Here is a 57,671-nt window from a genome sequence, read left to right as displayed (position 1 = left end):
GTCCACAGAAATGGTGGCATAGGTTTTATCATCACGGGTTGAGGTCGGATATAAAGCGTATGCAATACCGTTTTTCAACTTTCCGCGCTGGATTTTCTTTTCAGTATCCACCAAATACTGCTTCGAGGTTTTGACGTATTCCGCAACCTCCTGCTTATACACCCTGCTGTCTTTAAGCGGTTCTTCTTGCACACTGGCCTGATCTAAGGTTTTAGGCTGCTCGGCGGCCTGTTGTTGTAATGCTTTTTTCTGATCTTCCGGGGTCGGTTTAATATCTCCAGAAATGCGATGTTCTGGCACTAAAAATCGGGTCAGGGTTTGATTGACATCGTTCAGCTTAAGCTGTTTTACATTATTCAGATCGCTAAAGTACTGCGCCCAATTCCCCTGATAGGCCACATAATAATCACTTAATCTTCCACCCAAGGCGGCAGCATTGCTGAGCACGCTGTCTGCCTGATTCTGAATCAGGTTTTTTACCCGGTTCAGTTCGGTCTCATTAAATGGCTGACTCTTTTCCACCCCTGCAACCAGTTCGGATTGCACCCTTTTCTCATCATGATTCGGAGCATAAATGGCACCCATAAACACCAGATTAAAGTCCTGATCCAGCCAGGTGGTGGATTGAACGCCGGTACTTAAACCGGTTTCCACCATACTTTGATAAAGATGCCCACTCGGCTGCATGGTATATAAATAAGGTGTCAGTGCCAAAGCAGACTTGATCTTTTCATTTTTGCCATTCAGGTAAATATTGAATTTAGCCAGATCACTGCCCTTTTTCACGGCAAAATTTCTTTGCTGAATTTTGGCCGAATCCAGCACAGGAACCTTGGTCTGTGCTGGAACCTGACGAGCTGCTATTGGACTAAACTGCTGATCAATCTGTTTTAACACAGCGGCTTTATCAAATTTACCGGAAATGATCATCACCGCATTATTCGGTGCATACCAAGTTCGATAAAATTTATTCAGCTCATCCATTTTGATGGACTGCAATTCTTTTAAATCGCCAATCGGCAAACGTCCCAGATACTGGTTACCATAAGCCGATTTCCACATCTGGTCCATCATCACTGCAAAAGGCTGATCCATACGAACTTCACGTTCGCGTTTCACAATGGCAATTTCAGAAGGCACAAACTTTTCCTGCAGCACCAGCTTGTCCATACGTTCAGCTTCAAGATGAATCACTTGATTAATCGCATTCTGTTCAGGACGGATCACATTGGTATATTTGGTGGAATAATAATCCGTGCTGGCGTTGGTCATTAAGGTGTATTGATCCAGGCGGCGCTGAAATTCTTCACCCTTGATATTCTGTGTTCCCTTAAATGCCAGATGTTCGAGCAAATGCGCCAGACCGCCTTTGCCCTGCGGATCATTGAGCGAACCAGTCAGATAGACGGTGTTCATAAACACTTTATTTTCTTTATCGTTTTGCGCCAGCACCACACGAAAACCATTGTCTAATGTATATTCTTCAATCTTCTGCTCAGATTTAACCAAAATCGGTTGTGCCCAGGCAGTTGCACTAAAACCAACAAATAATAATGAGATAGTAAGTTGTTTGAACCGCATGAGCATAATTATTCCAATTTATTCAGTCATATGAATTTTTAAGCATCACATCTTAGAAAATGATCATGATGTTGAGTAGTCACTTTTTGCAAGCATTGCCGTTTATTTCAACAGCTTTGTCGTTCATTTATATCCATATGTTACAGATGTAGCTCTGCCTGCATATATAATTTTGCATAACCAGAAATTTCAATCCGTTCATTTTCAAGCAGTTCACAATATAATTTTCCCCCACGCGCGGATGCCTGATAAGCCAGAATGTCTTTTTTGCCCAGTTTCTCCGCCCAAAGCGGTGCAATTGCGGTATGAATTGAACCGGTAACCGGATCTTCCTGAATGCCATTCGCGGGAGCAAAATAGCGCGATATACAATCATAAGGTGCAGCAGCCTGAGCAGTAATAGCCAGATCCAGAACACACTTGGGTTGGGTTTGCCCAGCTTGATTGAGTGTCCATTGTTTGAATAATTCCAGATTGGGCTTTTCATCCCGTACATCTTCCGGATTTGCATATTCCATAATGTAGGCCTGATGATTTAAATAAACATTTTTAAATGGCTTGCTTAAAATTTGCTTTAAAATTTCAGGATAATCGGTAATTTTTTCTGCACGGCGAATCGGAAAATTCATCTTGATTTTGCCATCAGCCTCCTGGCTTACCACAAAAATGCCGAGCTCTTTAACATGAAACTGAATGGTTTTTGCAGTGGTATAATCTTTAAATAGCACAAAACTGCTGGCTAGCGTTGCATGGCCACAAAAGTTCACTTCTGTGCTTGGGGTAAACCAGCGGATTTCATAGTTTTCTACATCAAGCATTTTTACAAAAGCAGTTTCTGCCAGATTATTTTCCAGGGCGATATTTTGCATCAAGGCTTCATCCAGCCACTGTTCAGTCACAATCACTGCCGCAGGATTACCTTTAAACAGTTCCGTAGTAAAGGCATCCACCTGATACATTTTCATCTTGCTTACTTCCAATAATTTAATCTCTGTTGCACTTCATTTGATAATTTAAAAAAACAAAAAGCCGATCTAGAAAGACTGTTTTTATATCCAACTACAGATCAGCAACGTTATGTATAAATACTGGCCTATTAATTGCGATTTTCCCCTGGAAAAAACCTGGCTTTAAGGCTAGCTTATTCATATCTATATCATTGATTTCTATCTCATGAATTTTCAAGTCCATATGATTGATGTGAAAAATCAATTACAGAACTATATCTGGTTATTAGAACATATCCCAAGCAAAGAAGTAGTTGCAGTGGACCCCACTGAAGCCCATCTGGTCGAAGAGTTTTGTACAGCGAACGGTTTAACGCTGGCTCAGATCTGGCTGACGCACTGGCATAAAGACCATATTGGCGGTGTGCCCGAGCTTTTACAAAATCGTCATATCCCCGTTTATGGTCCACGGGAAGAATTAAGCAAAGTTCCTTTTATCACTCATCCCCTGCAACATGAAGATCATCTTAATTTTCATGATTTAAATATTGAAATTATTGCTGTACCTGGACATACGCTGGGGCATATCGTTTATTTTATTGATGCGCTAGACGTGCTTTTCTGTGGCGATACGCTGTTTGCCATGGGTTGTGGCCGCGTGTTTGAAGGCACCTATGAGCAGATGTACCATTCGCTCAATCGCCTGGCCGCTTTGCCTGCACGCACCAAAGTCTACTGCACCCATGAATATACGCTGGCCAATGCCAAGTTTGCGTTACATGTCGAACCTGACAATCTGGCAATTCAGCAGCGCTTCGAACAGGTGGAAGCACTGCGTATGCTCGGTCAAAGCACCTTGCCAAGTAGCATTGAACTGGAACTGCAAACCAATCCCTTTTTAAGGGTGGAAAGCGTGGAAGAATTTCGGCACATACGCCAGTTAAAAGATAACTTTTAACTGATTTTATGTTAATTACGGCAGGTTTATAAAATTTGATGGGTTTCGGTATAAGCATCCAGCTCATTTTGCGTCACCACTTGGGTGACCTGCATCTCGTCAACCCGAACCAGCAGTAAACCGCCCAAAGCGGGTTGATAACGACGGGCGCTGCCAAAAGGCGTATAGGACACTTTGGATTGTTCTGCAAAAAATAGCCAATCCTCATGGCCCAGCATGACAGCAACAGGTACCAAGCCTTGTTGCTGCATGTGCTGAATTTGCTTGAGTACGTTCTGTTCAATGGTTTCTGTGGTCATTGCAATCCAGGCTTCATCTTAATCAACATTTTACACCGACCAGAATTCAAAAAATTCCTCGGTACGGCAGTCTATACTTTATCTGTTTTTTAAATCCGAAGCAGCGTTATTTTTTTTGGTGGCTATTGCATGGAGCATTGAGTGAATGGATCATTAACCGAGAGAGATGCTCACTTCACTTCGCTATCGAAATATCCCCAAAACAACTCCAAGATAAGAACATATCTGCAACACCGAAAATTGTGTTTAAATATTTCAATTTCAAAAAATCTGAAATACCCAGATTAAAATAAATAAAAATCAATTATATACAAAATTATTTCTTTCAATACCCGATGATTTTCCATCCAAAATTTACTTATTATTTATGCATTTCCTGCATAAAAAAAATACAAAATATTTATTTTATAAAAAACCTGTTCAAGCTACCCTTTAAAAAAATACCTGCATCCCTATTAATTATTTAATTGCAGTCAGTGTCTAATATACACAAGGAGTTTTTTCGTGAAGAAAGTTGTTAAGGCAAAAAATTTAATTGCATTTCGTATCTGGTTAGAAAAATTGGGCTATTCGGTAAAGTCATTGACTGACAATCGTGGATTTACCTTTAGCTTTAAAAAAGAATATGGTCTGGTCACTTGTGATTTAGCGGGTAATGCCCTTGCCATGCAGCTCGGCGAAGAATTTGAAGATCACTTAAAAGCTTAAAAGACTATGTGTAATTTTGGATCGGAACAAAAACAATAATAATTTTAAATCTATTTTTAGAAATCTATTTTAGAAAGCCCATTTTTGGGCTTTTTATTTATCTTTACTTTTTTACAGGCAATAAAAAAGCAAGGTGATTTACCTTGCTTTCATATGGTGGGGATAGAGAGACTCGAACTCTCACGCCCAGAGGGCGCTGCGACCTGAACACAGTGCGTCTACCAATTCCGCCATATCCCCGTCAGGACCAACCAAGTGGCTGGATTTTTTTACAATAAAAAAGCAAGGTAGCTTACCTTGCCTTAATATGATGGTGGGGACGGAGAGACTCGAACTCTCACACCTTGCGGCGCTGGAACCTAAATCCAGTGCGTCTACCAATTTCGCCACGTCCCCATCAGGGTACCAACTTAATGTTGGATTTTTAAAGCTTGGCAGAGGATCAAGGATTCGAACCTTGACGAACGGTTTTGGAGACCGTCATGCTACCATTACACCAATCCTCTATAACCTAACTATCAAACCATGTTGATATTTAAGTGGTGGGGACGGAGAGACTCGAACTCTCACACCTTGCGGCGCTGGAACCTAAATCCAGTGCGTCTACCAATTTCGCCACGTCCCCAGTGGCTGTGTATATTATAGAGATCGATTCCTCATGACAAGACCTTTTTATGAAAAATCCACTTGTTTGTTTAAATAAAAAACAAAAAACGTTTTTCTGTATTTTTCTTAAACAATTTCAGTAAGTAAGGCCTGTTTCATGGTGTAAATATCAGTAAATCGCTGTTCTTTTTGCTTCGCTAGCATTCCACGCAAATAGCGTTCAAACGGCAAAAAATGTTGTGGCAGTTCAATCGTTAACTGCTGACAATGTAAATAAGCCCAGTCCCGGTAATTTTTTGCCCTCAAACGCTGCCCGCTGAGCCATTCATAAAGAATGATGCCGAGAGCATAAATATCGGTTTGTACGGTTTTATCGGCACCCTGAAAAAGTTCGGGTGCCATATAGCGCGGTGTGGCAGTCAGACTTTTCAGGGGGTGGACTGCATTGATTTTCTGTACCTGCTCAAAATCGATTAAACATGCACGGTTTTGATATTCAACCAAGTGCTCGCATTTTAAATCGCCATGAATCCAGCCGAGCTGATGCAACTGCTCCACGGCATCCAGCAGCTTTATGCAAGTCTGTTTGATCTGTTGCAGTGACATCCCGGCACAATCATCTAGCAATAAGTCTGCATCGCTTAGAATCAATGCCGCACTGCCCGACATGTGTGATTCAGCCAGGCTTTTAAAATTAGAAATCATTTGAAAAGGCAATAAAAAATCAGGCTGGCTGCTGGCAGAATTAGCTTGAGCTAAAAATTGCTGATAAAAAAGCAGTTCATTTCGAAACCCGTCTTCAACGCTTGGATGGCTATTTAAGCTTTGGGTTTTTAACCAATAACGTTGTTGCTGATATTCAAAGGTATATAAACAACGCCCAAAAGTTAAACTTTTGGGCTTGGTCTTTAACATTAAATGGATATTAGAAAAATCCACATCTTTAAACTGCAATAAATTCTGCGGTTTTTTTCTCTGGATCATGCTGATAACTTAAAAGCTCTAAACAGTGCTGAATGGTTTTACCTACACGGGCATGGGTTTCGATAGAAGATATTTTCGGCCAGGTTGCCCGCTCCCCTTCTCTTTGCAATAACTTGAACAAATATGGGCGTGGATTCTGGAACATGTAACTATAATGGCGCAGACTATAATCACCTACAATATTCACATCCCCATAATAACCTTGATCAATCACCCCATATCCATGATCGAGCAAACGGCGTACAGGAGGAAACATGCCGACCCGACCACGAGCAAAATCCATAATTCCCTTGGTAATAACTTTGCCCTGACGACGTACAATGCGCTCTGGCCAGCTCATCACATCTCGACGGTAGCGTTCCGCATCACTTTGCATGAATGGCACAATATGTGGATTCACCTGACTGGCAATGGTGTAATTTAAGTTATACAGTCGCGCCATTTTTTCTTGCGGGAAATCACTTCTTACACTGCCGTCTACCCAACGGGTATTGGACATATAAGGGGTCAATTTGCCATCGTAACGCTTACTGGTGAGCTTAACTGGTGGAAACAGGATGGGCACAGCACAGGATGCCAACACCGCACTCCAAACCAGTAAATCTGGCGAAGTATAAGTATTCATGATGCGGGCTTGTTGTGAGGTGTCATAAGGTGCTACAGCGACATTAATATGTAAACCGGAAGTTTTAAAGGCTTCTTCAAATGTCACATCACCCAAGTTTTCAATCAGGAATTTTTTCAGGTATTTTACATCGGCAAAACCACCGTTTCCCTTTAAAAGGTCACCAAATTTACGAAAGTGAAAAGCTTCGGTAAAAAAGTTTTCACCATTTAAAAGACCAGTAATATCTGAAGGTTTTGAAGTACCGAGCATGGTGGTCATGATTGCCCCGGCACTCGAACCGGATAATACTTTAGGCATTAAATCCTGTTCAAGCAGTGCTTTACATACGCCGGTATGAAACAGTCCTAAAGTTGCTCCACCTGAAAACATGATCGCAGGCTGGCCATAAGCTTTTTTACACTGCTGAAAGAACTCTATTTTTTTTTCCATAGGCAAGCAAGTACAGTTGCTCGAAGCAATGTAAGCCAGGCTTTCACTGACTTCTTCCACATAATCTTCAATAATTTTTTTAGTGCCCACATAGGTAGCATTAAAAAGCATGGGATGTGCAATATTTGCGATATCGTAGCTTAAACCTTCACGCAATATATACATGAGATCTTGAGTACGTTTTTGAAAACGGTAGCGTTTTAACCTGCTTAATCGCCCAGAAATAATTTCGGCATCAAAATAAGGTGAACAGTTATCCAATTTCCACTCTTGAGCACCGGATTCTTCATCTATTTTTAGGGCGATGCTCTTCCATTCTTCATATGTTTCAGCCGAAGCAAGCTGACTTTTTAATTTTTTTATACGATACGCTTGATGTGGATTAATATTTGTCGTGAAATTATTAAATAACATATTTATCCCTCAAACACTTTCATTATTATTTCCTGTCCCAGATCGGGTATCAAACATCATATTCGCACAATCTACAAGTGATGAGTGAATCATGATACCCCCTATTCAATTGGCAAACTATGACTATTTGATATACAGTTCCCATATAAAATGACCTTTTTTCACTTTATCCGTATAAGCTGAACCATCATGGCAACAATTGATTTACCTGACAATATCTTACAAGTTCTTTCTACTGTACTCCAACAGCTACAGCAAAACCTCCCTGAACTGAAACAAGAAACCAACTTTGAAGCTTCGGCTTATAAGTGGCAAAATCAACAATTAAAGGCCATTCAGCAGCCCAAAAAAATCTATTTGGACGATTTAAAGGGTATAGAAAAACAAAAAGAAAAAGTAATTCAAAATACCCGGCAATTTTTAAAAGGCTTGCCTGCCAACGATGTGCTGCTGACTGGCTCACGCGGTACAGGAAAATCATCCATTGTACGTGCACTGTTAACCGAGTATGAATCGGAAGGCCTGCGTTTAATTGAAATTGAACGTGATGATTTGGCCGATCTGCCGATGATTCAGAAATTGATTGAAAATCGCCCGGAAAAATTTATTGTCTACTGTGATGACCTGGCTTTTAACGCAGAAGATGAAAACTATCGCAGTTTAAAAAGTGTCCTGGATGGTTCATTACAATCTGGTTCAAGCAATTTTATTATTTATGCCACCAGCAACCGCCGTCATTTATTGCCTGAATTTATGCATGAAAACACGCCCGTAACGCGTATGGATGTACCGCAATATACGGAGCTGCACCCGCAAGAAGCCATTGAAGAAAAAATTTCACTGTCTGACCGTTTCGGCATGTGGCTGTCTTTTTATCCCATGAATCAAAATTTGTATCTGGAGATCGTGCAGCACTATTTAGCCAAAGCCGGCATGTCCATGACAGATGAAGTACGCGCCGAAGCCTTAAGATGGTGTCAGGCACGTGGACAGCGTTCAGGGCGTGCAGCGTATCAGTTTTCGAAGCACTGGATTGGTTCTCAGCAGTTAAAAGCCCTTTAAAAACAGAGTGATTAAGCTAGTATAAAAAGCTCCGTCATAGCGAAGCTTTTTATATTTGAGCTTATTTCTTGTCGTTCCATAATGGTTAACCAGAGCAGATCGGAAATTTCGCTACCATTACAATAAAAAGTCGCCTTAAGTATCTCCGGCTGAAAAATAGATGATGACTTTCTCATGGAATTAAAGATGAAAAATCATCACAAAAAAACGATATCCCTACACGGGCTTCCAGAGGTTTCTTAAAAAACTTTGGCGCTGTTCCTGACGATAAAAAAGCTTAAGCGGCCCGCATGGACGTGCTGAATTACCGTATAGTCCAGAAAATCAAGAAAAGGCTGCCGCTGCGCAAAGTTTCAAGCAAAATAAACAGAGGCCAAGACACATCGCAAGTATCTTGAATTAAAAGACCAATTTAATCAGCTTATTAAGAAAAACAGTTCAAAGTCATCCTAACCAATTTTATGCTTCAGACTTGAGTTGCCGTTTATGCTCAAACATTCTTCTATCTGCTTCAGCAGCTGCTTTAAACAGTCCTTGAGCAGGATGACGCATGGCCACACCAATCGCCGCAGCAATTTTTTCCTGCTTCAAGGCTTGCATAAGGCGACTCAAGAGTACTTCTGCTCCTGCCTCATCATTTTCTAAACTTAAAATCACAAATTCATCACCACCTAACCGCGCCACAATATCATTACTGCGTGCGGTATTTCTGAGCACATTCGCCGTTTGTTGGATCAGCTCATCGCCCCGATCATGTCCCAAACTATCGTTTACTTTTTTAAGATCATTCAAGTCAATAAAAAAAACGGCTGCCGGATGTCCATAACGCTTACAGCGTTCTTCCTCTGTAGTAACCAATTTTTCCCAGGCCCGGCGGTTGTATAAGCCCGTCAATCCATCTCTTAGAGCTTCAGCTTCTAAACGCTCATGCTGACGGATTTGTTCATTTTGACGCAGTTCAGCTTGAAGGATATTACTTAATAAATTACCGAATAACTCGACTAATTCCACTTCCTGCATAATTGCATCAGATTTGATTTGCGGATCAATGGCACAAAGGGTACCGAACAAGCTGCCGTCTTCATGGATGAGCGGTTGACCGATATAAGACTTAATATTGACTTGCTGGTTAATCGGTGCAGTCGCATATAATGGAATGTCTTCTGAACGCGGAGCAATTTTAGGACCTTTACCGGCAATCATGTGAAAGCAAAATGAATCCGCCCACTGAAATACCTGTCCGGGCTGAACATCATAACCATGGTCTTCGCTTTGCAGCACAATCCAGTCTTTACCTTCTACCCGGGTAATCATCCACAAGTTAAATCCGAAGCGTGAATGGAGAAACTTTAAAACCGCTTGCCCCGCCTCTTGAAAACTTCTGAAATTTATATGGTCCATATGAACAAACCTATGATGATGATCATAAAATAAATATTTTTTTGATTTACTTTAAAATATATTTTAATTGAGCAAAACCGATTCTAAATATAAACGCACATATATCAAATTATATTTTGCTGCAACCGCTTCAGCTGATTATTAAAAAAGAGACGCTAAGCACCTCTTTTTTAATTCTTTAATATTTAAGCTTCGCTTGGATTGGTCAATTCCGTCATTGGCCAGCGTGGCGTCGTCGTCACAGACAAACCATCATGCTGACCTGCTTTTAAGCGCTGATAACCGGCAAAAGCAATCATGGCACCATTATCGGTACATAAAGCAGGTTCCGCATAATAGACCTGGGCTTTAATTTTAGCCAAATCCGCTTCCAGTCGCTCACGTAAACGTTTATTGGCACTTACCCCGCCGGCAATGACCAGACGTTTTAAACCGGTTTGCTTCAAGGTTTTCACCGATTTTTTAACCAGTGTATCTACCAGTGCTTCCTGGAAAGATGCAGCGATATCCGCCTCACGGTTCTGGCCTTCCACTTTTTTCAGCTGAATCGAAACAGCAGTTTTTAAACCGCTAAATGAAAAATCCAGACCTTGATGCAGCATCGGACGTGGAAAATCAAAAGCTGTGGCATCACCCTGCTCTGCAAGACGTGAAATATTCGGACCACCCGGATAAGGCAAGCCCATCATCTTCGCGACTTTATCAAAAGCTTCACCGGCAGCATCGTCGATCGATTCACCGAGCAGTTCATATTGGCCAATGCCATGGGCCGCCATGAGCTGGGTATGCCCACCAGAGACCAATAAAGCGACAAACGGAAATTCTGGCGGAGTTTTAGACAATAAGGGCGCCAACATATGACCTTCCATATGGTGCACACCAATGGCCGGTTTATTCAGCGCGAATGCCAGGGTACGACCAAACAGTGCGCCGGTCATGAGTGCCCCCATCAAACCAGGACCACGTGTATAGGCGACTGCATCAATGTCTGATTTTTTAATCTTGCTTTGTTCAAGCAACTGATTGATTAAAGGAATAAGCTTGCGCACATGATCACGTGAAGCCAGTTCCGGGACTACGCCCCCATATTCGGCATGCAGTTTAATCTGACTATATAACACCTGTCCTATTAAGCCGACTTCACTGTCATAGAGTGCTAACCCGGTTTCATCACAAGAAGTTTCCAAGCCCAGAACGATCATTAAACTGCCTTTTACCCGTATCTAAATATTGCTAAAGCTATTATAGACTTGTGATATGAGATGTAAATGAGTAAAATACTGTCCTTCACTTGTGATCTAAGGCAATCGTGCTATAGATCTTATCCATAACTTAATGAGGATTCTTCATGCCACAAGTTAAATTGAAAGAAGGCGAACCAGTAGACGTAGCTATCCGTCGTTTCAAACGTTCATGCGAAAAAGCAGGTGTTTTAGCTGACGTTCGTAAACGTGAATTCTACGAAAAACCAACTCAAGAACGTAAACGTAAAAAAGCTGCTGCTGTTAAACGTTACCAAAAGAAATTGGCTCGCGAATCAGTTCGTACTACTCGCCTTTACTAAGATTAATTTGTGATTGACTGCTTGGACTAAATAAATGACTACTTTAAAAAACCAAATTACTGAAGTTTTGAAAGCAACTATGCGTGCTAAAGAAATGGATAAGTTGACGGTTATTCGTAGTCTGCAGGCAGCAATTAAGCAAATCGAAGTCGATGAACGCAAAGAGCTTGACGACGCTCAAGTTCTTGCGGTCATTGAAAAACAAATTAAACAACGTAAAGAATCGGTTAAAGCCTTTGAAGGCGCTGGCCGAGATGATTTAGCTAGTAAAGAGCAAGCCGAAATTGAAGTGTTATCTCAATTTCTACCAGAAGCTATGACTGAGGAAGAGCTTGATTCTATCATTGCGCAGACAATTACTGCACAAGAAGCTACTAGCATGAAAGATATGGGTAAGGTGATGAATTCTCTGCGTCCGCTCATAGCCGGGCGCGCCGATCCTGCACAAGTTTCAGCTAAAATTAAAGCAAAACTGAGCTAATTCCCAACTCCAGAATCATTCTTTAGCGTTGAACTGCCTTTAAGCAAAGACAGTTCAAATATTTCCCCTAATCTCTCATAAACATTTCCGATTATTTCAGATCACACTGAATATTATATTTTCTCAAAATCAGCATTTCTTTTGATGACATCACTTTATTAATGACGTCTTGCCTAGTCATTTGTCTAAATTGACGATCCAAAGCTTCCCTGTTCTGATCTGCCGCCTGATATAACCGATCAATATAACTGCCCACTATTGCACAGTACTGTGTTTGTTGCTGTGGCGTAAAGCTCGTCTGTTGCGCATTTAGACTGCTAAAAAAGTTTCTGCTCTCCTGCTTGTACTGCTCAGAGATTTGATCCACTGCTGCGACATATTGCTCCACGCCTGCAAAAGCCGTATTTAACCCCACATACCCCAATACCAATAAAGCCAATAATATTTTTTTCATAAATCGATTCTGTTCATTATTTAAAATTCACAAGGCATAAAGATTATCACAGGCCTCATCATTTCAGCTGCAGATTTTATTCATCGATATGCAAAAAATCAGGTTTATATTGGATATAGGCTTGCTCGGAAGGTACAGGTAAATGCCCTTGCGTTACCGTTCCCAAACGTAAACGAATAATATCCGGCACATCGACCCGATATGAATAAATCGGACTACCGCATTCCTGACAAAAAACCCGGGCTTTATTCGGAGTATGGAAATATTCTTTTAAAAATTTAATACCGTGGGTAATCTCAAATTCTGATTTCTGTAATGGACTATTCCAGCCAAAGATGGAACCTTGAGCCATTTGACAATCCTTGCAGTAACAGATGATGGTTTTTTCAATTTCACCCTCATAACGATACTTTACTCTTCCACACAAGCATTGACCTTCTAGCATGCGTCACTCCTTATTTTTATTATCATTGCAGCATAATCATATCCAGCTAAATTCTGAGCTGTCGCTCTTTTTGCATTTCCTGAATCCGTGCTTTTAATTTTGCCGCCAGCATTTCATTATCTTTAATCAGGCGCTGGGCATGCAATAAGGATTTAATCGCATTTTCTTCCAATCCTGACCAGTATTCCACTTCTGCCCGGTAACGCAGCACATTCACCGTTCTAAACGGTGACTGCCGGTCTATATTGGCCGCTTGCTGCATCAGGCGCCAGGCCTGAATATCACGCGGATTTTTATTGATAAAGCGCTGAATCAGGCTGAATGCCAGTACAGGCTCTTTTTGACGGATATAGACTTCTGCCAGCTTAAAAGCCAAAGCCCGGTTTTCCGGCATGATCCGTGCTGCCGATTGAACGGCCTGATAGGCTTGCTCGGTTTTATTTTGTCCCAAATAAATATCGGTCTGAATTAAAACCAATAAGTTATTTAAACGCTGCTGTGCTTTCGCCTGATTCAAAACCTGCTGTGCCAGAACATAATCGCCCTGTTTTAAATAAAATGCGGATAAAACCAGCTGGCCGGCAAAATTATTTCGATTTGCCAAAACCTGGAGTTGCTGTTCCGTCGCCTGATTTGAAATGACCCGGCTATACCATTTCAGGATTTCAAAATCTTCATCATGTAAATTTGATTTTATACGGGGAAATTGATTAGCCCTTAAACGTGCCTCACTCATCCGCTCGGTGCTGAGTGGATGGGTGAGCCAGAAATCAGGCAGAAAACTGACTTTACTGGTTGCCCGGTCCATCACTTCAAAAAAATCCGCCATACTTTGCGGATTATAGCCTGCGCTATACATATACTGCATGCCAATCCGGTCCGCTTCACGCTCCTGATTACGGCTATAGTTCAGCTGTTTATCCATCATCGCTGCCTGAGAACCCAACATCACTGCAGTTCCGGCATCGCCATCCGCTTGAGAAGCAATCAGCGCACCGACCAGCAATCCCGCCAAGGTTAACAGGCCCTGCCCCTTAAAAGCTTCCTGTGAACGACTGTAATGACGTTGTGACACATGCGCCACTTCATGCGCCATCACTCCAGCGACTTCATCCATATTTCGGGCAGATATCACCATTCCCGTGTTGATGGCAAATAACCCACCCGGAACAGCAAAAGCATTGATTTGCGGATCATTGATAATCACCAGACCTATGGGCTGACCCAGCTGGGTCTGGCTTAAAATATGTGAAAATACACTCCCCAACTGATCTTCCAGCCATGGATTCTGCAAAACGGGCATTTGATGCTGTACTTCACGAAAGACTTTTTCACCAATCATTCTTTCTTTTTGCTGGTCAATCAGACCAACCCCACTGCCAATTTCAGGAACATTCAATTGCGGCGTTGAATTGAAATTTGCACTGTGCGTTAATGCCATGGCTGAAATCAAAGTGATGTTGCAAGCCCATAAAAACCGTTTCAATGTGATGTACTCAAACTGCTTTTTTTCAATTTATCCGAATATAACATTGAAAATTGGAGCAATTTGCAATGAAGTGTTATCAAATTTTAAGAAAAGGCAGGATTCACCAAATAAGGAGGTGTACGTCCTTCCAGGGCCTCAACCAGGTTACGATAAGCCAGTTCAGCCATTTTTTTACGCGTTTCCGCAGTCGCAGAACCCACATGCGGCATAGTCACCACATTTTCCAGAGCAAAAAGTTCTGATGCCTGTAAAGGTTCTTTGGCATAGACATCCAGTCCGGCAGCAAAAATTTTACCTGCTTTGAGCGTATCAATCATTGCCTGCTCATCCACCACGGAACCACGGGCAATATTGACAAAAACTGCATGTGGCTGCATTTGATCGAACTCGTGCTGCCCAATCAGAGCTTGGGATTCTGCATTTAAATCCACAGCGACCACCACAAAATCAGACTGTTTCAACAACTCATTCAAGGCACAGTAGCGGGCGTTTAAGGGCTGTGCCAGTTCCAGTTTTTCACGGCGGTTATGGTAAAGAATGTTCATGTTAAAACCATAAAAACCACGCCGTGCAATCGCAGCGCCGATATTGCCCAAACCGATGATGCCGAGCGTTTTACCAAAAATATCCTGCCCGAATTGTGCCGTCCCCACAGTGCGTTGCCAATTGCCCTGCTTGGTCCATTGATCCAGGGCGGGAACTTTACGTGCTGCGCTCATCAGCAGGCTAAAAGCCAAATCGGCCGTGGTTTCAGTTAATACATGCGGGGTATTGGATAACCAGATTTTTTGCTGGTTTAAATAGGCCAGATCATAATTGTCATAGCCCACACTGACACTGGAAATAATTTTAAGCTGTTGTGCTGTCGCCAAATTATCTGCATTGAGCAAACGCCCTGCACCAATCATGCCATCGGCATCTTTCACCTGTTCACGTATCTGTTCATTCACATCACCCTGTTTCGGGTTGATAATGACCACCTGATATTGTTGTTGTAATCGCTGAAGGATATCCCGATCTAACTGGCTAAAAACCACGACTTTCTTGTTCATGTTCCATCCGTGTTGAGAGGCGATTTTTGCATAAACTGCCACAAGCGTTTTTTTAACAGGGGCTGATCCAGCATTTCCTGCAAACCCGCCAGATTGATGCTTTTTGAATGTTTAAAATAAGCACATTGCCCGAGAAAAATAATGTTTTTATCTGCAGTGATTGCGTCTAAAAAGCCTTGCACATAACTTTCCGCGCCATGACCATCCTGAAAGTTCATCAAAGGAAATGGCCACTGCAATTCATAATATTCAGCCAGCACCGCATGCTGGATATTATTCCAAAGCTGCTGCTGCTCGGCGGTGATTTCGGTTGCATCGACCACAATGACACAATGTAGCAAACTCAAGGCCTGCAATTGGAACGCTGCTATTTGTAGTGCTGCACGCTCTGCAATCACTTCAGCAACAACTTCAGCTTTTTCTACACTTGCTGCAACTGGAGCACTCAACGGCTCGACATGTTCAAATGCTTGATTTTGATTTTCTTGAAGCTCTAATGGCAATACAGCTGGCGTTTTTTCCAGCACAATTTCAGTCTGATATTCAGCTGCAGCCTGATCTCGCCACAGCGATGAAGATGGCATTTTTTGACATGCAACATCCCGGGGAATCCAGATATCGATCCCCAATGTTGCCAATATGTCACGCTGATGCCCGATCATCTTTCTTCATCACCAATTGAATACTGGGTATTCTAACGAGATTACTGATTTTTTGCTGTGCTTTTATTGAATCATCACCCATTTTATCGCAGCTTGTTCAGACAATCATTAAACTGTTTTTCTTCTGCATCAACTCGACAATTTCATCGGTTTCAAAACCAAAACGCCAATACAGCAGCTGCAGAACATCAAGCTCGTCCTGGGTAATAATGCGGTCATTCCACAAACATAACTCAGCAACCCCTAAAATACTTAAACGGTCACGAAGCAGCAAACCCGCAATATCATTTAATATTTCTGCCAGATCAATTGGCTCATCCGAAATTTCGGCATACATTTCCAGTTCCTGTACCGTCAATACCCGGTGGAGAATTTTTTTCCGCACATCGAGCTGATTCTGGCTATTAATCTGTTGTACATGCAACAAGGCATCAATCAGGCGTACGATCTGCGGCTTGACATCTTCCAGTGAAGTCGGGGTATGCAATGGCAGCAGATTTAATTCAAATTTCACACACTCCAGCAATAAAGCATCCAGCAGACCAATTTCCCCATCTTCCTGAATAATTCGCGCCAGTTTCATTAAAAACTGGCGTGCAATGGTCGCAGGCATCGTGCCGATATTTTTACAGGCTTCGTAAAAGATGGAGATATGCACCCGACCATCCAGATGCAGCAATGAATCGACAATGGCGCGACTGACTTCTGCCTCGGCAGGAATAAATTCACGGTATTGGCGAATCATTAAAATCGCCACCATCACCTCGCGTGAACCGGTTGCAGTCTGCAATGCCCGCTGGATCAGTTCAGGACGTTGCATGTTGTCGCGAATTTCTGGTTTTAAGGGCTTGATGGCATCATTAATCGCAAAACTGATTGGTGATAAACGCAGCAATGGCAACGGCTGTGGTGAACTCCACGGCGTATAGACTTCACTGTTCAGCTCATCAAGCGAACGAAACAGACTGAATAGTGGCTGATTACGCAATTTTTTTAAATTTTCAAGCTGCAAATCCTGCACCAGACCAGGGTTCAATTCATAAATACGCTGTTCGATGCTGGGATGAATATTCATCCAGTTTTGTGGACTTAAAGAGTTGGCAAAACACATGTGCGAAATGGATTCGGCATATTCACTGTGAATTTGCGAACCTGAATGATGGACATAAATTCTGAGTAAAGTTTGCACATTGGCATCGTTTTGAATCAGGCGCCTGGTTTTCTGGTCATTTTTAAAGGTCCGGCTACCCAGCGAAATATATTTAATCAGACGGGTAATCAACACCCCCAGGCTTCCAATCAACCAGATTATTCCTCCCAGGGCCACGAAAGAAGTGGCAAATTTATGTGTATGTGCCTGACCATGCTTGGTAAAACCCAGTTTGGCAATTTTACTGCCCCACTGGCTCAAAGTGCTCAGACTACTGTAGAGAATTTTTAAGCGGGTGTTTTCAGCGGTTTCACCAGACAGAATTTTATTAAACTCATGACTGAGCAAACCATAAAGTTCCAATTCATCCAGATTCTGTAAAGCGCCCCAAGTCAAAATAATCACAATATCGCGCGGATAAAACCCTGCGGTCAGCGCATTCACGCCAACTTCATCGGGAAGCACATAGATTGCCGGTGCCTCAATTAAAAAAGTATCCGCCAGTTGTTCAGTAATTTTAAGGGCAATGCTTTCTTCAGGAATACTTTCGATAAGACTTAAGCGGCGAGCCCCCATCTGTTTTGCCAGTGAGTGTCCGCCTGAACGAAAGACATAAAACTCATACAATACAGAAATAGCCATTACGCTCAGCAAAAGCACAATCAGATAAGGGCTCAGTACATGCCAGAAGATGGATTGAGTCTGGTCAAAATAGAAAACGTTCAATCCGACAATAGTATTTAAAATAAATAACGAAAGCAGCACCGCAAGCAGACAAATACTTGCAGACCAAACCATATTTTTATTTTTTATGAACAAATAACCCGCACTTTTCAATGTAAATTTCCTGTATTACATTGTATTTATTCACACATCATAAATTAAAAAAGCGGGAATTTCCCGCTTTTCATGGTATGCCAGAAGAATTTATTCTTCTTTCACACCAGTCAAGTCTACTGATGCTGCATCAATATTGACATCAATATAACCATCTTGAGCCTTTTTAGCAGAGTCGTTACGCTTGCTTTCCAGTTCATCCAGATAAGCTTCATCGATACCGCCCGCTACATACACACCATCAAACACCGAACAGTCAAATTCCTGTAATGCCGGTACCTTGTTAGTACGAACTGCACCTTTTAGATCTTCCAGATCCTGGAAAATCAAACGGTCTGCACCAATAATTTCACGGATTTCCTCAACACTGCGGTTCGATGCAATCAGTTCCGCTTTTGCTGGCATATCAATACCGTACACGTTTGGATATTTCACCATCGGTGCAGCCGAAGCAAAGAATACTTTTTTCGCACCCGAATCGCGAGCCATTTGAATGATTTCGTTACAGGTGGTACCACGTACAATCGAGTCATCTACCAGTAAAACGTTTTTGCCTTTGAACTCCAGTTCAACCGGGTTGAGCTTTTGACGTACTGATTTCTCGCGTTGTTTCTGGCCAGGCATAATGAAGGTACGCCCGATATAACGGTTTTTCACAAAGCCTTCACGGAATTTAACACCCAAAGTATTTGCAAGCTCTAAAGCTGAAGTACGTGAAGTATCTGGAATTGGAATCACCACGTCGATGTCGTGCTCATCTCCCCATTCACGGATGATTTTGCTGGCAAGCTTTTCACCCATTTTTAAACGTGCTTTATACACTGAAATGCCGTCAATAATGGCATCTGGACGTGCAAAATACACATATTCAAAGATACAAGGACGATATTCAGGATTAACCGCACATTGCTTGCTAAACAACTCACCCTTCGAGGTAATGAAAATGGCTTCGCCTGGCTCGATATCACGTTCAACCCTAAAGCCTAGAGCGGTAATCGCCACAGACTCGGAAGCAATGATATATTCAGTGCCGTTTTCAGTTTCACGCGAACCATAAATCAGTGGACGAATACCATTCGGGTCACGGAAACCCACCAGACCATGTCCGGTAATCATGGCAACGACCCCATAAGCACCTTTGCAGCGCTCGTGTACACGTGACACCGCATTAAAGATATCTTCCGGAGTTGGATTCAATTTGCCACTTTTCTGCATTTCATGCGCAAAAACGTTCAACAATACTTCAGAATCCGAATCGGTATTCATATGACGAAGATCTGTTTTAAACAAATCTTCATGAATTTCTTCAGCATTGGTCAAGTTACCATTATGCGCCAAGGTAATCCCGTAAGGCGAGTTCACGTAAAATGGCTGTGCCTCTGCACTGCTTGAAGAACCCGCTGTCGGATAACGCACATGACCAATACCGTAATTGCCTAGCAGGGCACGCATGTGACGCGTATGGAAGACATCTCGCACCATACCGTTGTCTTTACGCAGGAATAGCCGCCCGTTATGACAGGTTACTATTCCGGCTGCATCCTGACCACGATGCTGTAACATCGTCAATGCATCAAACAACATTTGGTTAACGGGTGACTTACCAGCTATACCAACTACTCCACACATAGCAACCTCGCAAACAAGCTAGGATTAATAAAAAGGATTATTTGTTGATTCGCCTGTACGCACTGCATGTTTCTGCGTTTTTTCAGACGATGTGTCGGAAGATGACGCTGCATCTTCAGACTTGATATGAGAAAGTGCCCCTTGCGCCGCTTCTTTAGAAAGTTCAGTCGCCCAGGGTGCATACGGAATAAGGAGTTGTACAAATTTAGACTGTTTCCAGTGCGGAGAACTTTCCACCCAGGGGCCCAGGCCCTGCATGGTGATGAGTACAATCAATAAACCTTTTAAAGAGCCAAAAGCGCTACCCGCCAAACGGTTTAACGGGCCAAGTTTCAGGCTTTTTAATATCTTGTTGAGTAAGGCAGTAATAATCCAGGTTAAAACCACCATCAGCAATACAATAAATGCAAAAGCTGCTATTTTTTGTACTACTGGATCTCCACTGAGTGAGACCATCGAAGGTGCCAGGATGGTAGCGTATTTTGCACCGACTATGAGTGCAAAAACCCATCCTACCAAGTTCGCAAAGGCTGAAACCAATCCTTGTCGCAAACCGTTGAGCCCTCCAATGAGCAAAATAATCAGTATGAAGATATCCAGCGTATTCATGGCGTGTTTAAAGCATCAATACAGTCTTTAATCAGGGCTGGACCTGTATATATGAGGCCACTATAAATTTGTACAAGGCTGGCACCTGCCTGCTGTTTCGCAACGGCCTGTTCGCCAGACAAAATCCCGCCTACCCCGATCAATGGAATCTGACCTTGTAATACTTTAGCAAAAGCGGCAAGACAAGCGGTACTTTTTTCAAATACAGGAGCACCAGACAAGCCACCCGCTTCATTACCATATTTCAGGTTTTCCACCCCTTCACGAGACAAGGTGGTATTGGTCACAATCAAACCATCAATTTTAAACTGGATTAACTGTTTGGCAATGAACTGAATATCTTCATTGCTCAGATCCGGTGCAACTTTCAGCACCAGAGGCACATAATGCTGATGCTCTTCCGCCAGTTCAAGCTGACGCTTTTTCAAGGTTTGCAGCAACTCGGTCAAGGCATCGCCGCTTTGCAGGCTGCGCAAATTTTTGGTATTCGGCGATGAAATATTGACCGTGATATAGGAAGCGTAGTTATAAACTTTTTCCAGGCAAATCAGATAATCATCAACGGCATTTTCAACAGGAGTATCGGCATTTTTACCAATATTAATACCCAAAATACCCTTGAATTTTGCTGCCTTGACATTTTCAATCAGCTTGTCTACCCCGTCATTATTAAATCCCATACGGTTAATAATGGCCTTGGCTTCAGGCAAGCGAAATAAACGGGGATGCGGATTGCCCGATTGGGGACGTGGTGTAATGGTTCCAATTTCAATAAAACCAAATCCCAGTCCAGCCAGGGCATCAATATAAGCGCCATTTTTGTCTAAACCGGCTGCCAAACCTACCGGATTGGGAAATTCAATTCCCATACAGGTTACAGGTTTGGACGCTACGTTTTGACGCATCATGCCCATGCGATGGGCTGATTTCAATAACGATAGTGTGAGCTCATGTGCACGCTCCGGTGCTAAAGAAAACAACAAAGGGCGGGCAAGAGAATACAACATATCTATAAAAGTCTACTGCTTTTTAAGTCGCCATATTATAGGCATAGCCCGGAGAAAACACCATGCTTAGCAGATCTTTATTTTTACCCTTTATTGCACTGTCGCTGTTAATTTAATCTGCCCCGCCTCGGAAATTAATTCTATTTTCTCAAGACTTAGACCCATCTGCGCCAATTGGGTTAAAAAATTTGCCAAAATGGCATAATTTTCATGTGCCGCAACAATCTGGATTTGCTCGCCTGTTTGTTGGGATGCCACAGACAATCCCTGCTGCTGGGCAACGCGCTGGACTTTATCTGCCGCACTTAACTGCACATCATCTGCAGCTTTCATGGTCACTGCATTGCTTTGCATCCATACGATCATGTCTTTAAAGTCATTGACCCGATTCTGTTGTTTATTCGCAGCGGCATGCATATACCAAAGTGCCGAACCAATGGCCGCAACCAGCACAAAAATCGTGGTAAAGATCACCAGATAACGTTCACGTTGCGACAGCTGATCCAGATAATCCGTGACTCGTTCAATGAATTGGTCAATCGAGTTTTGCAGTTTTTCTGATGTATTCATTATTGTATTTTCACCAATCCAATTGCACCTGCACCATTGGGCTGAATATTGCCTAATTCTGCCTTAAAGCCTTGCTGATTGAGCTGCTGGGTCAAGTTTTGCAAAGCAGCCGCAGAGTTGGCTTTCAATTCCATATTTAAAATAGAAGCATCATAATTGATCCGATTAGCCACAATCTGATTTTGCATCAGTACCGGACCAATCCGGCTCAACAACTGCAAAGCTTGAGTGTTGGCACTTTTATTCAAGCGTACATGACTTTCAAACTGGCTTTTTAAATTCTGCTCGGTCACACGGCTGCTCTGACCAAACCAGTACTTATACTGATCAATGGCTTGTAATGCAGTCTGGTCTGCCACTTTTTTATATTTATACCAGCGTGTTGCGTCATAGCCAAACTGGACCACAACAGCAGCAACCAAGACTGCAGCACACGCTTTCCAATAGCCCGATATACCCTGACTGTTTTTAGCTTTAGGCAGAATATTAAAAGGATGATGTTGCGCTTTTTTTAATACCGGTACTTCATAATGAAAAGATTCAATCCGTTCATGCGTCACCATGGCTTCAAGGCTTTGCATTTGTTCAGCAGTAAAGTTGCTGATTTTATAAGATTGTCCCGGAGTCTGATAATCTAAAAAAAGTGCCAGATCATCTACCGAATTGCCCATAAATTCGCTTTCACGGACCAGCAAGCGTCCTGACAGATTCGCAATGATGGTTTGCCCCACCTCTGGAACCGGTAAAATAAGAAAATCCGGTAATAAGGAAACGACCTTAACCGGGATTAAGTTCAAGGCATGTTGTAAGGTTTCAACGGTGCTATTAGCTACACCTAAAATGATCAATTGATCTGGATTTTGAAAATGATGCAATATTTTCATTGAATCGATGGGTAAAACCACAAATTCTTCTAATAAATATTTCACCCCATCCGCACCCAATTTCTTGTATTGGGGCCTGGATAGACTCTGTTGCAGCATTTGTACATCGCGACTGGGAAAAAATACAATCGCTTCCTGTCCATGATAGCCTTGAATATCTTGAATTAATTGTTCAAGACTAGAGGCCTGAGACCAGCTCTCTCCAGTCGACCATTGCCAAACCCCATTGGCTTCAGGCATCCATAAATACAACATTAATGTTTTTCTGCCGTTTTAATTAATATTTTATGCGTTTGGAATAAAACTTTTTAACTGTGTTGATAAACCAGTTGCAATCACTGCCTGTTCATATATCCGCGCTTCAGCCAGAGCATACGGATGAAAAGGTTCTGCTGTCAACAATGCTGCAATATGCGCCACCACATTCATATGGCACACTACCACAATAGACTCATAAGGAAGCTGAGACAGCCAGTCCACTGCCAATTTTGCGTCATCATCCGGCTTAATCTTATTGCATACCAGCACGGGTACATCACGAAAATAATGTTGCAAATGTGCCAGGGTTTCCTGCGCACGCAATAAAGGACTCACCACAAAGGCATCAGGCCGGATAATATCCTTTAAATATTCTGCGGTAAGTTGGGCCTGCGTATGTCCACGCTCGGTCAAAGGACGCTTGTCATCATTGCCATGCACCGCAGGAGCGGCTTCACCATGACGGACTAAGGTAAGTTGCATAAAAATTCCTTATTTTCAAATATGCAGCCATTATAACCAAGCTTTATGAACGCAATAAGATGATTTAAAAATTACACTTCATTATGAGGTAAAACAAATTCTACATCACTGCGGTGGCCATTTTTCATGAGTGAAAGTGCAATGCTTAAAGGTGGCGCACCTTCAAAAATCACATCATATAAAGCACTGGTAATTGGCATATACACACCCAATTCTTCCGAACGGCTGCGCACCTGCACAATGGTATTGATCCCTTCCGCAGTTTGACCCAATTCTTGAGTGGCCTGTTCCAGGGTCTTACCTGAACCCAAGGCAAAACCCACCTGATAGTTACGGCTGAGCGGACTATTACAGGTAGCAAACAAGTCACCTACGCCAGACAATCCCAGGAATGTCAGCGGGTTTGCACCCAGTTTCACTGCAAAACGGCTCATTTCTGCCAGTGCACGGGTCAGAATCATGCTCTTGGTGTTTTCACCCACCTTATAAGCAGCAGCCATGCCCATGGCAACCGCATAGATATTTTTTAATGCCCCGCCCAGTTCCACACCATGCACATCATCGCTACCAAAAACCCGGAACAATGCACTATGCAGCGCTTGCTGTACGGCATAACGTACCAGTTCAGATTGACTGGCAATCACCGTTCCTGCAGGTTGCCCGGCCATAATTTCCTTGGCCAGATTCGGCCCGGAAAGCACACCATAGGGAACCTGAGGCAATTCTTCACGAATAATATCGCTCATGAAATGGAAAGTTTTCGCCTCAATGCCTTTGGTTAGAGAAATGACGGCCTGCGAGCTGATAAAAGGCTTGATTTGTTTCAGTACATCTCGAAAAGAATGGCTAGGAATAGCCACCAGAATAATGTCACGATTACAGACAGCCGTTTCTAAATCCGATACCGCCTTTAAACCCGGCTCCAAAACAAAATCGGGTAAATAGCGTTTATTGATATGGGTCTGATTAATTTCTGCTGCTGCTGCCTCATCACGAATCCAGATCATGGTGTCACAACCATTGCGTACAGCAGTATTGGCCATTGCCGTACCGAAACTGCCACCACCCAACACGGTTACACGCAAGGCCGTTTTTTGATCAATTGCAACCGGTTCAACAAGATCTGAAAATTTCAACTCTGACATTATTTTTATATCTCAAATTATGATTCAATACAGTTACTTATTCCAATAACTGACATAGTTTTGTGTATCCACTGCTGTACGCGCTGGAATCGCTTTCGCTGCGGTTCCAATATAAATAATTCCAGAAATTAAATCATCTTCTGACAGCCCCAAGATTCGCTTAAACAATGGCGACTCAACCACTGCCCCGCTACGCCACATGGTTGAAAAGCCCTGCACTTGCAAAGACAACAAGAAGTTTTCAATTGCTGCGCCTGAACTTAAGGTCTGTTCAAAATTAGGCACTTTCGGATGGGGCTGAAATTGGGTTAAGGCCAAAACCAGTAATGGTGCACGAAATGGATGATTTTTTACCCGATCCAATTGAACAGGATCAGTTTCACCTAAATCCGCCAAAGCTCTGGAAAGCAACTCCCCAAAAGCTTCACGCTGATCACTCGGAATAACAACAAAACGGGTGGGCTTTAACCGATGATGGTCCGGCGCAGTCAAAGCCGCCTGAAAGGCTTTCTCCAGTTGCTCTGCATTCGGAGCAGGCTCAACCAAATGCCCAATCGACTGACGCTGATGAATATTCTGATGAACCGTATCTACCGCTGAATCCGTCATTGACTTTGATATCTGTTTACTAAAATATTTCACCAAGATTAGCATAATCTTGTTCCGTTACTCTAGAGCGTTAATTGAATGTCTACTCCACAATGGCCGACTGAACTAAGCTTCAGTCACAGAGAGTTCATATAAAGCTGCATATTTCATACAAGCCCTTCAAAAATCATTCAAAAAATCATGTTCAAATAGCTTAAATTCTCTTTAAAACAATCCAGGGGGAAAAAGATGAAACACGTCTTTGCACTCGCTTCAACAGTTGCCGTTGCTCTCGCCTTAACTGCCTGTGCATCCAATCCGACCACATCTTTAGCGATTCAAAAAGAAAATAATCAATATGAAGTGACGGGAATTGGTAAAAGCAGTTTAATTTCTAAAAATAACGCGATTACTGCAGCAAATAATGCCTGTGGTAAAAAAGCCACCCCTGTCATCGTGAATGAAAAAACTGAATACAACGGTGCCTTAAAAGGGGTAGTCGATGAGCAAACCGGACAAATGATTCAGGCTGCAACCACGGTCCTTGGTACCTTGGCTGGCAAAAGTGGCAGTCTGGCACGCGATGAAGACTATCAAACCGTACTGACCTTCACTTGTCGAGCCAACTAGCATCTAAATAGTGGCCTGTTTCATCTTTCATTGAATAAAGCTGTCTAAAGCCCAAACAAAAAAGCCGCTTATTGAAGCGGCTTTTTGTTTTATCTATTCTTAATGCTGAAATAAATTTCTTAAAACTAGCAATAGCCTTCCAGACGGGTCAAAGGTAATTTCTGGCCAATGGCTTTTTCAATTTCCGGAAGATAGAACGCATCATCTTCAGACAGGAAACTGATACTTACCCCACGCGTTCCCGCACGACCGGTACGACCTATACGATGAACATAGTCATCTGACTGTTCAGGCAAGGTAAAGTTGATCACATGTGAAACGCCATCCACATGAATACCACGACCTGCAACATCGGTTGCGATCATAATATTATGCTGACCGTTCTTAAACTGATCCAGCATTTTCAGGCGCTTGTCCTGTGCAATTTCACCTGAAAGCATCACCACCTTATAACCGTCTTTTTTCAGGTGATCATAAAGCTTGCGTACCTGGTCACGACGGTTGGCAAAAATCATGACTTTTTCAATCGGCTCATCCCGCAGGATTTCTTGCAACAACTTATATTTATCTGTTTTGGCAACCATATACACGCGCTGTTCTACATCGGCATTGGTTTTCTTTTCCGGCTCAATTTCCACAGTCACCGGTTCGAACAACCACTGTTGCGCCAGATTCAACACATCATAGCTAAAGGTGGCAGAGAACATTAAGGTTTGACGTTGTTCTTTACGTGGAGAAAAACGCACAATACGTTTTACCGATGGAATGAAGCCCATATCCAGCAAACGGTCTGCTTCATCAATCACCAAAAATTCAATCTGGTCCAGCCAGACTTCTTTTTGTTCTACAAAGTCGATTAAACGACCTGGTGTCGCCACAATAATATCGACAAAATTTTTATCCAGCTGGGCTTTCTGATTATCAAAATCTACCCCACCCAGCAAAGTCACCAGATGCAGGTCGGTAAATTTGGTCAGCTCTTTGGCATCACTTTCAATCTGTAAAGCCAGCTCACGTGTAGGCGCAAGAATCAGCGCACGCGGCTCGCCACGAAAGCGTTGTTCTTTAATCGGATTATTCAGCAAATCATTAATGACACTGACCAGGAAAGCCGCTGTTTTTCCTGTACCGGTTTGTGCACGGCCAATGGCATCATGTCCAGCCAAAGTGAATTTTAAAACCTTTTCCTGAATAGGTGTCATTTCTTTGAAACCTAAAGCATCAATCGCCTGTTTCAGTTTCGGATGTAAATTTAAGGTTTCAAAACCAGATGACATATAAAGGTGCTCTAACTTAATGATCAGGAAAAATAAGAATCTATTATAAACAAAAACGCCCCAAATTACATTGGGGCGTTCTCATGAATAATCAGGCGATTAGTCTAAAGGTTGTACTTCTTCCGCTTGGAAGCCTTTTTGACCTTTAACTACGCTGAATTCAACACGTTGACCATCACGAAGTGAACGGTGGCCGTCACCTTGGATAGCGCGGAAATGAACGAATACGTCGTCGCCGCCGTTACGTTGAATAAAGCCGAAGCCTTTAGTGTCGTTGAACCATTTAACTACGCCTTGTTCACGAGCTGTCATAAGTTAATCCTCATTGTATTTAATTAAAGGACCACCCGGTGTTGCAAACAGCAGAGTAAACAAGGTTTAAAAATAATTATTATTTCTAAGCTTGTAATCATTCTGTATTACTATTAACAAAATCCCGGTTACATCCATTGCGATATTCATTTTAAGACAGCTGAAATAGCGTCATTAATTTTGAATACGCGACGAGCTTAACACGGGTTTATGACAATTCATACTGTTTTTTTTGATTAATCTTCTTTTTGATTCCGCTTCTTTTTTACTAATTATTTCCTTATTTTAGATAAGTACTTTTATGTTGAAGTTATATAATTTTATTGGGCTTTGGCACCAAATTTGCTAAGATTTAACTAAATTGAATTAGATATTGAATGTGATGAATGATCTGGCCAATTCAGCAGTAATCATTGATGCGATGGGCAAGCCTTGCCCCATGCCCTTATTGATGCTTAAACGAGCAATTAAGAATAATTCTGGCGGCATTTTTTTACTCAAGTCTTCAGATCCGCATAGTCAGCAAGATGTAACGCGTTATTGTTCGATGCATCAAATGAACTGCAATATGACCAAAATTTCTGATTTTGAGTATCACTACTTAATTGAATCTTAATTATTTTCAATTAAACTAGAACGTTTCAAATGTGCATAAAAAATTACATTTCTCTACCCAAATTTCCTAATTTCAGGGAAATATTGGATTAAGATAAATTTATTAAGATGGTTATGTCATCCAACTCTCAAGGAGAACACATGAGTGACAGCAGCAATCAATTGATGCCCCTGTCATTATCGGCACCAGGGGTAAATCTCGGTGCTTATATTAGTACTGTCAATCAGATTCCTATTTTAACGGCTGAACAAGAAAAAGAGTTGGCCGAACGCTACTTTTACGACCAAGATTTAGATGCTGCGAAAATGCTCGTGATGTCTCATTTACGTTTTGTGGTGCATATTGCCCGCAGTTATGCCGGTTATGGTTTGCCGCAAGGCGACCTGATTCAGGAAGGCAACCTCGGCTTAATGAAAGCCGTGAAACGCTTCGACCCGAATATGGGCGTGCGCTTGGTGTCATTTGCCGTACACTGGATTAAAGCAGAAATTCATGAATACGTGATTCGTAACTGGCGTATTGTTAAAATTGCCACCACGAAAGCCCAACGTAAATTATTCTTTAATTTACGCAGCTTAAAAAAGTCCAGTAAAAAACTTACTCTGGACGAAGCACAATCCATTGCCAATGACTTGAATGTCACGCCTGAACAGGTGCTGGAAATGGAAGGCCGTCTGACTGCCTATGATGCTGCTTTTGAAGCACAAGGTGATGATGACGATGAAGGTTCAACCCACGTCGCTCCAGCCTTGTATCTGGAAGATAACCGCTACGATCCGGCACGTTTGGCTGAAGAAGAAGATTACGAAGAACAAAGTACTTCTGCCCTGCATGATGCGATGGATCAACTGGATGACCGTTCACGCAATATTTTACAGCGTCGCTGGCTGGATGATGAAAAATCGACACTGCATGAGCTGGCTGCAGAATATAACGTGTCTGCCGAGCGTATTCGCCAGCTTGAAAAAAATGCCATGGAAAAAATTAAAGTGGCTATGTCATCCAACTAAGTGGTCGAATACATGTAGGGTATTTTGAAAAAAGGGCTGAGTGCTCTTTTTTCATCTTTAGGCTGCGGTAATGTTGCTTTTTGCCTTTCGTGCAAGTGCCAGAATATGCTAAGTTATGCGCAAATTTATTCAGGTGGTCATTGCTTATGTGGATTGCAATTTCAGCCCTCAATTTAGCTTTTGCCGTCATGCTTGGTGCTTTTGGTGCCCATGGCTTAAAAACACGTGCTACTGAAGCTCAATTGGCCTGGTGGCATACCGCAACTGATTATTTTTTCTATCATGCGCTTGGACTTTTGGCGCTTGCCATTTTAGCCAAAGTGCTTCCCCAGCTTCCCATTAAAGCCAGCTTTATCCTGATTCAGGTCGGTATTTTCTTTTTCTGTGGCTCACTGTATGTCATGGCCTTAGGCCTACCCCGCGTTTTAGGTGCCATTACTCCAATTGGCGGTGCTTTGATGATTGCTGGCTGGCTGGTTCTGGCGTGGAATGCCTTTAAATACGTGAAATAAATAAAGGGAATGAATGATGCAGATTTATTTAAATGGCGAAGCAACAAATACCACATGCACCAATCTATTAGAATTAATTCAAGAGCTTGAACTTGAAGGTAAACGTTTTGCTGTAGAACAGAATGAAATGATCATTTCCAAAAGCAGATTGGCACAGACCCCGATTTGCGCTGAAGATCATATTGAAATTATTCATGCCGTCGGTGGCGGTTAATCGGAGCTCCCATGGAAGACACCCCACTTATAATTGGTTCTCGTACATTTAATTCACGCTTATTGGTCGGTACAGGTAAATATAAAGATTTAACCGAAACCGATTTAGCCATTCAGGCCAGCGGTGCAGAGATCGTCACTGTCGCAATCCGTCGGGTCAATATCGGCCAGCATCCGGATCAGCCGAATTTGCTTTCGGTTGTGCCGCCAGAAAAATATACCATTCTGCCCAATACTGCAGGCTGCTTTGATGCCAACAGTGCCGTGCGTACCTGTATGTTGGCGCGTGAACTGCTGGATGGGCACAACCTGGTGAAACTGGAAGTGCTGGGTGATGAAAAAACCCTTTACCCGAATGTCACTGAAACCTTAAAAGCAGCACGTACCTTAATTGACGACGGTTTCGAGATTATGGTCTACACCTCGGATGACCCGATTATTGCTCAGGAATTGGAGAGTATGGGCTGTGTAGCGATTATGCCTTTGGGCAGTCTGATTGGTTCAGGTCTGGGCATTTTAAATCCGCATACCATTTCCATTATTAAGGAAAATGCCAAAGTTCCGGTACTGGTCGATGCCGGTGTCGGTACTGCCAGTGATGCCGCGATTGCAATGGAACTGGGCTGTGATGGCGTACTGATGAATACCGCCATTGCCGCTGCACAAAATCCGGTTTTAATGGCCTCTGCAATGAAAAAAGCCGTTGAGGCTGGTCGTGAAGCATTCCTTGCTGGCCGTATGCCACGTAAACGCATGGCCAATGCCAGCTCACCTGAAACCGGTTACTTCTTTAAATAATTTTAATTCAACAATAAAAAAGGCGATATAGATCGCCTTTTTTATATTTCAAGAAAATGCACTTAACGGTTTAGCCCTTTCTGCATAATCCGGATTTTTACATCCAATACATCATCTTTAACTTGCTGCTGGTAGGCTTGCATATGTGGAGTCTGTAAATGTGCATTTAAATGTTCAATACTTTCCCACTGTTCTAACATGGTAATTGAATCAGGCACTTTAGTCTGATAATGAACATTTGAATCATGATCTACCAGTAATTCATAACCGTGACAGCCTTCTTCCTGCAAAACAACAGGTGTTATATTCCTAAAGGCATTTAATACATTTTCACGATGTTGAACACCCGGGCGAATCTGAATATCTGCAATCACAATCAACATAACCTACTCCCTAAACAACCCATCAATTAAGCAAAAATATTCATCAGATGTTGACGATAGTCATGTTCATATTGAGCAACATTGGGCATCTTAATCACATCATTCACAATGAAAGTTTCTAAACTTTGCATACCCAAAAATTGATTGGCTTTATGAAAGGGCAAATAAACCCCGTCGACCCCGACACCCTGAAAAAATTGCTCAGGATCATTAAACGCTTCGATGGGTGCATTCCAGGTTAAGGACAACATATACTTTTTATCGTGAATGAGACCACCTGAACCATATTTTTTCGATGCGTCCGAACGCGATCGGCCATCACTGGCATATAAAGTGCCATGCCCTTCGGTAAAAATATCATCCATATATTTTTTTACTGTCCAAGGTGCACCCATCCACCAGCCCGGCATTTGATAAATAATGACATCTGCCCATAGATATTTTTGAATTTCTTCCTGAATTTCATAGTCGCTATCTGCACGGGAAATTTTAACGCCATGCCCCAATTCACTCAGCACAGCATTTGCCAACTCAGTTAAAGTGTCATTTAACTCGCCATTCGAGTGTGCAAATTGCTTGGCACCATTTACGATCAGGATATTACTCATTTATTCGCCTTTGAGGATTCTTTGTCAGCGGTCAATATACTTAAATACCTTATTGATAAAAATTCATGTATTTGCAAAATACTATTGATAAAAAATCAACAATAAAATTATTGATCAAGCAGCTTCCAACCAATTTTTAAAGCTAAAAAAGCACCCTCAGGTGCTTTTTCAAATCAATGAAGAGAATTAAGGAATCAAGCCTTCATCTCGCATGGCAATCTGTACTGATTGACGTTCTGCCACTTTATTACGCAGGGCAATAATATTTTTATACGGCGTAAGATCATGACCAATACCATTCGACCAGTTTGTGAGTACAAACAGATAAGCATCTGCCGGACCAAAGTTATCATCTACCAGATAATCGTTATCTGATTCGCCAATTGCTTTATCGATATAAGTCAATAAACGGTCGATTTCGGCATAAGCTTTTTCTTTCGCTTCTTTTTCTAGGGGAGCCCCAAAGAAAACTGCATAAGCATCATGTAATTCTGAGTTTAAATATCCTAACCATTCCAGAACTTTGGCACGTCCTAGTCCTGATGGTGGAATCAAATCTTGTTTAGGGTCGTGCTGAGCAAGGAAAGGTAAAATGGCAACGTTTTCAGTAAGAATCAGACCCGGATTAATTTCTAAGGCAGGAACATAACCTTTAGGGTTAATCTCGTAATAATCTGTTCCTTTTTCAGTTTTATGTGTTTTTAAATCAACGCGCTCCAAGTCAAAATCAACATTAATTTCATTTAAAATAATGTGTGATGCCAAAGAACATGCACCTGGAGAATAATAAAGCTTCATACCTGATCCTTGTTATATATCTATTCACTGTTTTAAATTGCTTCTAACAAACTTTCAAGTGATCAAACCTGTAAATTGCAAAAAAGCGTAAATGTATAAAAATCACTTACTCTTTGAATATTGTATAAATCACGCATATTTTCAAGTCAAACTCGTATGCTTTTTTGACTGAACTTGTTTTACCATACGCATCTTTAAAATTTGTGAAATCAATTAGCGTGATTAACCTGAAAAAAGAACAATGGTTTTCCAATATCCGTACCGATGTATTGGCGGGTCTGGTGGTAGGTTTAGCCTTAATTCCCGAATCCATCGCTTTTTCGGCGATCGCAGGTGTTGACCCGCAAGTCGGCTTATATGCCTCTTTTTGTATAGCCGTAACGATTGCTTTTTTTGGCGGTCGCCCTGCCATGATATCTGCGGCTACGGGTGCCATGGCATTATTGATGATTACCCTGGTGAAAGATCATGGGCTGCAATACTTATTGGCTGCCACGATTTTAACCGGGATCATTCAGGTGATTGCAGCCTACTTTAAAGTGGCAAAACTGATGCGTTTTGTTTCGCAGTCCGTAGTTTATGGTTTTTTAAATGCCCTTGCCATTTTGATTTTTGCCGCACAACTGCCGGAAATGAGCAAAATGGATAGCTTAGGCTATTTATTTATGGCACTGGGTCTGGGCATCATTTATCTGTTTCCTTATTTGCCCAAAATTGGCAAAACCCTTCCCTCACCTTTAATCTGTATTGTGGTACTGAGTGGTTTAGCTATTTTACTGGGTGCCGACATGCGTACCGTCAGTGATTTGGGACAGTTTCCGGATACTTTGCCAATTTTCCTGATTCCAGGCATTCCGCTGAACTTCGAAACGCTGCAAATCATCTTCCCTTATTCCATCACTCTAGCCACGGTCGGTTTACTGGAGACCATGATGACCACCACAGTAATTAATGAGGTGACTGAAACGGAATCCGACCGTCATCAGGAATGTCGCGGCCAAGGGATTGCCAATATTGTCAGTGGCTTTATGGGCGGTATGGCAGGTTGCGCCATGATCGGCCAGTCCATCATTAATGTATCTTCAGGTGCACGTACCCGACTGTCAACTTTAGTGGCTGGCGTGTTCTTGCTTTGTCTGGTTGTTTTTTTTAAAGACTGGCTGGCTTATGTGCCCATGGCAGCATTGGTGGCGATTATGGTGATGGTAGCCTTCACCACTTTCCAATGGGACTCGGTCAAACAGTTCCGTCAGCATCCTGCTGCATTTAATGTGGTGATGATTGCTGTGGTGATTGTGGTACTGGCAACGCATAACCTGGCTTTGGGCGTGTTGACTGGTGTGCTGCTGTCTGCACTGTTCATTATCAACAAGCTGGAAAGTGAAGTGAAAGTACAATCGACCTTGCACAATCAGCAACGCCACTATGTGATTACCGGGCAAATCTTCTTTAGCAGTTCAGAAAAATTCTTCCAGTTTTTTGACTTTAAAGAAAATGTTTCCAAAGTTGTGATCGATCTGAGTCATGCCCATGTTTGGGATATTACTTCAGTGAATATGCTGAATAACGTGGTGCAGAAATTTAAAGATCAAGCTATTGAGGTTGAAGTGATAGGCTTGAACGAAGCCAGCAGCACCTTGATTGCTCAATACAATCAATCTTCATAAAAGATAAACAGCTTTCGGGTTCTTTTATTTTTAAAGCTACTTTTAGCGACCGAAAAAACCGAGAAAAGTTTGACTTGTCAGACTCAGGACTTAAAATACCGCATTCGTATTTTTTACATTTGCCAAAATTATGTCGAACGATCCATTAGACCAGCAAGTCGTAGAGCTGGACAACTTGAATGAACATCGCGAAATTGTCACTTTTATGCGTCGTTCATCTCCGCTGAATACCTCTCAACGTACTGCGCTTGAACAATATGGTCACCTAATTTTGGAATATCCGGTGGGTGATTTACGTCAGCAGTTTGAACATCCAGAACGTCCGCTTACTGTAGAAATCGGTTTCGGTATGGGACGTTCACTGGTGCTGATGGCGAAAGCCAACCCTGAGCGTAACTATGTCGGTATTGAAGTGCATGTTCCGGGTATTGCGCAATGTGTGTATGAAGCGGGTATGGCAGGCTTAACCAATCTACGTTTGCTTGATGCCGATGCCATTCAGGTACTGCGTGAAATGCCTGACAACAGCATTAACGCGATCCAGCTGTATTTCCCTGATCCATGGCAAAAGAAACGTCATTTCAAACGTCGCTTTGTATCGCACGACCGTATGCCGCTGGTTGAACAGAAACTGGAAATGGGCGGTACCTTCCACTCGGCAACCGATTGGGAACCTTATGCTGAATGGATGCTGGATGTTTTGGATAACCGTCCAAACCTTGAAAATATGGCCGGCAAAGGCAACAGCTACCCTCGCCCGGACTGGCGTCCGCAAACCAAGTTTGAGCGTCGCGGCTTAGAGGAAGGTCATAAAATCAATGATTTTCTGTTCAAGAAAATCAAATAACCTTAATTGACAGCATAAAAATGGCTCATATCAATGAGCCATTTTTTATACTCAAAGTTTAAGCTTTTATCGCCATATAACCTTGATAGAACAAAATCTGGGTAAACCCCTGCACAGCTTCAAAACCACTCGCTTTCAGTTGTTCAAAAGTTTCCTGCTTCGATAACGGATAAAAATCATCTTCTAGACGCTCCAGCATGACCGCAGCCTGTGAAGGCGTTAAGCCATTGGCCTCACATAGATATTTGAGGGTCTGCAACTCCTGCTCCGACTTGATTTTGGTCAAGTCAAAAGTGATGAATATGCCTTGAGATTTTAAACGTGAGGAAATGGCTTTAAAGAACTTGGGCTTCTCTAGATAAGCCACAAAATGCGTAACCAGAATGGACAGTGCCGCATCGTAAGACTGGTCCGTTTTTAACTGGTCTACATCGCCCAATACGAACTCCACCCGATGCGAGGCATTCAAGGCGTGGATATGGTGTCTGGCCTTATCCAGCATGTTTTGTGACAACTCTGTGGCGGTAAAGGTCCAGTCAGGAAACAACTGGACCAGATGACCCAGCTCATAGCCAGTACCACAACCGACAATCAGCACATGCGCATATTCATCTACATACGTTTTCAATAAAGCCCGGATCTGTTGATGTACCACTTCATAGCCGGGAATTAATTTGCGGATATGTTCATCATAACCATCTACAACATACTGACTATTAAAATCTTTTGCCATCGCTGCCTCCTTTTGCAATACATGGGCTAAATTTATTTAAGCTTAGTTCACGCTTTAGCCTGATGCGATTGCAGAATCTGTTGACTCATTAAATTGTAAACTTTTTTCAAATCTTCGCGTTTAGCATCCTCAAGCATCTGCTGATGCCTGTTTAAGATATTCTGATCTCCCCGCATGGCTGGCCCGGTCTGCATCTGTTTAGGCTCATGCTGTACGGCTTTATGGGCTGTTTCCAGAATTAGGGGATAAAGCAGCGAGAAATCGACCTGCTTGGCATCGACTATCTGCTTCGCCATGTCATAACAGTAATTGCTAAAATTACAGGCAAACACTGCCGCCAAATGTAAACTTAAACGCTGTGCCGATGTATAGGCATACACGCGTGAACTTAGGCTATTTGCCAACTGGATCAATTGCGCCTGATCCTGCGGCTGGACTGCCTCTACAAACAAAGGCGTGGCCTGCCAGTCTATTTCACGAGCCAGGCTAAAGGTCTGCAAAGGATAAAATACCCCGGCGCGTGCATGAACCTCTGCCAGAACCTGAATATCGGTACTGCCTGAGGTATGCACAATCAACACATCTGTGAATTGTGCATGCACCCGTTGAATGACCTCTGCAATCGCCTGATCGCTCACCGCAATAATCACCAGATCTACATCTGGTTCAAGTTCTGCAATATTGGCTGTGGCCTTTGCAGCGACCTGACTCGCCAGGGCTTGGGCATGTTCTAAAGTCCGGCTGTAGATCTGTACAATCTGATGATTCTGGCTTAAAACAGCAGCCAGATGATGTGCCACCCGTCCTGCACCAATAAAACTGATTCGCATAGCTAAGTTCACGTTTTACAATTCAGTCCAAGCATGCCAAGAATAAAAGGACGAAGCAATTCGTCCTGATGTTTTTGTTTAAGCGTGAATCAATTTTAGAATTGACGCAAAGTTAAAATCTGCTCACTACGTCCAAATGGACCTTGGGTATCGTGCAAAATTCCGCTGGTCAGCCCGATTCCATCTTCACCATATTGCTGTGTCACTTCCAAACCCAACCACTCACCTTGCGGTAAACGATGTAGATGGATTTGTAAATCCAAATTTGGAAACCCCCAACCTTCATTCGGGTCTAGGCGTGGTACGACCCCATTGGCGGTATCTACCATGCCCATTAAACGAACAAAACTAGATGTGGCTTGATTTTCAATCATCTCTAATTGATTTCTCAGCCAGACAATGCCCTTGCCTGCACGACGGTCTAAATGTGCTCGGGTTTCAATACTTTGGATATAGCCCCCTGGCCAGCAGCGCATGCCATCCCAATCGGGCAAATATTCAGGGTTTTCTACAGGTAAGTCTTCCAACCCTGCAATTGCACGTGTGTCTGAGGTTTTCATTTTCCATGCGCGCGCCACAATACAGGTTTTTCCTTCAGCACACATTTCCGCTTCAATCAGTTCAATGGTTTTACCAGGCCGGATCATGCGAGTCGTGATGCTGAACTCACCAAAGGCGATCAAACCAAAAATATCTAAACTGACCCGACCAATTCGCATATCATCACGTGGCATAAATTGCTCGAGCTCTGCACATAAAATACCCGTTGCAGGTGCCATGTGTTGCTCATGCGGATTCCAAGCACCCTGTGCATGAATATTGGAACAATAGTGGGCAGTACAACGACCATCGGCATGTTGTTCACGTTTGAGTAAAGTGTAATAGGCTGACATTTTTCTCTCTTTCCCTGATCTGACTTTTTATACTGATACTTTTACTACAAATATTTGCTGACTTAATTACGCGATTGATAAACTATTTCTGAGTAAAAAAACCATAATAATTCATGAGTTGACAATAGGTCTTACACTGGCGAAAACCGACTTGAGTAAGCAATGCTGCCTGCGCATCGACAGTCATTAAATGAAAATCATCGGCCAAGCGTGCAAGCATTTTTTCCGCTTGTATCGTGGTTAAACCACAATCCAAAGCCAAATTCTGCATCCAGCGCAGTTCTATATTTTCAGTCTGCTGCATCAGATCATAGCTTAATAAAATTGCTGCAGGTTTTAATGTTTGGTAAATATCCTGAAAAAATAATGTTTTTTCTGCCACAGGTACAAAATGCGCCACCAAAATGGACAAAGCTGCATCAAACTGCAAGTTTTCAACCTGCGCTTGCTGAGCAAATTGATGTGTATCGGCCTGTATAAAACGCACTCGCTCATGCCCTGCCACAGACTGAATATTTTTTTCTGCCTGCTGCAACATGCTTAAAGATGGGTCGATGGCAGTGAATTGCCACTGTGGATGTTGCTGCAGTAAATACTGCAACTCATAGCCTGTACCACAACCCACCACCAAAAGCTGTGCTGTTTCGGGCAAATGGCTGCTTAAAATTGCGTTGATGTGTTGATGTACCAATTCATATCCAGGAATGAGTTTCCGAATATGACTGTCATAGCCTGCAACCACGGTTGCACTGTGAAAATCTTTTGCCATATCACATGATTCTTATTTAATTTACTGACATCAGAAACTGAACATTTTAAAAAGCAACTTAGGCCACTGCCATCGCATCGACCGATAAGTCTGCAACGGTTGGTTTGGCACGTTCTGGCACTAGGCCTAGCTTTTGGAACAATTGCTTGTCTTTGCCTTCGCCTGCGTTTGGTGTGGTCAAAAGCTTTTCGCCTGAAAATAACGAGTTCGCACCTGCAATAAATGCCAAGGCCTGATCTGAATCAGACAACGATTCACGCCCTGCAGATAAACGAATGTAGCTGTTTGGCATAATAATACGTGCCACTGCAATAGTACGAATCCACTCAATGACATCCAGTTTTTCAACTTCAGCTAATGGCGTGCCTTCAATCGGAACCAGCATATTGATGGGCACCGATTCAGGGTGCAACGGCAAAGTTGCCAATTCATGCAATAAGCCGATACGGTCTTGGGTATCTTCACCTAAACCGACAATACCACCACTGCAGACTTTCATGCCTGTTTGGCGCACAATATCTAAGGTATTTAAACGATCGTCAAAGCTGCGGGTACTGATCACATTGGGATAATATTCACGCGAAGTGTCGAGATTGTGGTTGTAATAATCTAAGCCTGCATCTTTTAAACGTTCTGCCTGAGATTGGTTTAACATTCCCAAAGTCATACACGTTTCTAAGCCCAATGCTTTGACTTCACGCACCATTTCCAATACATACGGCATATCACGCTCATGCGGGTTACGCCATGCAGCACCCATACAAAAACGAGAAGAACCAGACTCTAAAGCTTCTTTGGCTTCCTGAATGACTTTTTCAACCGCAATGCGTTTTTCAGCTTCAAGCTGTGAATCATAATGCGCAGACTGCGAGCAATATTTACAGTCTTCTGGGCATTTACCTGTTTTAATCGACAATAAAGTACTGACTTGTACGGTATTGGCAGAAAAATGTTGGCGATGCACGCGCTGTGCTTCAAAGACCAAATCCAGAAAAGGCTGTTCATATAACTGCTGAATTTCTTCTCGGGTCCAATCATTACGTACATTCATTGTTTTCATCCTTGATGATCACGCATCGCTCTTATAATTAGGGTAATTTTTCACAGAATGAGCGAGCACTTATTTGAGTGTTTTACCCTTTATCTCTGTGCAAGAAATAAAGGATATGTACTGACAAAATTTAAAGGTCAATCTCGTAGCAATGCATGCCAGAAATAGGACTTTAAGCAATTTCCTTTAGATTTAATTCTTCACGCATAAATTCACGTAATTTAAATTTCTGTGCCTTACCTGAAGCGGTCATTGGAAATTCACTAAAGAAACGCACATAACGTGGGACTTTATTATGTGAAATGTGTTCTGCACAGTATTGGCGAATCGCCTCTTCGGTACACTCATGATGTTCATGCAAAATAATACAGGCACACAGTTCTTCGCCATAACGATGATCTGGCACGCCAATCACTTGCACATCACAAACTGCATCGTGGGTATATAAGAAATCTTCAATTTCTTTAGGGAACAGGTTTTCTCCACCACGAATCACCACATCTTTAATGCGACCTTTGATTTTCACAAAGCCTTCATCGTCCATTTCTGCAATGTCGCCCGTGTGCATCCAGCGTGCAGCATCAATGACTTCTTGGGTTTTGTCGTGCTCATCCCAATACCCTAGCATCACCGAATAACCACGCACACACAATTCACCCAATTGCCCACGCGGTACGACCTTGCCATCTTCATCCACAATTTTAACTTCCAAGTGTGGATGCACTCGACCGACTGTACTGACACGGCGTTCTACCGAATCATCCGTCGAACTTTGTGCGCTCACAGGCGCTGTTTCGGTCATGCCATAACAAATGGTGATTTGTGACATGTGCATGCGGTCTATCACACGTTGCATAATTTCTTGCGGGCATGGACTGCCTGCCATAATGCCTGTACGCAAGCTAGACAAATCAAATTCATCAAACTGCTCATGCTCTAAAATGGCAATAAACATGGTCGGTACACCATAAGCGGCCGTGCATTTTTCTTGCTGAATGGCTTTTAAGGTATCGAGTGGATTAAACACTGCAGATGGATAGACCATGGTTGAGCCATGTGTGATACAGGCCAAATTGCCCATCACCATGCCAAAACAGTGGAATAACGGAACTGAAATACAGACACGATCTTGCGGACTTAAATGAATGGCCTCACCTACAAAGTAACCATTATTTAAAATGTTGTTGTGGGTGAGCATGGTACCTTTCGGATTACCTGTCGTGCCCGAGGTAAATTGAATATTGATGGTTTCATCAAACTGCAATTCACTGGCAATTTGATCCAGCTTTTTCAGCATGTGTGTGGTTGGACTTGGCAGCAAATCCTGAAAACGATGCATTCCTGTCTGGGCTTGATCATCAATTTTAATCACATGCTTTAAATGTGGTAAGCGCTTGGCATTGAGGACTTTGTTGTCTGCCTGACACAGCTCTGGCGCAATTTTGGTTAAAATTTCCTGATAATTGGTGCTTTTAAACTGCGATGCAATCACCAAACCTTTACAGGAAACCTTGTTCAGCACAAATTCCAGTTCATTGCTTTTATAGGCAGGGTTTAAATTCACCAAAATTACCCCTGCCTTAAAGGCTGCGAATTGAGTGATTGTCCATTCCACACAATTCGGAGACCAAATGGCAAGGCGGTCACCTTTCTTAAAACCGAGTTTTAATAAGCTACAGGCAAAGGCATTGACCTGTTGCTGGAGTTGTTTATAGGTCAGACGCACATTTTGATGCACGCTTACCAAAGCATCCTGATCTGCATATTGCTGGCAAGCCTGATCAAACTTTTCACCAATAGTCATACCTAGCAAAGGCTGATTACTGGTGCCATAGGCATAACTTAACCGTACTTGTGTCATTGAATCGATCTCCTTGATTCTTTGTAATTCTGTTTTCCAACATGGCTATATTGTTTTGTTCTATGACGACGATTACTTTTTGCCTATTTTGTGCGTTGTTCTTATTTCCCTCCTTCCTGTTTCCGCACTGCATTCACACAAAAATCGGCAATTTGTTTGACAAAGTAATCTTTATAATTTTGATCAAACATCACATTGCGAGAAGGATTTAAAGGCTCAATCACCACAAAGGTCATGGATCCAACCACACCTAAAGCTGCAGTGTTTAAATCTTCAAACTCAAACTCACCATTGACTTTTCCTTCAGCCAAAATTTCCTTGATGCTTTGTTTGATCAATTGTTTACTGCGAAAACGCTCATGTTCCATTTCTGGGTCTACAGGCTCGAACATTAACGAATACGCCAATTGGGGGCTGTTCATCGCACGCTTCACAAAAGTTGTAACAGATTTTTGCAATTTTTGTTTTGGCGTTAAATCTGACTTCGCAATGTGGTCCAAAATTTCGACCTCACGACGAATCGCATCCGATAAAACTTCAATCAGAATCTGATTTTTATTTTCAAAGTAGCGATACACCAAACCTGTAGAAACACCAGCGCGTTCTGCAATGGCTTGTATAGACGCTTCTTTAAAGCCCCCATGAGCAATAAGTTCACGAGCAGAATCTAAAATCGCGTTGCGATTTTGTTCCATACGTTCCTGCATCAATGATGATCTTTTATAACTCATATCTTATTCTCAACCAGATAAAATGAATTGTAAATCATTTTGTGAATTTTAGTTCACTTTTTCAAATTTTAGATGTATGTTAGAACCTAAGCACAACAACAATGCTTGTTTTAGGAACAACAAATATAACCTCAGGATGAATGAATACATGAATTTACAAAGCTTAGACTTCGGCTTAGATGAAACCTTAATCGCCCTGCGTGATTCAATCGCTGCTTTTTGTGCAAAGGAAATTGCACCCATTGCACAACAGGTTGATCGTGATAACGAATTCCCTGCCCAGCTTTGGAAAAAATTTGGCGATATGGGCTTACTTGGCTTAACCGTGAGTGAAGAATACGGCGGCACCAACTTAGGCTATTTGGCTCACATCATTGCCATGCAAGAAATTTCTCGTGCATCAGCATCCATTGGTTTGTCTTACGGTGCTCATTCTAACCTATGTGTGAACCAAATTAAGCGAAATGGGACAGAAGAACAGAAGCAACGCTATTTGCCAAAACTGGTTTCAGGCGATTATGTCGGCGCTTTGGCCATGTCTGAACCGAACGCAGGCTCAGATGTCGTCAGCATGAAGCTAAAAGCAGAAGACAAAGGCGATCATTACTTGCTTAACGGCTCAAAAATGTGGATTACCAATGGCGGTGATGCCGATGTGTTGGTGGTGTATGCCAAAACTGATTTGCAGGCGGGCGCCAAAGGCATGACTGCTTTCTTGATTGAAAAAACCATGCCAGGTTTTAGTCATGGCAGCCATTTAGACAAACTGGGGATGCGCGGCTCAAATACCTATCCACTATTCTTTGACAATGTTGAAGTACCCAAAGAAAACGTCTTGGGCGGTGTTGGCAATGGTACAAAAGTGCTGATGAGTGGACTGGACTATGAACGTGCAGTTTTAAGTGCAGGACCACTGGGCATTATGGATGCCTGCATGGACACCGTGATTCCTTATATTCATGAACGTAAACAGTTTGGTCAGGCATTGGGTGAATTCCAGCTCATGCAAGGCAAAATCGCCGATATGTATTCGACTTGGCTGGCATGTAAAGCACTCGTTTATGCCGTCGGCGCAGAATGCGACAAGGCTGAACACAGCCGCAGCTTACGTAAAGATGCAGCCAGTGCCATTTTATATGCAGCCGAAAAAGCCACATGGATGGCAGGTGAAACCATTCAAACCTTGGGTGGCAATGGCTATATCAACGAATTCTCTGCAGGACGTTTATGGCGTGATGCCAAACTCTATGAAATTGGTGCAGGTACTTCAGAGATTCGCCGCATGCTGATTGGCCGTGAACTGTTTAACGAAACTGCCTAAAAATAAATCACAAAAATTAGACAAGGATGTTGGCATGAATCAATTACAGAGCAAAATTAATATTCGCAGCGATGAGTTTAAAAACAACCAAGCTGCGATGCAAAGCCTAGTCGATGATCTTCGAGAAAAAGTCCAAAAAATTGCTTTGGGTGGTGGCGAAACTGCACGCCAAAAACATTTAGACCGTGGCAAATTGCTGCCACGTGAACGGATTGACCACTTAATTGATCCTGGCACTGCATTTATTGAAATTGGTCAATTGGCTGCGTATCAGGTCTATCAGGATGATGTACCTGCTGCGGGTGTGGTTGCTGGCGTGGGTCAGGTGAATGGCGTGACCTGTATGATCATTGCCAACGATGCCACCGTAAAAGGTGGAACTTACTATCCACTGACTGTGAAAAAGCATTTACGCGCACAGGAAATTGCAGAACAGAATCACCTGACCTGTATTTATTTGGTCGATTCGGGCGGTGCATATTTGCCACTACAAGATGAAGTCTTTCCAGACCGTGATCATTTCGGACGCATTTTCTACAACCAAGCCCGCATGTCGAGCATGGGTATTGCCCAAATTGCCGTTGTGATGGGAAGCTGTACTGCAGGTGGTGCTTATGTACCTGCCATGTCGGATGAAACCATTATTGTGCGTAATCAGGGTACAATTTTCTTAGGTGGCCCGCCGTTGGTTAAAGCCGCAACCGGTGAAGTGGTCAGCAGTGAAGACTTAGGTGGTGGCGATGTGCATACTCGCCTGTCAGGTGTAGCAGACCATCTGGCAGAAAATGATGAGCATGCTTTGGCCATTGCCCGCAACATCGTGGCTAACTTAAACAAAAAGCCAAACCCACAGCCTGAACATATAGAAGCACCGTTATTCGATGCTTCTGAGCTGTATGGCATTGTTCCGACTGATGCGCGTAAACCGTTTGATGTACGTGAAGTGATTGCCCGCATTGTCGATGGGTCACGTTTTGATGAATTCAAAGCGCGTTTTGGTACTACCCTGATTACAGGTTTTGCCAAACTGTATGGTATGCCTGTCGGGATTATTGCCAACAACGGTATTTTATTTTCCGAGTCGGCACAAAAAGGCGCACACTTTATTGAGCTGTGCACCCAACGCAACATTCCTCTGTTATTTATTCAAAATATCACGGGCTTTATGGTTGGACGCCAATATGAAAATGAAGGTATTGCCAAAAATGGTGCCAAACTGGTGATGGCGGTTGCCACTGCTAATGTGCCTAAACTGACTTTGGTGATTGGTGGTTCTTTTGGTGCAGGTAACTACGGCATGTGTGGTCGTGCTTATTCACCACGCTTTATGTGGACATGGCCAAACTCACGTATTTCGGTGATGGGTGGCGAACAGGCATCGAGCGTACTGTCTACCTTAAAACGTGATCAAATTGAAGCCAAAGGCGGCAGCTGGTCTGCAGAAGAAGAAGATCAGTTCAAACAACCGATTCGTGATCAATACGAGCGTCAAGGTCATCCATATTATGCTTCTGCGCGTTTATGGGATGACGGTGTGATTGATCCAGCGCAGTCGCGTGAAGTCTTGGCATTAAGTTTAGCCGCTGCCCTGAATGCACCCATCCAACCGACCAAATTTGGCGTGTTCCGCATGTAAGAGGTGACACAATGGATTATCAGTTTTTACAACTCGAACAACAAAACCAAGTGGCGACGGTTTGGATTAATCGTGCGGAACTGCACAATGCCTTCAATACACAAGTGATTGAAGAATTACACGCCTGCTTTCAGGCACTGAATACCCGTGATGATATTCGGGTGGTAATTTTGGCAGGACGCGGCAAAAGTTTTTCTGCAGGCGCAGACCTGAACTGGATGAAACAGGCAGGTCAAGCGTCTGAAGCAGAGAATCAAGCCGATGCTCTGAAACTGGCAAAAATGCTACAAAGTTTAGCGACGTTAAAACAACCAACCATTGCCCGTGTACATGGCATTGCCTTTGGTGGCGGTATGGGTTTGGCGTCTGCCTGTGATATTTGCGTTGCCAGCACCGATGCAAAGTTTGCAACCTCTGAAGTACGCTTAGGACTCGCCCCTTCCACCATTAGTCCTTATGTCATTCGTGCGATTGGCGCACGTCAGGCATCACGTTACTTTTTAACGGCAGAGCGTATTTCTGCAGAACAGGCACAGCAAATTGGCTTGGCACATGAAGTCACTTCAGCCGAAGACTTAGACAGTAAAATTGATGAAATTGTGCAAGCCTTATTGCTGGGTGGCCCAGAGGCACAACATGCCTCTAAACAACTGATTCAGATGGTCAATCATCAAGTTTTGACTGAAGACTTATTGCAACAAACTGCACAGCATATTGCGCATGTTCGCCAAGGAGATGAGGCGAAAAATGGCTTAAATGCATTTTTGAATAAACAAAGCCCGGCTTGGATCAAGACCACGGCATAATAAAAGAAGGATCGCACTATGTTTGAAAAGATTTTAATTGCCAACCGTGGTGAAATTGCCTGCCGTGTAATTCGTACGGCAAAAAAACTCGGGATTGCTACAGTTGCGGTGTATTCAGATGCCGATGCGCAATCACAACACGTCAAACTGGCAGATGAAGCCATTTATATTGGTGAATCCCCTGCGGCACAAAGTTATTTGCAAGTTGAACGTATTATTCAGGCAGCCAAAAGCTCAGGGGCACAAGCCATTCACCCGGGCTATGGCTTCCTGTCTGAAAATGACAAGTTTGCACTGGCCTGTAAGGACAACAATATTGTCTTTATTGGCCCACCAGTAGAGGCCATTTTGGCGATGGGTCTAAAGGCCACCTCTAAAGCTTTGATGGAAAAAGCAGGTGTGCCGCTAACTCCGGGCTATCATGGCAGCAATCAAGATGTAGCATTCTTAAAACAACAAGCCGATCAAATTGGCTATCCTGTCCTCATTAAAGCCAGTGCTGGCGGTGGTGGTAAAGGCATGCGCTTGGTGGAACGCAGTGAAGACTTTCTCAGCTTACTTGCTTCATGTAAAAGTGAAGCACGTTCCAGCTTTGGCAATGAAGATGTGCTGATTGAACGCTATGTGATTCAGCCACGCCATATTGAAGTACAGGTTTTTGGAGATACCCACGGCAACTACGTACATTTATTTGAACGTGATTGCTCAGTGCAGCGTCGTCATCAAAAAGTACTTGAAGAAGCACCTGCGCCAAAAATGCCAGAAGATAAACTTGAAGCCATGCGCCAAGCTGCCATTGATGCCGCACGTGCGGTCGATTACGTCGGTGCGGGTACGGTAGAGTTTATTGTCGAACAAGACGGTACAGCTTATTTCATGGAAATGAATACCCGTCTTCAAGTAGAACACCCTGTCACTGAAATGATTACAGGGCAAGATCTTGTAGAATGGCAGTTGCGGGTTGCCTTTGGTGAACCATTACCAAAACAGCAGCATGAATTGCAGATTCACGGTCATGCACTCGAAGCACGTGTCTATGCCGAAGAGCCAGAGAAAGGCTTTATTCCTGCCATTGGTCAAATCAGCTACCTGCATTATCCAGAACAAAATGACGCAGTACGTGTAGACAGCGGCATTGTAGAAGGCGATGAAATCAGTACCTACTACGACCCAATGATTGCCAAACTGATTGTCTGGGGCAAAAACCGTGAAGCTGCATTAACACAAATGCACCATGCTTTGGGTCAGTTCCATGTCGATGGTTTGGGCAACAATATTGCATTCCTGGATCGCTTGGTGCTGTGTGATTCCTTTAAAAATGCCAATTTAGACACAGGCCTGATTCAACGTGAAGAAGCATTTTTACTGAAGCCTTCTGCAGAAATCAATGCTGAACTGGTGGTCAGTGCTGCACTAATTGAGCTGCTAACACGCCAGGCTCAAAACCCGGTTGCAAATAATTCAGTCTGGCAGCAGAAGTCTTTCTGGCGTCTGAATCAGCAAAATGCACATACAGTACAATTACAACGTAATAGTATTACGCTTAAAGTTCAGTTCAATACTCAAGATCAGGGCTTTGTTGCCCACTATAACGGTCAGCAATTTCCAGTTCAGGGTCAGTTTATTGATGCGCACACTTTAGCGCTGCAACTGAATGCCAAACAGCAAAAACTGGCTTTTAGCCAGAATGAAAATGGCATTACCCTGTTCCATAATGGTCAAACGCATAGCTTCGATTACATTAAGCCAGATTATCAGCAGCAGGATGAGCAAGGCGCAGAAAATAACCTGACTGCGCCAATGCCGGGTGTGATTACCCAAGTCCTGGTGGCGGCCAATGCCCGCGTGAAAAAAGATGATGTGCTGATGACCCTTGAAGCCATGAAAATTGAATATTCAATTCGTGCGCCTTTCGATGGCATTGTGGCAAGTTCATATTTCCAGGCAGGCGATCAGGTCAAAGCTGGCGATGAACTGGTTGAATTTGAAGCATTGACGGAGGAAGTTGCATGACTGAATTTGTCAAAATTGTAGAAGTCGGCCCACGTGATGGTCTGCAAAATGAGAAAACACCACTCACTTTGGCAGACCGCAAAAACCTGATTCTAGATTTAATGCAAACGGGTTTGAAAAACATCGAAGTTGGTTCATGTGTTTCAGCCAAATGGGTTCCGCAAATGGCAGACAGCGACGTGCTGTTTGCCAGCCTGCCACAAGATCCAAACATTCAATTCAGTTTACTGACTCCAAACTTAAAAGGTTTTGAGTCGGCTTTGGCGGTGGGTTGTAAAGAGGTTGCCGTGTTTACCGCAGCTTCTGAGAGCTTTACCCGAAAAAACATCAACTGCTCAATTGAAGAAAGTCTGGAAAAGTTTAGTGATGTCATGCTTCAAGCCAAAGCACATAATATTCGAGTGCGTGGTTATGTGTCTTGTATGGTGGACTGCCCTTATGAAGGTGCAATTGACCCGAAACAGGTTGCAAAAGTCACACACCAATTATTGGATATGGGCTGCTATGAAGTGTCTTTGGGCGAAACCATTGGCACCGCAACCCCTGACCGTGTGCAAAAAGTCTGGGAAGCGTGCTTGGCGCAAGTTGATGCCAAAGTTCTGGCAGGTCATTTCCACAATACCTACGGTATGGCGATTGCCAATATTTATCAGTCTTTACTACAAGGCATTCGGGTATTTGATTCATCCATTGCAGGTTTGGGCGGTTGCCCCTATGCCAAAGGTGCTTCGGGCAATGTCTCGACTGAGGATTTGTATTACCTACTCTCCAATATGGGCTTTGAAACGGGTATTCAGGTCGATGCTTTAATGCAGGCAAGCCGTAACATCAGCGAAGTATTACAGCGCAACAATCCATCTAACTATGCCAATGCCTACTGGCAAAAGGCCTGTGCCTAAAGCGGCGTAGGCCTAAATAGTCTTGGGCACACAGGTAACACGTATTACAACAAATTCAACGGCAAGTGAATGCCAGGTAAAGAATAAATAGAGGTGACAAATGTCCAATAAGGTATATGACAGCGCACAAGCTGCATTAAATGGCGTGGTTCAGGATGGACAGACCTTGGCAGTTGGCGGTTTTGGTTTATGCGGTATTCCTGAATCCCTGATTGCTGCGCTAAAAGCTACAGGTGCGAAACAACTGACCTGTATTTCTAATAACGCTGGTGTCGATGGTTTTGGTTTAGGACTGTTACTCGAAACCAAACAAATCAAAAAAATGATTTCATCTTATGTCGGTGAAAACAAAGAATTTGAACGCCAGTTTTTAAATGGAGAATTAGAGGTTGAACTCACTCCACAAGGCACATTGGCAGAAAAATTACGTGCTGGCGGTGCGGGCATTCCGGCTTTCTTTACCCAAACCGGTGTCGGCACCTTAATTGCAGAAGGCAAAGAAGTCCGAGAATTTAAGGGCAAAGAGTATATTTTAGAAGAATCTTTAACGGCAGATGTAGCACTGGTCAAAGCCTACAAAGCCGATACAGCCGGCAATTTGATTTTCCGTAAAACCGCCCAAAACTTTAATCCAGTCTGTGCCATGGCGGGCAAAATCACCATTGCAGAAGTTGAACAAATTGTTGAAATTGGCGATTTAGACCCGGATGAAATTCACCTCCCAGGGATTTATGTGAATCGTATTGTACTGAATGCAACTCCAGAAAAACGTATCGAACAAATGACTTTAAAGGCGGAGGCTTAATCAGATGGCTTGGACGCGTAATCAAATGGCGCAGCGCGCCGCACAAGAGTTAGAAGATGGTTTTTATGTCAATTTAGGCATTGGCTTACCGACACTGGTAGCCAACTATATTCCTGAAAATATTAATGTCTGGCTGCAGTCTGAGAATGGCTTGCTTGGCATTGGTGAATTTCCGACTGAAGCAACAGTAGATGCCGACCTGATTAATGCAGGCAAACAAACCGTGACTGCGCGTAAAGGCGCGGCTTTTTTCTCTAGCGCAGATTCCTTTGCCATGATTCGTGGCGGGCATGTCAATATCGCCATTTTAGGTGCAATGGAAGTTTCAGAAACTGGTGATCTGGCCAACTGGATGATTCCTGGCAAGAAAGTCAAAGGCATGGGCGGTGCAATGGATTTGGTTGCAGGCGTACAAAAAGTCGTGGTCTTGATGGAACACTGCGCCAAAGATGGTACACCTAAAATTGTATCGCAGTGCAGTTTGCCACTTACGGGTAAAGCGGTGGTCCATCGCATCATTACCGACTTGGGTGTGCTCGATATTACTCCACAAGGCGTGCAACTGGTCGAACTGGCACCCGATGTCAGCTTTGATGAGATTCAAAAAGTCACAGGTGTGGCTTTACAGAAAGTAGCTGCTTAAACACTACGTTTATTCTGCAAATAAAGAAGGACGAATCTTCGTCCTTCTTTCGTTACGCAGTCATCTTAGTTTACTTTCTTTTCAACCACACCTTCATTATCCACTGCACGTACAATTCCCGTTTCGGTATTTAATACTTCAAACTCAATACGGCGGTTTTTAAACTGTCCTTCAGGCGTTGCATTATCCGCTACAGGTTGTTGCGAACCATACCCCACTGCTTGCAACTGGGCAGGATCCACGCCCTGTTTGACCAGGTAATCTACAATGGCTTGAGCACGCTTTTGCGACAATGCTTTATTCTGTTCAGCACCCCCTACGGCATCTGTATGCCCTTTGACGGTTAAATGCACCTGTGGCACGCGTTTAATCAAAGCAGCAGCTTGATCCAGAATAGATTTATTGGCATCTGGAATCTCGGCACTTGCGGTATCAAAATTAATAATCTGCATATTCAGTGCAGTTGCAATATCCAGTGCACGAATCTGATCCGGATTAATTTCCGCCAATGCCTGTTCTGCATTGCTATTGCCGGTAGCAATGGCAGTATCGGGATCTACAACTGCGGATGCACTCTGCATTCCAGCCGGAGTCAGCACAGTCATGTTTTTTACCAGGGGACGAATTTGAGCGGCAAGCTGTTCAGCATCAGCCGGATGAGCAGTCTGAATAGCAAGCTGATCCCCCATCCAGGTTAATGAAGTATTTGGCACACCTTTGACCATTTTCAATACAGTTGGAATGACATCCTGATCAATAAATTCTGAATGATAGCGGGCATTGTTTTCCACACCGCAACCGGTGTTGTGATTAAAAATCTGTTTAATCTCTTTCTGCAGAATCTCAATATAGCTGGCATTGCCGGAATATAATTGACATGTGATTAAATCTCCTGTCGAACCGGTACTGAGTTGCAGTTTTGCCGGCTCACTACTCGCGGTTTCAGCAGGTATACCACTGGCTGAAATACTTTCTTTTCTATCTGCACATGACTTGAAAATAAATGCCAATAGTGCAGCTAAAACAAGGAAAACAATCAAGGGAATTAAAAAACCTGATTTTCTTTTTTCTTCGGGTATCCGATCAGGGTCAACCGGGGGCGCTTGATGTAAAGTTTGCCCCGATGCCGTATTCATCCCCAAAGCGCTGAGTAATGCGGGAGCCCAGTGTGGCAAAGCACTGGATACGGCTGGCCAATGGTTTTCAATCAGATGGGTAATCGCACTGGAATCGGAAGATCCTGCCTCATCTTCCAGTACGCCCAAGGTGGGTGCTATAGAACGATTCAGCGTTGATTCGATTATTTCGGTCGGCACCGTGCCGGAAATCTGTTGTAAAAATTCCTGCTTTAAAGAGGGATTGATGATGAAGATATCGCCCAGTCTTGGATTTAATTGTTGCTGTAAATTTGTAATAAACTCGGGTTTAGATTTAAAGATAGATAATAAAATGGGGATAAAATTGCTTAAGGCCTGACTTTTCTCACTCAGGTATTCGGTTTCGCCCTCTAAAACCGTTGCAGATACTTTCTGCTTTAATAAATCAATCAAATTAAGATTCATGGCTTATTCCTCTTATTGTCTTCTTATCATGTCTTTTTTTAGTCTATTCGCTCGTTTTTTAGACAGTGTAATAAATTGTATTATTTGAATAGTATTATTTTTCAACAATAAAAAAGCCAGCCGAAGCTGACTTTCTTATATTTTAAAAACAATCTGATTGCTTAAGCCGCAAAAGTTTTAATCACTTTACCGACCACTTTTTGGTTAATTAGTGGCGTATTTTTGCCTTGAGAGATAATGCTCTCTTTGCTGACTGTCCATTCCAGTTGGGGATCAAGCAAAGCCCAACCCGCTTCTTCAGTCCAGCGCTCTACCATGTTGGCCACTTTTGCCGGTGCAATGGTGACTTTTTCCACCCATTCCAAAGGCTCGAACAACCCTTCGTTAATGAGCTGAAGTCCAAATGGCACAAATGTATCAAATGCAGTAAAGCCCGGTTGGGTTTCAGCAAATGGTGCCATTTTTGCAGAACTGCTGAGCGGCTCATGATGGGTCGAAATGGCATCAATGATGCCCTCTTTCAAACCCTGACGCAGCAATTCTTTGTCTTGTTCGGAACGTAATGGCGGACGCACATGTGCGAGTGAATTGAAGCCGTCAATCAGTTGATCGGTCAGGTGTAACTGGTGCATTGCCACATCACAAGTCACCGGCAAGCCTTTTTCTTTTGCAATGCGAATCAGTTCAACCGAAGCACCGCAGGACAACAAGCCAAAGTGGGCACGCACTTTAGTCGCTTCAATCATGAGCAGGTATTTTGCAATGGCGACGGTTTCCGCCAAGGCAGGAATCATCGGCAAGCCCTGACGTGAAGCGATGAAACCTTCATGTACACAGCCGTCTTTGGCAATTTGCGGCTCTTCCGCATAGAACACCACGGTCATGTTTAAACCAGCTGCGTATTCAAGGGTACGAATCACCACATCATCATCGGCAAATGGTGCATTGGCATTGGAAACCGCGGTACAGCCCCCTTTTTTCAAGCCAGCCATATTGGCAGGTTGATGTCCTTTCAAGCCTTGGGTTTGCGCGCCAATCACTTCTAGGTAAATCCCACCATCCAGCATGGCTTTTTCAACCAGGCCGTGAATGAGTGCACCATTGTCTTGAACAATCGGTTTTGAGTCTGGCGGAGTAAATACATGCAGAATACCGTTAGCACGTGCAGCCTTCCCTTCAGACTTCAATGTCCCGTGCTGTTGCTGACCCGGTTCACGCAAACGTGCACACAGATCCACCATGGTAGGCATCAGCCATTTACTTTGACCGTCAATGGTTTCAGTCACATTGCTTGATTCAGCAACCCGTTTGCCGTGTTCAAGATATACCGTTTCTACGCTGTCGGTTTTGTTGACAGGATCCAAGACACGTACATTTTCAATTTTTACAATACTCATGACTTTCCCTTATCCCGCAACTGCTTCTAACAAACCTTTTTCCTGCAACTGACCTTGCATTGCCAAAGCCAATACCGCCATACGTACTGCAATCCCGTTGGTCACCTGATTTAAAATCACGGACTGGGTGCCATCGGCAATACTTGAATCAATTTCCACACCGCGGTTCATTGGACCCGGGTGCATCACGATGCAATCCGGTTTTGCCAAGGCCAGACGCTCTTTGTTCAAGCCGTACATTTTATAAAATTCAGCTTGTGAAGATAGCGCTGGCGAATCAATACGTTCGTTTTGAATACGCAGGGTAATAATCACGTCGCAATCTTTAATGCCCTCTTCCATGTTGTTAAATAGGCGGACATCTTCGCCATATTCAGCAAAACCATAAGGCAGCAAGGTATTTGGCGCAATCACGCGGATATCTTTACAACCTAAAGTTTGCAGTGCCGCAACATCTGAACGTGCTACACGTGAATGCTTAATGTCACCAATAATGGCAATGCTGATATCTTCAAAATTCTTTTTGGTTTCACGGCGAATGGTGAGCATGTCCAGCATCGCCTGCGTTGGATGCGCATGACGGCCATCGCCGGCATTAATAATCGCGACATTCGGGCACACATCTTTGGCAATAAAATGCGGCGCACCTGAAGATGAATGACGCACCACAAAAATGTCGGTTGCCATGGCTTCCAGATTCCACAGCGTGTCACGCAGGGTTTCGCCTTTAGAGGTACTTGAACGGGCAATATCAATGTTAAGGACATTGGCAGACAGACGCTTTGCTGCAGCTTCAAAAGTGGTACGGGTACGGGTAGAGTTTTCAAAAAACAGGTTCATTACCGTACGACCTTCCAGCAGGTTATTGGTAATCAGCTGATTTTGGTCATTAAAAAAGGACTGCGCAGTGTCCAATATTTTTGTGAGGGTTTCTTTGGAAAGGCCTTCGATGGTGAGGAAGTGTTTTAAGTTACCATCTTGGTTGAGTTGAATCTGGCTCGGAGTATGCAATGCCGCCAAGTGCATGAGAGATTCCTTATACGTTAAGTCAACGTATTATACAGAGTTTAAGCGATTTAAATAGTTCAGCTTGATCTTACTTGTCTAAAAAGCAGCTCGGTATTTGAAATAAAAAATATCATTCCCATTTAATTTTTCAATAACATAAATTAACCATTCAATGATTTAGCCATCTGATTTTAAAAATAAAAACAGGTAACCCAGTCCAGCTCCGAGTTACCCCAGGCAACTAACGGAGAGCCCCAATGTAGCGGTTAGCCCCTTGTGCACGCTCTATGTCTTCTTGGGTGGGTTCAACCGAAATTAAGTCTACATGTTGCGTGAACTGAATTTCATTTACGGGTTCTTCATCCACTTTTAATCCCAGCACTTTCGTCAGGCGTTCAACCAGGCGAAGTAATTCAGGGTCTTGGGTCTGTTTCGCCATTGCCATCACATGTTCGGCATATTCCACGTTCTCTGTAAGATAGCTTGCATCAATCACGCGCCCTGATACCCGTCTTAACCGTGCATAAATAAGTGTTGCCACTGAAAAAGTTTCATTTGTAATGATTACACTTTCTGACATTTGTCATTCCCATCTCTAAAAAAAAAAGTGAGGCATCAAGTGTTCTCCTTGATGATCAAGCAGCCTCACCGGACTATTTTGTTTGCAATATTCGTACCAATATAAAAAAAGCCCACATGATTCAACATATGGGCTTACTTAAAATAATGTTTTTATTATATTTTAGAATAGGCTAAAACTTACATGGCCTTCGTCAAGCGCTTTTTTATTGGTCTTGTTTTCCTTCGAAAGCAGAATCTGCTGGTCTGCTCCATTTATAAGATCATGATCCTCTTGTAAATCTAGAAGAACACGCAAACGTTCTACATAGCTTGCAAGTTCTGCATCCTTGGTCTCAAGTGCCAGTGTGACCACATGATATGCATAGGAACGATCTTGCATTAAATACATGACATCAATAACCCGGCTATTCACTTTCCTTAAGCGTGCATATAACAATGTCGCGACTGAAAAAATATCATCCTTTTTTGCCGTAATATTCATAATTTACCCTTAATAAAATCCATGCATTAAACTTTAAAATTCACTTGGAAGCGCCATGTAATTTTACATATCCCCTGAATTTTCAATTGGCTTTTTATTCCAACATTTAGAGCTTTTTATAATTAATACATCGACATAAATCGCTTGAAGTTTTAAAAATATAAAAAGTTTTCAGCCCTAAAATAAGTTAAACTTATGCAAGTTTTTATTTTATTTTTTTCGGTCTCTCTATTTTATGAATACCTCTTCACGTTTAAGCAATTACTGGGTCACCTGTGCAGATGGTCTTGAAACCTTACTCCAAGAAGAATTGGAAGGTTTGGGTGTTCAAAATATTGAACGTTTACCGGGCCGTTTAATTTTCAAAGGCACATTGGCAGATGCATACCGTATTTGCATGTGGTCCCGTTTGGCTTCACGTGTATTAACACCTATTCATACGCATGAACTTGAATTTACCCATGACGCACGTGATGTAGCAGAAGAGCTCTATGAAGGTGCAATCAACTTTGACTGGTCGCTCATTTTCGCACCACAAAGTACATTTGCCATCCGTTTACATGTAGAACGCGAAATTAAGGTCAATACACAATTTGCCACTTTACGGGTAAAAGATGGTGTGGTGGATTCTTTTATGGAAGCGGTAGGCAAACGCCCAAGCATCGACATCAAGCAGCCAGAAATTACCCTCTATGTGCTTGCTGGTAAAACTGCACACACCTATTGCCTGGATTTATCCGGTGATTCTTTACATAAACGTGGTTATCGTCATTACATGACCGATGCCCCGATTAAAGAAAATCTGGCAGCCGCCATTCTGCAAAAGGCCAAATTAAAACAGCGTAAGCCAGACATTATTTTAGATCCAATGTGCGGTTCAGGGACTTTTATCATTGAATCATTGATGATGCTGACCGACCGTGCACCGGGTCTGGTGCGTCGTTTTGGTTTCAATGGCTGGAATGGACATGACCATGAATTGTGGATGTCAATTAAAGCAGAAGCCGCAGAACGCCATCAAACAGCATTGCAACAGCCTTTACCGCAATTTTATGCCTATGATGCCGACTGGGAAGCGGTGAAAGCCACCAAGAAAAATATTATTGCGGCAGGCTTTGAAGCATTGCTCGACCATATCAAAATTGAAGAGCGTACACTTGCAGACTGGCCGGATTTCAAGGCTGAAGGCAAAACCTCATTTATTGTCACCAACCCGCCTTATGGTGAACGTTTAGGGGATAAAGCTTCAAACCGTGCTTTATATTTAGGTTTATCTGCGCTGTTACAAAAGAACTTTCCGAATCAGTATGCAGCGGTGATCGCGGCGCAGGTTGAACAAGCCGACGTACTGGCTTTTAATGAACCGCAAATTCTGCGTCTGATGAATGGTAAACTGCCAATTTATGTACGTTTCGGCACCATCAAACCGGCTGCCGTATCAGAACCGTTCTTGGCACACTGGCAGCCACAGCAATTCGAGCCGATTGAAGGCGCGCAGGACTTTACCAACCGTCTGCAAAAAAACATGCAGAATCTAAAAAAATGGGCGGTCAAAGAAAATATTTACTGTTTGCGTTTATATGATGCCGACTTGCCAGATTTTAACATTGCGGTGGATTTGTATGGTGATCGCCTGCATGTACAGGAATATGCCCCACCGAAATCGATTGACCCCGAAAAAGCTAAAAAGCGTTTTAACTTAGCCTTGCAAGCCATTCGTGCAGTGACCGGTTTGGGACGAGATGCCATTTTCATTAAAACCCGCGCACGCCAGGAAGGTAAAAACCAGTACACCAAACAGAGTACTGCGTCTAAACGCTTTATCGTACAGGAAGGCAAAGCCAAAATTTTAGTTAACCTGACTGATTACCTGGATACCGGCCTGTTCCTGGATCATCGTCAAATGCGTTTGCGTATTGCAGCAGAAGCCAAAGGCAAGCATTTCCTCAACCTGTATAGTTATACCTCTACAGCAAGCCTGCATGCTGCTTTAGGTGGCGCTGCAAGTACCACCAGTGTCGACTTATCCAACACTTACCTGAACTGGTCCAAAGAAAACTTTGTCTTGAATGGTTTAACCGTAGATCATGCCGATGAGCAGCACCAGTTCTTTGCCAGCGACTGTTTTGAATGGCTGAAAGAAGGTCATGAACAATATGACCTGATTTTTATCGATCCGCCAACCTTCTCGAACTCGAAAAAGTTTCATGGTACCTTCGATGTACAACGTGACCATTTGTCCCTGATCAAGCGTGCCATGAACCGCCTGACCACAGAAGGAACCTTATACTTCTCGAATAACTATCGTGGTTTCGAGATGGATGAGGAAATTCTGGCGTTCTTTGATGTTCAGGAAATTACCAATGAAACCATTGGCCCGGACTTCAAGCGTAATGCCAAAATCCACCGTGCCTGGAAAATTCAGCATCCACAAAATGGCTAATGCATTTCGGATAATGCACTAACTAAAAAGGCTGCCGATCTGGCAGCCTTTGTTTTTACATGTGTTAATTTAAAAATTTCTTTTCACCGTATTTATATTCAATGCCGATTTTTAAAATATCGCCTTCCCGTTTCGCTTGCAGCGACTGCTGCATACCATTCAGCATTTGTTCCAGTTCCTGATCGGATAAGGTTTTACCGCCCTGTTGTAAA

60 protein-coding genes and 4 tRNA genes (2 of these 64 cut by a window edge) are annotated in these 57,671 nt (G+C 43.0%); 21 read left to right on the top strand and 43 right to left on the bottom strand.

The annotated features are described in order from the left end of the window. Positions 1-1,587 carry the 5' portion of a M16 family metallopeptidase gene (locus E0H88_RS00900; RefSeq protein ID WP_131272750.1) on the bottom strand. 1,182 nt of this gene lie to the left of the window's left edge, so the window shows 1,587 of its 2,769 coding nt (coding positions 1-1,587); the start codon lies at positions 1,585-1,587; its stop codon lies beyond the left edge, outside the window. 134 nt (positions 1,588-1,721) lie between these two features. Next, positions 1,722-2,546: a PhzF family phenazine biosynthesis protein gene (locus tag E0H88_RS00895; RefSeq protein ID WP_131272749.1), complete on the bottom strand. Its 825-nt coding sequence runs from the start codon at positions 2,544-2,546 to the stop codon at positions 1,722-1,724. Positions 2,547-2,754: 208 nt separating this feature from the next. On the opposite strand from E0H88_RS00895, the gene gloB reads away from it, so the two are divergent. Then, on the top strand, positions 2,755-3,486 hold the full coding sequence (gloB, locus tag E0H88_RS00890; protein WP_131272748.1) for a hydroxyacylglutathione hydrolase: 732 nt from the start codon (positions 2,755-2,757) through the stop codon (positions 3,484-3,486). Between the two features lie 26 nt (positions 3,487-3,512). Here the strand turns inward: gloB and E0H88_RS00885 are convergent, their stop codons facing one another. Beyond that, positions 3,513-3,785 (bottom strand): hypothetical protein, encoded by a 273-nt coding sequence (locus tag E0H88_RS00885; RefSeq protein ID WP_131272747.1) that lies wholly within the window; start codon positions 3,783-3,785, stop codon positions 3,513-3,515. Between the two features lie 504 nt (positions 3,786-4,289). Between E0H88_RS00885 and E0H88_RS00880 the strand changes: the two genes are divergently transcribed. Beyond that, positions 4,290-4,493 (top strand): hypothetical protein, encoded by a 204-nt coding sequence (locus E0H88_RS00880; protein ID WP_086176023.1) that lies wholly within the window; start codon positions 4,290-4,292, stop codon positions 4,491-4,493. Between the two features lie 154 nt (positions 4,494-4,647). Here E0H88_RS00880 and E0H88_RS00875 read toward each other — a convergent pair. The 6 genes from E0H88_RS00875 to E0H88_RS00850 form a co-directional block, all read right to left on the bottom strand. Next, positions 4,648-4,733, bottom strand: a tRNA-Leu gene (locus tag E0H88_RS00875). Between the two features lie 71 nt (positions 4,734-4,804). Further along, positions 4,805-4,889, bottom strand: a tRNA-Leu gene (locus E0H88_RS00870). Positions 4,890-4,925: 36 nt separating this feature from the next. Then, positions 4,926-4,999: transfer RNA gene (locus E0H88_RS00865), tRNA-Trp, on the bottom strand. Between the two features lie 34 nt (positions 5,000-5,033). Then, a tRNA-Leu gene (locus E0H88_RS00860) sits at positions 5,034-5,118 on the bottom strand. Between the two features lie 107 nt (positions 5,119-5,225). Beyond that, complete coding sequence (locus tag E0H88_RS00855) at positions 5,226-6,083, bottom strand: serine/threonine protein kinase (protein ID WP_131272746.1); 858 nt, start codon at positions 6,081-6,083, stop codon at positions 5,226-5,228. Beyond that, complete coding sequence (locus E0H88_RS00850) at positions 6,043-7,554, bottom strand: DUF3336 domain-containing protein (RefSeq protein ID WP_131272745.1); 1,512 nt, start codon at positions 7,552-7,554, stop codon at positions 6,043-6,045. Before E0H88_RS00850 ends, E0H88_RS00855 begins: the two co-directional genes overlap by 41 nt. A 189-nt stretch (positions 7,555-7,743) precedes the next feature. Between E0H88_RS00850 and E0H88_RS00845 the strand changes: the two genes are divergently transcribed. Further along, entirely contained in the window at positions 7,744-8,616 is an 873-nt protein-coding gene (locus E0H88_RS00845; RefSeq protein WP_131272744.1) for an ATP-binding protein, read from the top strand. Between the two features lie 459 nt (positions 8,617-9,075). On the opposite strand, the gene E0H88_RS00840 is transcribed toward E0H88_RS00845, so the two are convergent. After that, positions 9,076-10,017: a sensor domain-containing diguanylate cyclase gene (locus E0H88_RS00840; protein ID WP_092818431.1), complete on the bottom strand. Its 942-nt coding sequence runs from the start codon at positions 10,015-10,017 to the stop codon at positions 9,076-9,078. A 185-nt stretch (positions 10,018-10,202) separates the two neighbouring features. Then, the gene (gene tsaD / locus E0H88_RS00835; protein ID WP_092818432.1) at positions 10,203-11,219 is read right to left on the bottom strand and encodes a tRNA (adenosine(37)-N6)-threonylcarbamoyltransferase complex transferase subunit TsaD; all 1,017 of its coding nucleotides are present in this window, start codon (positions 11,217-11,219) and stop codon (positions 10,203-10,205) included. Positions 11,220-11,365: 146 nt separating this feature from the next. Between tsaD and rpsU the strand changes: the two genes are divergently transcribed. Both rpsU and E0H88_RS00825 read left to right on the top strand, forming a co-directional pair. After that, positions 11,366-11,581 carry a 30S ribosomal protein S21 gene (gene rpsU, locus E0H88_RS00830; RefSeq protein ID WP_001136722.1) on the top strand — a complete coding sequence of 72 codons (216 nt, stop codon included), beginning with the start codon at positions 11,366-11,368 and terminating at the stop codon, positions 11,579-11,581. Between the two features lie 34 nt (positions 11,582-11,615). Further along, positions 11,616-12,062, top strand: a complete 447-nt coding sequence (locus E0H88_RS00825; protein ID WP_092818433.1) for a GatB/YqeY domain-containing protein — start codon at positions 11,616-11,618, stop codon at positions 12,060-12,062. A 91-nt stretch (positions 12,063-12,153) separates the two neighbouring features. Here E0H88_RS00825 and E0H88_RS00820 read toward each other — a convergent pair whose 3' ends face one another. From E0H88_RS00820 to E0H88_RS00755, 14 genes are all read right to left on the bottom strand, one after another. Further along, positions 12,154-12,516 carry a hypothetical protein gene (locus tag E0H88_RS00820; protein WP_092818434.1) on the bottom strand — a complete coding sequence of 121 codons (363 nt, stop codon included), beginning with the start codon at positions 12,514-12,516 and terminating at the stop codon, positions 12,154-12,156. A 76-nt stretch (positions 12,517-12,592) separates the two neighbouring features. After that, positions 12,593-12,961: a GFA family protein gene (locus E0H88_RS00815; RefSeq protein ID WP_092818435.1), complete on the bottom strand. Its 369-nt coding sequence runs from the start codon at positions 12,959-12,961 to the stop codon at positions 12,593-12,595. A gap of 46 nt (positions 12,962-13,007) precedes the next feature. Further along, entirely contained in the window at positions 13,008-14,447 is a 1,440-nt protein-coding gene (locus E0H88_RS00810) for a M48 family metalloprotease (RefSeq protein WP_131272743.1), read from the bottom strand. 86 nt (positions 14,448-14,533) lie between these two features. Continuing rightward, the gene (locus tag E0H88_RS00805) at positions 14,534-15,502 is read right to left on the bottom strand and encodes a 2-hydroxyacid dehydrogenase (RefSeq protein ID WP_131272742.1); all 969 of its coding nucleotides are present in this window, start codon (positions 15,500-15,502) and stop codon (positions 14,534-14,536) included. Further along, positions 15,499-16,164 (bottom strand): hypothetical protein, encoded by a 666-nt coding sequence (locus tag E0H88_RS00800; protein WP_131272741.1) that lies wholly within the window; start codon positions 16,162-16,164, stop codon positions 15,499-15,501. The genes E0H88_RS00805 and E0H88_RS00800 overlap by 4 nt, the downstream gene beginning before the upstream one ends. A gap of 97 nt (positions 16,165-16,261) precedes the next feature. Then, complete coding sequence (locus E0H88_RS00795) at positions 16,262-18,112, bottom strand: M48 family metalloprotease (protein ID WP_131272740.1); 1,851 nt, start codon at positions 18,110-18,112, stop codon at positions 16,262-16,264. A gap of 129 nt (positions 18,113-18,241) precedes the next feature. Then, positions 18,242-19,780: an amidophosphoribosyltransferase gene (gene purF / locus E0H88_RS00790; protein ID WP_092818439.1), complete on the bottom strand. Its 1,539-nt coding sequence runs from the start codon at positions 19,778-19,780 to the stop codon at positions 18,242-18,244. A 24-nt stretch (positions 19,781-19,804) separates the two neighbouring features. Next, positions 19,805-20,389, bottom strand: a complete 585-nt coding sequence (locus E0H88_RS00785) for a CvpA family protein (protein WP_131272739.1) — start codon at positions 20,387-20,389, stop codon at positions 19,805-19,807. Further along, positions 20,386-21,396 (bottom strand): quinone-dependent dihydroorotate dehydrogenase, encoded by a 1,011-nt coding sequence (locus tag E0H88_RS00780; RefSeq protein ID WP_131272738.1) that lies wholly within the window; start codon positions 21,394-21,396, stop codon positions 20,386-20,388. Before E0H88_RS00780 ends, E0H88_RS00785 begins: the two co-directional genes overlap by 4 nt. A gap of 90 nt (positions 21,397-21,486) precedes the next feature. Then, a complete protein-coding gene (locus E0H88_RS00775) occupies positions 21,487-21,966 on the bottom strand; it encodes a type II secretion system protein M (RefSeq protein WP_092818442.1) in 480 nt (159 codons plus the stop codon). Continuing rightward, positions 21,966-23,105, bottom strand: a complete 1,140-nt coding sequence (gspL, locus tag E0H88_RS00770) for a type II secretion system protein GspL (protein WP_131272737.1) — start codon at positions 23,103-23,105, stop codon at positions 21,966-21,968. Before gspL ends, E0H88_RS00775 begins: the two co-directional genes overlap by 1 nt. A gap of 30 nt (positions 23,106-23,135) precedes the next feature. After that, the gene (gene sixA, locus E0H88_RS00765; RefSeq protein WP_092818444.1) at positions 23,136-23,591 is read right to left on the bottom strand and encodes a phosphohistidine phosphatase SixA; all 456 of its coding nucleotides are present in this window, start codon (positions 23,589-23,591) and stop codon (positions 23,136-23,138) included. 71 nt (positions 23,592-23,662) lie between these two features. Continuing rightward, positions 23,663-24,736: an NAD(P)H-dependent glycerol-3-phosphate dehydrogenase gene (locus E0H88_RS00760; protein WP_092818445.1), complete on the bottom strand. Its 1,074-nt coding sequence runs from the start codon at positions 24,734-24,736 to the stop codon at positions 23,663-23,665. Between the two features lie 33 nt (positions 24,737-24,769). After that, on the bottom strand, positions 24,770-25,345 hold the full coding sequence (locus E0H88_RS00755; protein WP_092818446.1) for a nitroreductase family protein: 576 nt from the start codon (positions 25,343-25,345) through the stop codon (positions 24,770-24,772). Between the two features lie 228 nt (positions 25,346-25,573). Here E0H88_RS00755 and E0H88_RS00750 point away from each other — a divergent pair, with 228 nt between their 5' ends. After that, on the top strand, positions 25,574-25,954 hold the full coding sequence (locus E0H88_RS00750; protein WP_092818447.1) for a hypothetical protein: 381 nt from the start codon (positions 25,574-25,576) through the stop codon (positions 25,952-25,954). 125 nt (positions 25,955-26,079) lie between these two features. On the opposite strand, the gene rhlB is transcribed toward E0H88_RS00750, so the two are convergent. Next, positions 26,080-27,231 carry an ATP-dependent RNA helicase RhlB gene (rhlB, locus tag E0H88_RS00745; RefSeq protein WP_131272736.1) on the bottom strand — a complete coding sequence of 384 codons (1,152 nt, stop codon included), beginning with the start codon at positions 27,229-27,231 and terminating at the stop codon, positions 26,080-26,082. Positions 27,232-27,330: 99 nt separating this feature from the next. Continuing rightward, positions 27,331-27,543, bottom strand: coding sequence for a cold-shock protein (locus E0H88_RS00740; protein WP_004648643.1), 213 nt, complete (start codon positions 27,541-27,543; stop codon positions 27,331-27,333). Positions 27,544-27,925: 382 nt separating this feature from the next. On the opposite strand from E0H88_RS00740, the gene E0H88_RS00735 reads away from it, so the two are divergent. From E0H88_RS00735 to E0H88_RS00715, 5 genes are all read left to right on the top strand, one after another. Beyond that, positions 27,926-28,159: a sulfurtransferase TusA family protein gene (locus tag E0H88_RS00735; RefSeq protein ID WP_131272842.1), complete on the top strand. Its 234-nt coding sequence runs from the start codon at positions 27,926-27,928 to the stop codon at positions 28,157-28,159. 140 nt (positions 28,160-28,299) lie between these two features. Continuing rightward, the gene (gene rpoH, locus E0H88_RS00730) at positions 28,300-29,169 is read left to right on the top strand and encodes an RNA polymerase sigma factor RpoH (protein ID WP_092818450.1); all 870 of its coding nucleotides are present in this window, start codon (positions 28,300-28,302) and stop codon (positions 29,167-29,169) included. Between the two features lie 146 nt (positions 29,170-29,315). After that, entirely contained in the window at positions 29,316-29,681 is a 366-nt protein-coding gene (locus tag E0H88_RS00725) for a DUF423 domain-containing protein (protein WP_092818451.1), read from the top strand. 16 nt (positions 29,682-29,697) lie between these two features. Further along, complete coding sequence (gene thiS / locus E0H88_RS00720) at positions 29,698-29,895, top strand: sulfur carrier protein ThiS (protein WP_131272735.1); 198 nt, start codon at positions 29,698-29,700, stop codon at positions 29,893-29,895. Between the two features lie 11 nt (positions 29,896-29,906). Next, positions 29,907-30,692, top strand: a complete 786-nt coding sequence (locus tag E0H88_RS00715) for a thiazole synthase (protein WP_131272734.1) — start codon at positions 29,907-29,909, stop codon at positions 30,690-30,692. A gap of 62 nt (positions 30,693-30,754) precedes the next feature. Here the strand turns inward: E0H88_RS00715 and E0H88_RS00710 are convergent, their stop codons facing one another. The 3 genes from E0H88_RS00710 to E0H88_RS00700 all read right to left on the bottom strand — a co-directional run bounded on the left by E0H88_RS00710 (position 30,755) and on the right by E0H88_RS00700 (position 32,481). Continuing rightward, complete coding sequence (locus E0H88_RS00710; protein ID WP_131272733.1) at positions 30,755-31,075, bottom strand: putative quinol monooxygenase; 321 nt, start codon at positions 31,073-31,075, stop codon at positions 30,755-30,757. Positions 31,076-31,101: 26 nt separating this feature from the next. After that, positions 31,102-31,683: an NAD(P)H-dependent oxidoreductase gene (locus E0H88_RS00705; protein ID WP_131272732.1), complete on the bottom strand. Its 582-nt coding sequence runs from the start codon at positions 31,681-31,683 to the stop codon at positions 31,102-31,104. 186 nt (positions 31,684-31,869) lie between these two features. Continuing rightward, entirely contained in the window at positions 31,870-32,481 is a 612-nt protein-coding gene (locus tag E0H88_RS00700) for a glutathione binding-like protein (RefSeq protein WP_092818456.1), read from the bottom strand. 218 nt (positions 32,482-32,699) lie between these two features. On the opposite strand from E0H88_RS00700, the gene E0H88_RS00695 reads away from it, so the two are divergent. Beyond that, positions 32,700-34,148 (top strand): SulP family inorganic anion transporter, encoded by a 1,449-nt coding sequence (locus E0H88_RS00695; protein ID WP_092818951.1) that lies wholly within the window; start codon positions 32,700-32,702, stop codon positions 34,146-34,148. Positions 34,149-34,278: 130 nt separating this feature from the next. Beyond that, positions 34,279-34,995 (top strand): tRNA (guanosine(46)-N7)-methyltransferase TrmB, encoded by a 717-nt coding sequence (gene trmB, locus E0H88_RS00690; RefSeq protein ID WP_131272731.1) that lies wholly within the window; start codon positions 34,279-34,281, stop codon positions 34,993-34,995. A 58-nt stretch (positions 34,996-35,053) separates the two neighbouring features. On the opposite strand, the gene E0H88_RS00685 is transcribed toward trmB, so the two are convergent. From E0H88_RS00685 to E0H88_RS00655, 7 genes are all read right to left on the bottom strand, one after another. Next, entirely contained in the window at positions 35,054-35,728 is a 675-nt protein-coding gene (locus E0H88_RS00685; protein ID WP_131272730.1) for a class I SAM-dependent methyltransferase, read from the bottom strand. 47 nt (positions 35,729-35,775) lie between these two features. After that, positions 35,776-36,558: a Rossmann-like and DUF2520 domain-containing protein gene (locus tag E0H88_RS00680; RefSeq protein WP_131272729.1), complete on the bottom strand. Its 783-nt coding sequence runs from the start codon at positions 36,556-36,558 to the stop codon at positions 35,776-35,778. 95 nt (positions 36,559-36,653) lie between these two features. Further along, on the bottom strand, positions 36,654-37,451 hold the full coding sequence (locus E0H88_RS00675; RefSeq protein WP_131272728.1) for a thioesterase family protein: 798 nt from the start codon (positions 37,449-37,451) through the stop codon (positions 36,654-36,656). A gap of 82 nt (positions 37,452-37,533) precedes the next feature. Further along, complete coding sequence (locus E0H88_RS00670; RefSeq protein WP_131272727.1) at positions 37,534-38,220, bottom strand: class I SAM-dependent methyltransferase; 687 nt, start codon at positions 38,218-38,220, stop codon at positions 37,534-37,536. A 58-nt stretch (positions 38,221-38,278) separates the two neighbouring features. Then, entirely contained in the window at positions 38,279-39,271 is a 993-nt protein-coding gene (gene bioB, locus E0H88_RS00665) for a biotin synthase BioB (RefSeq protein ID WP_131272726.1), read from the bottom strand. A 172-nt stretch (positions 39,272-39,443) separates the two neighbouring features. Further along, positions 39,444-41,132, bottom strand: coding sequence for an AMP-binding protein (locus tag E0H88_RS00660; protein ID WP_131272725.1), 1,689 nt, complete (start codon positions 41,130-41,132; stop codon positions 39,444-39,446). 101 nt (positions 41,133-41,233) lie between these two features. Next, positions 41,234-41,863, bottom strand: a complete 630-nt coding sequence (locus E0H88_RS00655; RefSeq protein ID WP_131272724.1) for a TetR/AcrR family transcriptional regulator — start codon at positions 41,861-41,863, stop codon at positions 41,234-41,236. Between the two features lie 148 nt (positions 41,864-42,011). On the opposite strand from E0H88_RS00655, the gene E0H88_RS00650 reads away from it, so the two are divergent. The 7 genes from E0H88_RS00650 (at position 42,012) to E0H88_RS00620 (ending at position 49,986) form a co-directional block, all read left to right on the top strand. Then, positions 42,012-43,184, top strand: coding sequence for an isovaleryl-CoA dehydrogenase (locus E0H88_RS00650; RefSeq protein WP_131272723.1), 1,173 nt, complete (start codon positions 42,012-42,014; stop codon positions 43,182-43,184). 34 nt (positions 43,185-43,218) lie between these two features. Then, on the top strand, positions 43,219-44,820 hold the full coding sequence (locus tag E0H88_RS00645) for a carboxyl transferase domain-containing protein (RefSeq protein WP_131272722.1): 1,602 nt from the start codon (positions 43,219-43,221) through the stop codon (positions 44,818-44,820). 11 nt (positions 44,821-44,831) lie between these two features. Next, the gene (locus E0H88_RS00640) at positions 44,832-45,626 is read left to right on the top strand and encodes an enoyl-CoA hydratase/isomerase family protein (protein WP_131272721.1); all 795 of its coding nucleotides are present in this window, start codon (positions 44,832-44,834) and stop codon (positions 45,624-45,626) included. Positions 45,627-45,644: 18 nt separating this feature from the next. Then, entirely contained in the window at positions 45,645-47,639 is a 1,995-nt protein-coding gene (locus tag E0H88_RS00635) for an acetyl/propionyl/methylcrotonyl-CoA carboxylase subunit alpha (protein WP_131272720.1), read from the top strand. After that, entirely contained in the window at positions 47,636-48,538 is a 903-nt protein-coding gene (locus E0H88_RS00630; RefSeq protein WP_131272719.1) for a hydroxymethylglutaryl-CoA lyase, read from the top strand. Before E0H88_RS00635 ends, E0H88_RS00630 begins: the two co-directional genes overlap by 4 nt. A gap of 100 nt (positions 48,539-48,638) precedes the next feature. Next, a complete protein-coding gene (locus E0H88_RS00625; protein WP_131272718.1) occupies positions 48,639-49,343 on the top strand; it encodes a CoA transferase subunit A in 705 nt (234 codons plus the stop codon). 4 nt (positions 49,344-49,347) lie between these two features. Beyond that, a complete protein-coding gene (locus E0H88_RS00620) occupies positions 49,348-49,986 on the top strand; it encodes a CoA transferase subunit B (RefSeq protein ID WP_092818471.1) in 639 nt (212 codons plus the stop codon). Positions 49,987-50,051: 65 nt separating this feature from the next. On the opposite strand, the gene E0H88_RS00615 is transcribed toward E0H88_RS00620, so the two are convergent. The 5 genes from E0H88_RS00615 to E0H88_RS00595 form a co-directional block, all read right to left on the bottom strand. Further along, complete coding sequence (locus tag E0H88_RS00615) at positions 50,052-51,548, bottom strand: OmpA family protein (RefSeq protein ID WP_131272717.1); 1,497 nt, start codon at positions 51,546-51,548, stop codon at positions 50,052-50,054. A gap of 161 nt (positions 51,549-51,709) precedes the next feature. Next, positions 51,710-52,945 (bottom strand): dihydroorotase, encoded by a 1,236-nt coding sequence (locus E0H88_RS00610; RefSeq protein WP_131272716.1) that lies wholly within the window; start codon positions 52,943-52,945, stop codon positions 51,710-51,712. A 9-nt stretch (positions 52,946-52,954) separates the two neighbouring features. Continuing rightward, complete coding sequence (locus E0H88_RS00605) at positions 52,955-53,971, bottom strand: aspartate carbamoyltransferase catalytic subunit (RefSeq protein ID WP_131272715.1); 1,017 nt, start codon at positions 53,969-53,971, stop codon at positions 52,955-52,957. Between the two features lie 223 nt (positions 53,972-54,194). Then, on the bottom strand, positions 54,195-54,533 hold the full coding sequence (locus E0H88_RS00600) for a hypothetical protein (RefSeq protein WP_092818475.1): 339 nt from the start codon (positions 54,531-54,533) through the stop codon (positions 54,195-54,197). Between the two features lie 162 nt (positions 54,534-54,695). Continuing rightward, the gene (locus E0H88_RS00595; protein ID WP_131272714.1) at positions 54,696-55,016 is read right to left on the bottom strand and encodes a hypothetical protein; all 321 of its coding nucleotides are present in this window, start codon (positions 55,014-55,016) and stop codon (positions 54,696-54,698) included. A gap of 235 nt (positions 55,017-55,251) precedes the next feature. Here E0H88_RS00595 and rlmKL point away from each other — a divergent pair, with 235 nt between their 5' ends. After that, positions 55,252-57,459: a bifunctional 23S rRNA (guanine(2069)-N(7))-methyltransferase RlmK/23S rRNA (guanine(2445)-N(2))-methyltransferase RlmL gene (rlmKL, locus tag E0H88_RS00590; RefSeq protein ID WP_131272713.1), complete on the top strand. Its 2,208-nt coding sequence runs from the start codon at positions 55,252-55,254 to the stop codon at positions 57,457-57,459. 64 nt (positions 57,460-57,523) lie between these two features. Here the strand turns inward: rlmKL and E0H88_RS00585 are convergent, their stop codons facing one another. Continuing rightward, positions 57,524-57,671 carry the 3' portion of a DUF945 family protein gene (locus E0H88_RS00585; protein WP_131272712.1) on the bottom strand. 1,130 nt of this gene lie beyond the right edge of the window, so 148 of the gene's 1,278 nt are visible here — the last part of the coding sequence; the start codon falls outside the window, past its right edge; it ends in the stop codon at positions 57,524-57,526.

Origin of the sequence: Acinetobacter sp. ANC 4216, assembly GCF_004331195.1 — a bacterium.
Taxonomy (GTDB): domain Bacteria; phylum Pseudomonadota; class Gammaproteobacteria; order Pseudomonadales; family Moraxellaceae; genus Acinetobacter; species Acinetobacter kookii.
Note: the sequence above shows the minus strand (reverse complement) of the source record. Positions and strands in the feature narration are given on the sequence as shown.

Coding starts and splice junctions, on each gene's coding strand:
- E0H88_RS00820 (WP_092818434.1), bottom strand. CDS start 12,516: ATGAAAAAAATATTATTGGCTTTATTGGTATTGGGGTATGTGGGGTTA.
- E0H88_RS00625 (WP_131272718.1), top strand. CDS start 48,639: ATGTCCAATAAGGTATATGACAGCGCACAAGCTGCATTAAATGGCGTG.
- E0H88_RS00640 (WP_131272721.1), top strand. CDS start 44,832: ATGGATTATCAGTTTTTACAACTCGAACAACAAAACCAAGTGGCGACG.
- E0H88_RS00840 (WP_092818431.1), bottom strand. CDS start 10,017: ATGGACCATATAAATTTCAGAAGTTTTCAAGAGGCGGGGCAAGCGGTT.
- E0H88_RS00655 (WP_131272724.1), bottom strand. CDS start 41,863: ATGAGTTATAAAAGATCATCATTGATGCAGGAACGTATGGAACAAAAT.
- E0H88_RS00825 (WP_092818433.1), top strand. CDS start 11,616: ATGACTACTTTAAAAAACCAAATTACTGAAGTTTTGAAAGCAACTATG.
- trmB (WP_131272731.1), top strand. CDS start 34,279: ATGTCGAACGATCCATTAGACCAGCAAGTCGTAGAGCTGGACAACTTG.
- thiS (WP_131272735.1), top strand. CDS start 29,698: ATGCAGATTTATTTAAATGGCGAAGCAACAAATACCACATGCACCAAT.
- E0H88_RS00610 (WP_131272716.1), bottom strand. CDS start 52,945: ATGAGTATTGTAAAAATTGAAAATGTACGTGTCTTGGATCCTGTCAAC.
- E0H88_RS00785 (WP_131272739.1), bottom strand. CDS start 20,389: ATGAATACGCTGGATATCTTCATACTGATTATTTTGCTCATTGGAGGG.
- E0H88_RS00705 (WP_131272732.1), bottom strand. CDS start 31,683: ATGAGTAATATCCTGATCGTAAATGGTGCCAAGCAATTTGCACACTCG.
- E0H88_RS00850 (WP_131272745.1), bottom strand. CDS start 7,554: ATGTTATTTAATAATTTCACGACAAATATTAATCCACATCAAGCGTAT.
- E0H88_RS00795 (WP_131272740.1), bottom strand. CDS start 18,112: ATGGTTTGGTCTGCAAGTATTTGTCTGCTTGCGGTGCTGCTTTCGTTA.
- rpsU (WP_001136722.1), top strand. CDS start 11,366: ATGCCACAAGTTAAATTGAAAGAAGGCGAACCAGTAGACGTAGCTATC.
- bioB (WP_131272726.1), bottom strand. CDS start 39,271: ATGAATGTACGTAATGATTGGACCCGAGAAGAAATTCAGCAGTTATAT.
- E0H88_RS00755 (WP_092818446.1), bottom strand. CDS start 25,345: ATGACGGATTCAGCGGTAGATACGGTTCATCAGAATATTCATCAGCGT.
- E0H88_RS00605 (WP_131272715.1), bottom strand. CDS start 53,971: ATGCACTTGGCGGCATTGCATACTCCGAGCCAGATTCAACTCAACCAA.
- E0H88_RS00815 (WP_092818435.1), bottom strand. CDS start 12,961: ATGCTAGAAGGTCAATGCTTGTGTGGAAGAGTAAAGTATCGTTATGAG.
- rlmKL (WP_131272713.1), top strand. CDS start 55,252: ATGAATACCTCTTCACGTTTAAGCAATTACTGGGTCACCTGTGCAGAT.
- E0H88_RS00715 (WP_131272734.1), top strand. CDS start 29,907: ATGGAAGACACCCCACTTATAATTGGTTCTCGTACATTTAATTCACGC.
- E0H88_RS00635 (WP_131272720.1), top strand. CDS start 45,645: ATGTTTGAAAAGATTTTAATTGCCAACCGTGGTGAAATTGCCTGCCGT.
- E0H88_RS00615 (WP_131272717.1), bottom strand. CDS start 51,548: ATGAATCTTAATTTGATTGATTTATTAAAGCAGAAAGTATCTGCAACG.
- E0H88_RS00595 (WP_131272714.1), bottom strand. CDS start 55,016: ATGAATATTACGGCAAAAAAGGATGATATTTTTTCAGTCGCGACATTG.
- E0H88_RS00780 (WP_131272738.1), bottom strand. CDS start 21,396: ATGTTGTATTCTCTTGCCCGCCCTTTGTTGTTTTCTTTAGCACCGGAG.
- E0H88_RS00670 (WP_131272727.1), bottom strand. CDS start 38,220: ATGGCAAAAGATTTTCACAGTGCAACCGTGGTTGCAGGCTATGACAGT.
- gspL (WP_131272737.1), bottom strand. CDS start 23,105: ATGTTGTATTTATGGATGCCTGAAGCCAATGGGGTTTGGCAATGGTCG.
- E0H88_RS00800 (WP_131272741.1), bottom strand. CDS start 16,164: ATGATCGGGCATCAGCGTGACATATTGGCAACATTGGGGATCGATATC.
- E0H88_RS00645 (WP_131272722.1), top strand. CDS start 43,219: ATGAATCAATTACAGAGCAAAATTAATATTCGCAGCGATGAGTTTAAA.
- E0H88_RS00710 (WP_131272733.1), bottom strand. CDS start 31,075: ATGTTGATTGTGATTGCAGATATTCAGATTCGCCCGGGTGTTCAACAT.
- E0H88_RS00855 (WP_131272746.1), bottom strand. CDS start 6,083: ATGATCCAGAGAAAAAAACCGCAGAATTTATTGCAGTTTAAAGATGTG.
- E0H88_RS00660 (WP_131272725.1), bottom strand. CDS start 41,132: ATGACACAAGTACGGTTAAGTTATGCCTATGGCACCAGTAATCAGCCT.
- E0H88_RS00805 (WP_131272742.1), bottom strand. CDS start 15,502: ATGAACAAGAAAGTCGTGGTTTTTAGCCAGTTAGATCGGGATATCCTT.
- E0H88_RS00885 (WP_131272747.1), bottom strand. CDS start 3,785: ATGACCACAGAAACCATTGAACAGAACGTACTCAAGCAAATTCAGCAC.
- E0H88_RS00600 (WP_092818475.1), bottom strand. CDS start 54,533: ATGTCAGAAAGTGTAATCATTACAAATGAAACTTTTTCAGTGGCAACA.
- E0H88_RS00675 (WP_131272728.1), bottom strand. CDS start 37,451: ATGTCAGCCTATTACACTTTACTCAAACGTGAACAACATGCCGATGGT.
- E0H88_RS00620 (WP_092818471.1), top strand. CDS start 49,348: ATGGCTTGGACGCGTAATCAAATGGCGCAGCGCGCCGCACAAGAGTTA.
- E0H88_RS00735 (WP_131272842.1), top strand. CDS start 27,926: ATGAATGATCTGGCCAATTCAGCAGTAATCATTGATGCGATGGGCAAG.
- tsaD (WP_092818432.1), bottom strand. CDS start 11,219: ATGATCGTTCTGGGCTTGGAAACTTCTTGTGATGAAACCGGGTTAGCA.
- E0H88_RS00775 (WP_092818442.1), bottom strand. CDS start 21,966: ATGAATACATCAGAAAAACTGCAAAACTCGATTGACCAATTCATTGAA.
- E0H88_RS00680 (WP_131272729.1), bottom strand. CDS start 36,558: ATGCGAATCAGTTTTATTGGTGCAGGACGGGTGGCACATCATCTGGCT.
- sixA (WP_092818444.1), bottom strand. CDS start 23,591: ATGCAACTTACCTTAGTCCGTCATGGTGAAGCCGCTCCTGCGGTGCAT.
- E0H88_RS00740 (WP_004648643.1), bottom strand. CDS start 27,543: ATGACAGCTCGTGAACAAGGCGTAGTTAAATGGTTCAACGACACTAAA.
- rpoH (WP_092818450.1), top strand. CDS start 28,300: ATGAGTGACAGCAGCAATCAATTGATGCCCCTGTCATTATCGGCACCA.
- E0H88_RS00630 (WP_131272719.1), top strand. CDS start 47,636: ATGACTGAATTTGTCAAAATTGTAGAAGTCGGCCCACGTGATGGTCTG.
- gloB (WP_131272748.1), top strand. CDS start 2,755: ATGAATTTTCAAGTCCATATGATTGATGTGAAAAATCAATTACAGAAC.
- purF (WP_092818439.1), bottom strand. CDS start 19,780: ATGTGTGGAGTAGTTGGTATAGCTGGTAAGTCACCCGTTAACCAAATG.
- E0H88_RS00700 (WP_092818456.1), bottom strand. CDS start 32,481: ATGAAGCTTTATTATTCTCCAGGTGCATGTTCTTTGGCATCACACATT.
- E0H88_RS00685 (WP_131272730.1), bottom strand. CDS start 35,728: ATGGCAAAAGATTTTAATAGTCAGTATGTTGTAGATGGTTATGATGAA.
- E0H88_RS00650 (WP_131272723.1), top strand. CDS start 42,012: ATGAATTTACAAAGCTTAGACTTCGGCTTAGATGAAACCTTAATCGCC.
- E0H88_RS00760 (WP_092818445.1), bottom strand. CDS start 24,736: ATGTCAGAGTTGAAATTTTCAGATCTTGTTGAACCGGTTGCAATTGAT.
- E0H88_RS00725 (WP_092818451.1), top strand. CDS start 29,316: ATGTGGATTGCAATTTCAGCCCTCAATTTAGCTTTTGCCGTCATGCTT.
- rhlB (WP_131272736.1), bottom strand. CDS start 27,231: ATGTCATCTGGTTTTGAAACCTTAAATTTACATCCGAAACTGAAACAG.
- E0H88_RS00845 (WP_131272744.1), top strand. CDS start 7,744: ATGGCAACAATTGATTTACCTGACAATATCTTACAAGTTCTTTCTACT.
- E0H88_RS00895 (WP_131272749.1), bottom strand. CDS start 2,546: ATGAAAATGTATCAGGTGGATGCCTTTACTACGGAACTGTTTAAAGGT.
- E0H88_RS00750 (WP_092818447.1), top strand. CDS start 25,574: ATGAAACACGTCTTTGCACTCGCTTCAACAGTTGCCGTTGCTCTCGCC.